Genomic DNA, 53606 nt, shown 5'->3' with positions numbered 1-53606 from the left:
ACGCCGCCAGCGTTCGTCCTGAGCCAGGATCAAACTCTCCAAAGAATTTGATATAGCTCTTTAAAAATGACGAAGCTTGCGCTTCATTCGAAAATTGTAAATCATTTTTGCCTCATCGTTCAGTTTTCAAAGACCAAATGTTGTCGTGTTAGCGACTTTTTAATAATAGCGATTTGACCTTTTAAAGTCAACCGTTTTTTATTATTTTTTTAATTCGCATTCTGTTGTCCGTGTGTGAACAGCAGCGACGTTTATTAATATATCAGCGCCCCCTATTTTCGTCAACTGTTTTTCTAAAAAAACTTTATTTTTTGTTTTACGCTCTGTAACTGAACGAAAGAACGTTTTAAACAAACAAGCCCAGACGAATGTCTGAGCTTGTACTAGTACGCTGTCATGATGATTTAGATGACACACGTTTCTTCGTTTTGGCCTTGCCCGCTGTCGACGGTTTGACGCTCTCTGCCTGAGCAGGTGCTTGGAAGCGATGCAGCATCAAGACTTGATACGCATTGGCAAACACGAGCGTCGCTAACGCCGGCCACAAGAGAGCAATTTCATCCGTCGCCTGAAGGGCTGGAATCCATTCAATCAACGTGATGACAATCATCAAGAAGAGCGTCGGGATGAACGCACTCGCGTTCGTCTGCTTCGCCTTACTCGTCGCGATAATCCAAGATACCATCACCAACACGACCATTTCACCTATATAGCGCCACATATGATCGTTGCCGAACGCGAGCATGCGAAGATATACCGCATCAAATAACGCAAAGGCGATCAATAGCACTTGCACGCGATTCCATAACCTTGGTCCTCGGAACAAGTCCAATCCAACCCGGTGGACAATCAAATAAGCAAAGAATCCCATCATGCTAATTCCCGTCCACGTGCTCGAGTAGCTAAGCGCCGTGACGATTGCTTCCCAAGATTGACTCACTAAATAACCTGGATTGGCCAGTAAGTTCATCACAAACCCAAACAACGTCCCGAAGACGAGCGTCGTCCAAAACAACCTTAAAAATCCTTGTACCTTCATTTGTGAACCATTACCCTTCTATCTGTTGAATGACCGCTTGTGCCAATCCATCGTATGTTTTCTCAAACGGATGCCCGTCCCGATAAACCGATGGGGCAAAGTCTTCTTCGTTTTCGTACGGCTGACCGAGCGGAATTTGAGCGAGCAACTTGCTCTTCAATGCCTCGGACAACTTTTCGCCTCCACCGTAACCGAAGACATACTCTTTCTCTCCAGTCACTTTGCTTTCGAAGTACGCCATGTTCTCAATGATGCCGAGGACTTTGTGGTTCGTCTTAATCGCCATCGCCCCAGCCCGTGCAGCGACGAACGCAGCGGTCGCATGCGGTGTCGTGACAATCAACTCTTGGCATGCCGGGAGCATCGAATGAATATCGAGCGCGACATCACCCGTTCCTGGCGGTAAATCGAGGAGCAAGTAATCTAGGTCGCCCCATTCGACGTCGTTAAAGAAATTATTGAGCATCTTCCCGAGCATCGGTCCACGCCAGATGACCGGCGCGTTATCTTCGACAAAGAAGCCCATTGAAATGACTTTCACACCGAACCGCTCGACCGGAATGATTTTTTCTCCACGTACGACTGGTCTTTCTTCGATTCCGAGCATATCCGGCACACTAAAGCCATAAATGTCGGCATCAATCAATCCGACTTTTTTTCCGGCCCGCGCGAGCGCGACGGCTAAGTTGACGGAGACCGTCGATTTCCCAACGCCGCCTTTCCCTGATGCGATTGCGATGAACGTCGTGCCTGCGTTCTCACGAAGAATTGCCGGCTTTGTCGCTTCTTTCAAGCTCTCGTCATTGAGCGCCTCAAAGCGGAGGCCGACCGTCTTGAAACCTTTTCCTTTGAGCAACGTGACAATCTCTTGTTGAAGTTGGAGCTGTTCCCCGCTCCCGGTTTGACCGAGCGCGACTTTAACACTGACATAATCTTCTTTAATGCGAATATCCTTCACGCCAGCTGTATCTCCAAGCGTACGGTTGATTGTTGGATCGATCAACCCCGCCAATTCTTCACGAACTTGTTCTACTGTAAGCATGTGGTTTCCCCCTAATTTCTGTCTCGCTAACAGTATATCAAAAAAAGCGTTTTCTTGAGGGAACGGAATGCAACAATTTCATGAGCAACAAAAAAACTCTCCGCCCCAATGGACAGAGAGTTTGAACCAAATTGTTCGAAGATTAACGCTTCGAGAATTGTGGTGCGCGACGTGCAGCTTTAAGACCGTATTTTTTACGTTCTTTCATACGAGCGTCACGAGTCAAGAAGCCTTTTTCTTTGAGGCTTGGACGGAATTCTGGGTCCGCTTGAAGAAGCGCACGTGATACGCCGTGGCGAATCGCTCCAGCTTGTCCTGTGAATCCACCACCGTTAACGTTAACGATTACATCGTATTTACCTTCTGTTTCAGTCAATACGAGTGGTGATTTTGCCATCATGATCAAAGTCTCATGACCGAAGTATTCTGAAATATCACGGCCATTTACAACAACTTTGCCGTCACCTGCAACGAGGTGAACGCGAGCCACCGAGTGTTTGCGGCGGCCTGTTCCGTAGTAACGTACATCTGCCATCGTTTAGTTCCTCCCTGTGTCCCGATTAACCGCGAAGTTCGTAAACTTCTGGTTTTTGTGCTGCGTGGTTGTGCTCAGCTCCAGCGTAAACGTGGAGTTTGTTGAATGATTGACGTCCAAGTGATCCTTTTGGAAGCATCCCTTTGATTGCGAGTTCAAGCATACGCTCTGGACGTTTTGCGAGAAGCTCTTTTGCAGTTTGTGATTTCAAACCGCCTGGATGACCTGAATGACGGTAGTAAATCTTGTCGTTCAATTTGTTACCAGTCAAGTGGATTTTCTCAGCGTTGATGATGATGACGTGGTCTCCGCAATCAACGTGTGGTGTGAAAGTCGGCTTGTGCTTACCGCGAAGAAGTGATGCTACTTCACTAGTCAAACGACCAAGTGTTTTGCCTTCTGCGTCGATAAGGAGCCATTTGCGTTCTACTTCAGATGCTTTTGCCATGAATGTCGTGCGCATGTGGAATACCTCCTAAAATGTCTGTTTACTTAATTTTTTTAGTGCTTGTTTGATGCTTTATCATAATCCTAGTTTACGGGGCTAAGATTGTGGTTCATCTCTCAATGTGAAAATGAAATGCCAATGAATATAATACGATTTTATAGGGGGAATGTCAATCTACTTTTTCATAATTCACATTCCACAAATATAGACCGTGCGGTGGGGCTGTAATCCCAGCGCTACGCCGGTCTTTAGAAGCGATCATTCGACTCACATCGGCCGCCTCATATTTCCCTCGCCCGACCTCAAGCAACGTACCAACCATAATCCGAACTTGGTTATAGAGAAAGCCCGAGCCGACGAATCGGAAGTACATCTCATCGCCTGCTTCAACGAGCTCCGCTTCATAAATTGTTCTGACGCGGTCCTCCACTTCCGCCTTCGTCACCGAGAAGGACGTGAAGTCGTAGGTCCCGACTAATAGACGAAGCGCCTGGCGCATCCGCTCATGATCGAGCGTATACGTGACCGTCACGGCATGGTGGCGTCGGAACGGATCGGCGTCGCCTCGAAAGAAATAGCGATACTCTTTCCGTTTCGCCCCGTACCGTGCGTGAAACGAAGCATCGACCTCTTCGGCCGCTTGGACGAGGATATCATCCGGTAACATCGCATTCAACGCTTTGACGAACCGGTCGACCGGCATCGAGAGGTGCGTATCGAAATGCAAGACTTGCCCCCTCGCGTGGACCCGGGCATCCGTACGGCCCGAGGCCACGACTTTCACGGCTCGGCTATGCATCCGCGCCAAGACGGCCTCCACTTCGGCTTGAATCGTGTTTCCATTCGGTTGTACCTGGTAGCCCGCATAGTTCGTCCCGTCATACGCTACCGTCAGTTTGATTCGCTTCATCCAATCCCTCGCAATCCGATTAGAATGAGTGTCACGATGACAAAGATGAGGAGTAACGCCGTATCACGACGATGCCACGTCATCTCACGCAATCGTGTCCGTCCTTCACCCCCACGGTACCCTCGAGCTTCCATCGCCGTAGCGAGGTCCTCAGCGCGTTTAAACGCAGATACGAATAAAGGGATCATGAGCGGGACGACTGCCTTGAGGCGATCCGTGATGGGACCGCTCTTCAAATCGACCCCTCGTGCCTGTTGGGCCTTCATGATTCGATCCGTCTCGTCGGCCAACGTCGGCAAGAACCGGAGCGAGATCGACAACATGAGGGCGATCTCATGCGCCGGTACTTTAAAGCGTTCGAGCGGGCGGAGCCCGGCCTCAATCGAGTCGGTCAGTTCCATCGGTGTCGTCGTCAGCGTCACGAGCGTCGTCAACATGACGAGATAGAAGAAACGGAGCGAGACGATTAAGCCCATGCGGACACCTTCCGAATAAATTGCGAACGGTCCGAATGAAATCAACTCGGTTCCCTCGCGATTAAAGAACAACTGCAACAACAGCGTAAATAGGATCAGGAATAGAATCATCTTCAGTCCGTTCCATAAATACCGCCACGACAGTTGAGACAATCGCACGGCGAACAACGTGAAACCGAGCAAGAATACGTTCGTCCACAAGTTATCCGCCAAAAAGACGATTGGGATGAAGGCGAGGATAAACAACGTCTTCGCCCGCGCGTCGAGTGTGTGGAGCCACGAGTGTCCGGGAATGTACTGTCCGATAATCAAGTCGCTCTCCCCCTTCCTAGCTCGAACGCAATCCAGTCCGCCAATTCGTGCTCTGTTCGGAGCGACGGTGTGTCGACACCAAACACTGGGGCAAGTTCATTGGCGAAACGGAGCACGTGTGGAATCTCGAGCTGGAGCGTCTCGACGAGCGCCTCGTCTTTGAATAAGTCGAACGGATCTCCGTCAAAGGCGACCTGTCCGCGTTCCATGACGACGACACGTTCCGCATAGGCCAACACGTCATCCATATCGTGCGAGACGAGGATGAGTGTCAAATCGAGTTCTTGTTTTAATTGTTTGAATAACGCCAGCATCTCGCGACGACCGAGCGGGTCGAGCCCTGCCGTCGGTTCATCCACGACGAGAACGTCCGGACGGCTCGCGAGTACTCCGGCGATAGCGACACGGCGCATCTGTCCGCCTGAGAGATCGAACGGCGAACGGCTCCAAAGCGCTTCATCGAGCCCGACAAGGCGTAAGGCGACATGGGCCCGTTCTTTCGCTTCGTCTTCAGACGCCCCGAAGTTACGTGGGCCGAACATGACGTCGCGTTCGACCGTCTCTTCAAATAATTGATGTTCCGGATATTGAAAGACGAGCCCAACGCGGCGCCGAAGCGGGAGTAAGCTTTGCTTTTTATCGCGACGCTTCGTGATTGCACGGACTTCGATGTCATCGACGACGACACGACCTTTTGTCGGCCGCAACAGGCCGTTCATATGTTGAACGAGCGTTGATTTCCCAGAGCCGGTATGGCCAAGAAACGCAACAAGCGCCCCCGACGGAATCATCACATTCACATCGCGCAGCGCGGTTCGTTCAAACGGAGTATTCAATTGATATTGGTAAGTCACTTCTTCAATGCTAATCGGCATAGATGGTTCACCAACTCCGAATGTTGTAGCATCAGACGATCGAGTGGTATGCCCCGTTCCTTCAGTTCGAGTTGCATCCGGACAATAAACGGTACGTCGAGCTGAATGGCTCGTAACGCCTCCGGATTTTGAAACACGTCTTCGGGTGTGCCAGTCATCGCAATCTTGCCTTTCGACAATGCAATGATACGGTCGGCAAACAACACTTCGTCGAGCTCGTGGGTAATGGCGACAACGGTCATCCCTTCTGAGACAAGCTGTTGCACCGTTTCAATCACCTCTTTGCGCCCAATCGGGTCAAGCATCGAGGTAGCTTCATCGAGCACGAGGACATGCGGGCGCATTGCGAGAGCCGAAGCAATCGCAACACGCTGCTTTTGTCCACCGGATAACTGATGCGGTTCACGGTCCGCTAGTTCCGATAATCCAACGCGCGCTAGACTGTCATCAATTCGACGAACCATTTCTTGACGTGGAAGCCCCATGTTTTCGAGAGAGAATGCCACATCATCGCGCACGGTCGCCCCGACAAACTGGTTGTCGGGATTTTGGAAGACGACACCGATCCGTTTCCGAACGTCCCACACGTCTGTGGCGTCCGTTGGATCGAGTGCCTCAACCCGGACTTCTCCTTCTTGAGGAAGCAAAAGCCCATTCCACAACTTCGTCAAAGTCGACTTACCAGAACCGTTATGGCCAACGATTGCGAGCCATTCCCCTTTGTATACGTCGAGTGACAACCCATTGAGGGCTGGCTCGGTCTGTCCCGGGTAACGAAACACGATATCGCGTACCATAATTTGAGATTCCATCTGCCGACTCCTTTCCGATGTGGAAACAGGGCAATACGTCACCGCATGCCCTGTTGACTGCCTAATGAATTAGACGAGTTCGATGATTACGACTTCCGCACCGTCACCGCGGCGTGGGCCGACTTTCATGATGCGTGTGTATCCACCTTGACGTTCAGCGTAGCGTGGTGCCACGTCTTCGAACAATTTTTGGATTGCGTCTTTTTCTCCAGCGTTCTCTTTGCGAACGAATGAAGCTACTTGACGACGGGCATGAAGATCGCCACGTTTCCCAAGAGTGATCAATTTTTCAACGACTGGGCGAAGTTCTTTCGCTTTTTGTTCAGTTGTTTGAATGCGCTCGTTGATAATAAGGTCAGTTGCAAGATCACGTAAAAGTGCCTTACGTTGCGAGCTTGTACGGCCGAGTTTCGAATAAGCCATTACATTTCCCTCCTTCGTTTGAACTTAGTCTTCTTTACGCAAGCCCAAACCGAGTTCGTCCAACTTGAGTTGAACTTCTTCGAGTGATTTACGTCCGAGGTTACGAACTTTCATCATCTCTTCCTCAGATTTGTTTGCGAGTTCTTGAACCGTGTTGATGCCAGCGCGCTTCAAGCAGTTGTACGAACGAACTGAGAGATCGAGTTCTTCAATCGTCATTTCGAGTACTTTTTCTTTTTGGTCTTCTTCTTTCTCGACCATAATTTCTGCATTGAGAGCTTCGTCAGTCAAGCCAACAAAGATGTTCAAGTGTTCTGTCAAAATTTTCGCCCCGAGCGATACCGCTTCTTCCGGACGGATTGAACCATCTGTCCACACGTCTAATAGAAGCTTATCGAAGCTAGCATCTTGACCGACACGTGTTTTATCTACTTCGTAGTTCACGCGTTGAATCGGTGTGTAGATCGAATCGATTGGAATTACGCCAATCGGCATATCATCACGTTTGTTATCTTCTGCCTGGACGTAACCACGGCCACGGCGAGCAGTCAAACGCATGCGAAGCGTCGCGTTGTCAGCGAGAGTCGCGATGTGGAGCTCAGGATTCAAGATTTCAACGTCGCTATCATGGGTAATGTCTGCCGCAGTGACAGCACCGGCACTTGAAACATTAATCTCAAGCGTTTTCTCTTCGTCCGAGTACACTTTGAGTGCCAACTTCTTGAGGTTAAGTACGATTTGCGTGACGTCTTCGACGACTCCGTCAATCGTAGAGAACTCATGAAGTACGCCATCGATTTGAACCGCTGTTACCGCTGCACCAGGGAGCGATGACAAAAGAATTCGACGTAGTGAGTTGCCGAGAGTCGTGCCATATCCACGTTCAAGCGGTTCCACCACGAATTTACCAAACGTAGCATCCTCGCTGATTTCGACCGTTTCGATCTTTGGTTTTTCAATCTCGATCATCTGAACCCCTCCTTGAGTGTATCCTGCCATGCAGCGCGAGCTGCATTGTATATGCTGTTTGTGCTAGGTAAGCCCTTCACACGCACAAGCGATTATACGCGGCGACGTTTTGGAGGGCGGCAACCGTTGTGCGGAACTGGTGTTACGTCACGGATTGCAGTTACTTCAAGACCAGTAGCTTGGAGGGCACGGATAGCCGCTTCACGTCCAGCACCAGGACCTTTAACGTTAACTTCTACTGTACGCATACCGTTGTCCATTGCAACTTTCGCTGCAGTTTCAGCAGCCAATTGTGCTGCGAACGGAGTCGATTTACGTGATCCTTTAAATCCAAGGTTACCAGAAGTAGCCCATGAGATCGCGTTACCTTGCGTGTCAGTGATTGTAATGATTGTGTTGTTGAAAGTAGAACGGATGTGTACCACACCGACTTCAACATGTTTTTTGACTTTACGTTTTGAACGTACATTTTGCTTACGTTTCGCCATTGTTCAATTCCCTCCTTTACTTCTTCTTGTTCGCTACTGTACGGCGTGGGCCTTTACGAGTACGCGAGTTGTTCTTCGTGTTTTGTCCGCGAACAGGGAGACTACGACGGTGACGAACACCGCGATAAGCGCCGATTTCAATCAAACGTTTAATGTTGAGTGAAACTTCACGACGAAGGTCACCTTCAACTTTGATTCCGTCAATTGCTTCACGGATACGGTTGATTTCGTCTTCTGTCAAATCACGTGTGCGTGAATCTTCAGATACGTTTGCAGTCTTCAAAATTTCTTGTGCTCTTGTTTTACCAATACCAAAGATGTATGTGAGCGAAATAACGATACGTTTTTCGCGTGGAATATCTACACCAGCAATACGTGCCATGTGTGCACCTCCTCTTAGATTAACCTTGTTTTTGTTTGTGTTTCGGGTTTTCGCAAATTACCATTACTTTACCCTTACGACGAATAACTTTACATTTTTCGCAGATCGGTTTTACCGACGGTCTTACTTTCATGATTATACCCTCCTCCTGGAAAAATCGGAGTTACTTGTAACGGTACGTAATCCGCCCGCGAGTCAAGTCGTACGGAGACAACTCGACAGTTACGCGGTCACCTGGAAGGATTCGAATATAGTGCATCCGAATTTTCCCTGAGACGTGCGCGAGCACCGTGTGGCCGTTTTCTAACTCCACTTTAAACATTGCGTTTGGAAGTGGTTCGACAACAGTGCCTTCCACTTCAATGACATCTTGTTTCGCCATCATTTATTCCCCTTTCTATATGAAGATATTTAGGAGCACAGACGATCTATCGCATTGTACTGTGAGAGAAGGATCCGTTACGGATCAGCACGAAGCAATAGAGCCTCATTCACCGGAATCGAGTTTCGTTAAAATCTCGTATCCATCGTCTGTGATGGCGATGGTGTGCTCAAAGTGGGCGCACATGCTACCGTCCACTGTCACAACTGTCCAGTTGTCAGCCAGTGTTCGAACATAGCGTTGACCAGCATTGACCATTGGTTCAATGGCTAACGTCATTCCAGTCTTCAGGCGCGGCCCTTTCCCCGGTGGACCATAGTGCGGAATTTGCGGTTCTTCATGCAAATTTTGTCCGACACCATGACCGACGTATTCGCGGACGACAGAGAAATCATGAGATTCCACATACGCTTGAATCGCATGCGAAATGTCTGTCAGACGCTGCCCAGCCTTAGCGTGCTCCAATCCTTTATACAGACTTTCTTCAGTTACGTCAAGTAACTGCTGCGTCTCTGCTGAGATTGTTCCCACTGGATACGTCCAAGCGGAATCTCCATGGTATCCGTTATAGTAGGCACCGATGTCGATTGAGATGATATCTCCATCGTTCAATACCCGCTTTCCGGGAATCCCATGAACAAGCTCTTCGTTCACTGAAGCACAAACGCTACCGGTAAACCCGTTGTAGCCTTTGAACGACGGTGTCGCACCTTGGCTGCGAATGTATTCTTCCGCGATCCGGTCGAGCTCAAGCGTCGTAATACCTGGTTTGATGTGCTCTTTGAGCACCTGGTGTGTTCGAGCAACAATTTGCCCAGCCTCACGCATAATCGCTATTTCACGAGGCGTCTTCGTGATGATCATTCAGTACCACCGAGTAACGCTTTGACATCGGCGTATACGACATCGATTGGACGATCTCCATCCAATGTACGAAGATACCCTTTTTCAGCGTAAAAGTCAATGAGTGGTTTCGATTGCTCGATGTTGACGTCAAGGCGACGGCGGACCGTTTCCTCTTTATCGTCTTCACGTTGCATGAGAGCCGACCCATCCACATCACAGATGCCTTCCACTTTAGGTGGGTTGAAGATCACATGATATGTCGCACCGCACGTCGGGCAGATCCAACGACCTGTCAAACGCGGGACGAGAATTTCCGCATCCACATCGATATTCACGACATGGTCAATCTGTTTTCCCAAATCTTTAAGCAAACTTTCGAGTGCCTCTGCTTGAGCAACAGTACGCGGGAATCCATCGAGTAGGAAGCCGTTTTTCGTATCATCTTGACTCAAACGCTCACGTACGATTCCGATTGTTACCTCATCCGGTACGAGTTCGCCTTTATCCATGAACGATTTTGCTTCTTTGCCGAGTGGCGTTCCGCCTTTGATTGCCGCACGAAACATGTCGCCTGTCGAAATGTGTGGGATTTGGTACTCTTCAACGATTTTAGCCGCTTGAGTCCCTTTCCCTGCACCCGGTAAGCCCATGAGTACTAGATTCATCTCAGTTAGCCTCCAGTTTTGATTTTCACAACACGTCGTAAACACGACAGGAAGGAAGGGTGTACCCTTCCTTCCGCTTTAACGGATAAAGCCTTTGTAGTGTCGTTTTACGAGTTGACTTTCGATTTGTTTCATCGTTTCGAGGGCTACCCCGATCACGATCAACAAGCTCGTTCCTCCGATTTGCACCGAAGTTGGGAGACCGGCAAGCTTAATGAAGATTGTCGGCATGATCGCAACGAGCGATAGAAAAATCGCTCCGAAGAATGTCAAACGATAGAGCAACTTCGTGATGTACTGTTCTGTTTGCGCCCCAGGACGAATCCCAGGAATATAGCCACCTTGCTTCTGCAGGTTTTCTGCCATCTGTTCAGGATTGACCTGAATGAATGTATAGAAGTAAGCGAACGCGATGATGAGCGCTACGTAGATTGACATTCCGATTGGAGCTGTCGTATCGAAGTAGGTCTGCAACTTCTGCGTCGTTTCCGGAGAAGCAATGAAGCTTGCAACAGTTGGTGGTGTCACCATGAAGGAAATCGCGAAGATAACCGGGATGACACCGGCAGCGTTTAGTTTGATTGGCAAGTGCGTCGACTGTCCGCCCACAGGGGTACGGTTCGCCGTGCGTTTTGCGTATTGAATCGGAATTTTGCGAGCGGCCTGTTGAACATAAATGATCCCCATAGTCACCGCAAGGATAACGAGCAATAACACAACCAAGTAAACGATGTTAATGAATAACGCATCTCCAGCATTTTGGAGCTTCGTCTCATAAATCTGCGTGAAGATTCTTGGGAACCCAGCGACGATACCGGCGAAGATAATGATGGAAATACCATTCCCAACACCTTTCTCCGTCGTCATCTCACCAAGGAACATCAAGAACGCCGTACCGGCAGTCAGTACGATCGCGATCACGAAATAGGTTGCCGTGCCCCACGTCTCATTGACGAGACCTGGATAGAGGCGGTTAAATCCAAACGACAATGAAGTCGCTTGAATAAACCCTAAGATGATCGTCCCATAGCGCGTGACCGTCGCTAGCTTTTTACGTCCAGACTCGCCTTGTTTTGCCCATTCGGCAAACTTCGGAACGACGTCCATTTGTAAGAGCTGCACAACGATCGATGCCGTAATATACGGCATGATCCCCATTGCGAACAGGGAGAAGTTCTGTAAAGCATTTCCTCCAAACAAGTTCAAGAAGTCGAGTAGACCTCCTGAGTCAAAACGCAACACATCCGTATTCACCATCGGCACCGGGATATGGGCCCCGATGCGGAAAATGATGATGATTGCGAGTGTGAAGAGAATACGCTGTCGAATATCTTTCACGCGCCACATATTGGAGATCGTCTGAAACATCAGATCACCTCAACTGAACCGCCAGCTGCTTCGATCGCTTCTTTCGCTGCACCCGAGAATTTGTTGGCTTTTACAGTCAATTTTGTTTCAAGCTTGCCGTTAGCAAGTACTTTGATTCCGTCTTTAGCAGAGCTGACAACACCAGTCTCGATTAAGAGTTCTGGAGTAACTTCAGTACCTGCTTCGAAACGGTTAAGCGTGTCTAGGGAAACAACTGCATACTCTTTACGAGTAGGGTTGTTGAAACCGCGTTTTGGAAGACGACGGTAAAGTGGGTTTTGCCCACCTTCAAATCCTGGACGAACGCCACCGCCCGAACGAGCTTTTTGACCTTTATGTCCACGGCCAGAAGTTTTACCGTTACCAGTCGCCATACCGCGACCGACACGGTTGCGTTCGTGACGCGAACCTGGAGTTGGCTTCAATTCATGGAGTTTCATAGTGGCACCTCCTTATTTAATAAAATCTGGATTATTCGTTGATTTCGTTTACAGTCACAAGGTGCGACACCTTTTTGATCATACCACGCATCGCTACGTTGTCAGGGACAACAACAGTCTGATGCATTTTACGAAGACCGAGTGTACGTACTGTTACACGCTGATCCTCAGGACGACCAATGATGCTGCGTGTGAGGGTGATTGCGAGTTTCGCCATGTCTAATTCCCTCCCTTATTTAAGAAGTTCTTCTACGCTTTTACCGCGTAGTTTAGCAACTTCCTCTGCTTTTTTAAGCTCTGTCAAGCCTTGTACCGTCGCACGGACGATGTTGATTGGTGTGTTAGATCCAAGCGATTTCGAAAGGATGTCACCTACACCTGCAAGTTCGAGCACTGCACGAACTGGTCCACCTGCGATAACCCCAGTACCTTCAGAAGCTGGTTTCATGAATACACGACCTGCTCCGAATACTCCTGTGATTTCGTGTGGAATTGTTGTACCGACCATCGGTACTTGAACCATGTTTTTCTTAGCGGCTTCAATAGCCTTGCGGATCGCTTCTGGCACCTCTTGTGCCTTACCTGTACCGAAACCGACGTGACCATTCTTGTCACCTACGACGACGAGAGCGGCGAAACGGAAGCGACGGCCACCTTTCACGACTTTCGCGACGCGGTTTACGGTAACAACGCGTTCTTCGAGTTGTTCCATGTTAACGTCTAACTGGCGCATCGAGTGTCCCCTCCTTTTTGTTAGAATTTAAGACCTGCTTCACGAGCTGCTTCAGCAACAGCTTTGACGCGGCCATGATAGAGGTATCCACCACGGTCGAACACAACAGTGTCGATACCTTTCTCGAGTGCACGTTCAGCTGCAAGTTTACCAACAGCTTTCGCTGCTTCAACGTTGCCGCCGTTTGTAAGATCGAGAGCTTTATCTTTCGAAGATGCTGACACAAGCGTTGTTTGTGCTGCATCATCGATGAGTTGAACGTAGATGTGCTTGCTCGAGCGGAATACGTTCAAACGTGGACGAGCTGCTGTCCCCGTGATCGTACGACGTACACGAGCATGACGTTTCTTACGAACTGCATTTTTGTCTGCTTTTGTGATCATTTATGCCACTCCTTTCCGTTCATTTCGTGACGAATTACTTACCAGTCTTACCTTCTTTACGGCGAATACGTTCATCAGAGTAACGAACACCTTTACCTTTGTAAGGTTCTGGAGCACGGTACGAGCGGATTTGAGCTGCAACGTGACCGACGCGCTCTTTGTTAATCCCTTTAACGATGATTTGCGTGTTTGAAGGAACTTCAATCTCGATACCTTCTTCAGCAACGTACTCGATTGGGTGCGAGTAACCGAGGCTGAGGACGAGTTTGTTACCTTGCTTAGCTGCACGGTAACCAACCCCTGAGATCTCAAGTGTTTTCTGGAATCCGTTAGACACACCTTCCACCATGTTGGCGATAAGGGCACGTGTCGTACCGTGGATCGTACGGTTCTCTTTCGAGTCATCCGGACGAACAACAGTCAATTCGTTTTCTTCAACTTTGATTTCCAAGGCCGGGTTAGCTGAAAGCGAAAGTTCACCTTTAGCACCTTTTACTGTGACCGTGTTGTCTTCTGCAACCGATACAGTAACGCCAGCTGGAATCGTAACTGGTTTTTTACCAATACGTGACATTGATTACACCTCCGTTCTTGTTAGAAAAGTGACTTACCAGATGTAGGCGAGCACTTCGCCGCCGACTTGTTGTTGGCGAGCTTCTTTATCAGTCATAAGACCTTTTGATGTCGAAAGAACTGCGATACCGAGTCCTCCGAGTACTTTTGGTACTTCATCTGCTTTTGCGTATACACGAAGACCTGGTTTCGAAATGCGTTTGAGACCAGTGATAACACGTTCGTTGCTTGCTCCGTATTTAAGGAACAAACGAAGTGTACCTTGCTTAGCGTCCTCGATATATTCAACATCGCGAATGAAACCTTCACGCTTGAGGATCTCTGCAACCTCACGTTTGATATTAGAAGCTGGAAGCTCTAATTTTTCATGGCGAACCATGTTAGCGTTACGGATACGTGTAAGCATATCTGCAATTGGGTCTGTCATTACCATGCGATGTACCTCCTTTCACACTGTTAGTGGATTACCAACTTGCTTTTTTAACACCAGGGATTTGACCTTTGTATGCAAGATCACGGAACTTGATACGGCTGATCCCGAATTTACCCATGTAACCATGTGGACGACCTGTGATGCGGCAACGGTTATGAAGACGCACAGGTGAAGAGTTACGTGGCAATTTGCTGAGTCCGATGTAGTCGCCTTCAGCTTTCAATTGTGCACGTTTCTCAGCGTACTGGGCAACGAGTTTCTCGCGTTTTTGTTCGCGATTCACCATTGACTTTTTAGCCATGTTGTCGACCTCCCTTTAGATTATTTTTGGAATGGCATTCCGAGAAGTGTGAGCAATTCACGAGCTTCTTCGTCTGTGTTCGCTGTTGTAACAACAACGATATCCATACCGCGTACTTTTGTTACTTTATCGTAATCGATCTCAGGGAAAATAAGTTGCTCTTTCACACCAAGCGTGTAGTTACCGCGTCCGTCGAATGCTTTCTTCGATACACCACGGAAGTCACGTACACGTGGAAGTGAAACAGTTACCAATTTGTCGAGGAAATCGTACATACGCTCGCCACGAAGAGTAACCTTCGCACCGATTGGCATGCCTTCACGAAGTTTGAAACCAGCGATTGATTTCTTAGCCTTCGTTACGAGTGGTTTTTGACCAGAAAGAATTGATAATTCTTCCACTGCCATGTCAAGAGCCTTCGAGTTCGAAACAGCGTCACCTACACCCATGTTGATGACGATCTTGTCGACCTGTGGGACTTGCATAACTGAGTCATAGTTGAATTTATCCATCATCGCTTTCACGATGTCGCTTTTATACTTCTCTTGCAAACGGTTCATAGTCGAATGGACCTCCTTTCGTCACGTTCTTCTTATTTATCGAGTACTTCGCCCGATTTCGCGACACGAACTTTTTTACCATCGACTACTTTGAAACCAACGCGAGTTGGTTTGCCCGTTTTAGGGTCGAGTGGCATGACGTTCGAGACGTGAATTGGTGCTTCGATTTCAAGGATACCGCCTTGTGGATTCGCTTGTGATGGTTTCGAGTGTTTTTTAATCACGTTGATACCTTCTACGACTACGCGGTTCTTGCTTGGCATAGCTTTGAGGATAACCCCTTGCTTGCCTTTATCTTTACCAGACATTACCTGGACTGTATCGCCTTTTTTAACATGCATCGTTTTGCGCACCTCCTTATAGGATTGAAATTGGAAATTAAAGTACTTCCGGTGCCAACGAAACGATCTTCATGAATTCTTTTTCACGAAGTTCACGTGCAACTGGCCCGAAGATCCGAGTGCCGCGTGGGCTCTTGTCATCTTTGATGATGACTGCTGCGTTCTCATCGAAACGGATGTACGAACCATCTTTACGACGAGCGCCGCGTTTTGTACGAACGACAACTGCTCTGACAACGTCACCTTTTTTAACAACGCCACCTGGTGTTGCTTGTTTTACCGTTGCGACGATAATGTCACCGATGTTGGCAGTCTTACGACCTGAACCACCGAGGACTTTAATTGTCAACAGTTCACGCGCGCCAGAGTTGTCTGCTACTTTCAAGCGAGATTCTTGTTGAATCATGCGAGTGTACCTCCCTCCGGATGTTTATAGATCCGAACTGTTATTAGATGATTACTGACTCTTCTACTACTGTTACGAGACGGAAACGTTTGTCTTTAGAAAGCGGACGTGTTTCCGCGATGCGTACCACATCGCCGATTTTAGCGACATTGTTCTCATCGTGTGCTTTAAATTTCTTCGTGTAGTTTACACGTTTGCCATAAAGCTTATGACGTACTTTTGTTTCAACTGCAACGACGATCGTTTTGTCCATTTTGTCAGACACGACGCGTCCAGTGAGTACTTTACGCTTATTGCGTTCCATGAGTGTTACCTCCTCTTAAAGAATCCGATTAGATTAGCCGTTGTTGATGCCGAGTTCGCGTTCACGAAGAATCGTTTTAGCACGCGCAATCGACTTGCGTACTTCACGGATACGAGCAGGATTCTCAAGCTGACCTGTAGCCAATTGGAAACGAAGGTTAAAGAGTTCTTCTTTCCACTCGCCTACTTTACCGTTGAGCTCTTCAGTTGTTGATTGACGGAGATCAGTTGCTTTCATTCGTATCACCACCATTTTCTTCACGTTTCACGAACTTACATTTAACTGGAAGTTTGTGTGCAGCAAGACGAAGCGCCTCACGTGCTACTTCCTCAGATACACCCGCGATTTCAAACATAACTTTGCCAGGCTTAACTACAGCTACCCAGCCTTCTGGAGCACCTTTACCCGAACCCATTCGGACTTCGAGAGGCTTTTTCGTGTATGGCTTGTGTGGGAAGATCTTGATCCACACTTTACCACCACGTTTCATATAACGTGTCATTGCGATACGTGCTGATTCGATTTGACGGTTTGTGATCCAGCTCGCTTCGAGCGATTGGAGACCGAATTCACCGAAATGAACTGTTGTGCCGCGTTTTGCATTTCCGCGCATTTTACCACGGTGTACACGACGATATTTCACGCGTTTAGGTAACAACATAGTGTGTTGCCTCCTTCCTGAAAGAGTGTTTATTATTCAGCGTTTTTAGCTGTGTTGTTTTTTGTTGGAAGAACTTCACCATGGTACAACCAGACTTTAATCCCGATTTTACCATAAGTTGTGTCAGCTTCAGCTGTTCCGTAGTCGATATCGGCACGGAGTGTGTGAAGTGGAACTGTTCCTTCCGAGTACTTCTCTGAACGAGCGATATCAGCGCCACCAAGACGACCAGAAACTTCTGTTTTGATCCCTTTGATGCCAGTGCGCATCGAACGTTGGATTGATTGTTTCATTGCACGACGGAATGACACACGGCCTTCCAATTGACGAGCGATGTTTTCAGCAACAAGTTTAGCGACAGCGTCCGCGTTTTTCACTTCAACAACGTTGATGTGAACACGTTTGCCTTCAGCAAGCTTGATGATGTTTTTACGGAGTGATTCGATTTCCGAACCACCTTTACCGATAACCATACCTGGTTTCGCAGTGTGAAGTGAAATGTTTACGCGATTTGCAGCGCGTTCGATTTCTACTTTAGAAACACTAGCATCCTTCATTTTGTTTTCGATGTATTCACGAATAACGAAGTCTTCATGAAGGAGATCTGCGTAGTCTTTCTCAGCGTACCAACGCGAATCCCAGTCTTTGATAATACCAACGCGAAGACCGTGCGGATTTACCTTTTGACCCACTACATATCCCTCCTTATTTCTCAGTTACCACGATGTGGATGTGGCTTGTGCGTTTGTTAATGCGGCTTGCGCGACCCATCGCACGTGGGCGGAAGCGTTTGAGTGTTGGACCTTCGTTGACGAAGATTTCCGACACTACAAGGTTCTCAATATTCATATCGTAGTTGTGCTCTGCATTTGCAATCGCTGACTTCAATACTTTTTCAACGATTGGCGACGCTGCCTTGTTCGTGTGAGCAAGGACAGAGAGCGCTTCGCCGACTTGTTTCCCGCGAATTAAGTCTACAACGAGACGTGCTTTGCGAGGAGCAAGACGGACCATATTAGCTGATGCTTTAGCTTGCATGGATTTGACCTCCCCTCAAATTACCGTTTCGTTTTCTTGTCTGATCCGTGACCTTTGTACGTACGTGTTGGAGCGAATTCACCAAGTTTGTGACCGACCATGTCTTCTGTCACGAATACTGGTACGTGTTTACGACCATCGTGTACACCGAACGTGTGACCCATGAATTCTGGGAAGATTGTCGAGCGACGTGACCAAGTTTTGATGACTTGCTTCTCACCAGATTCGTTAAGTTTGTCAACTTTAGCGAGCAAATGGTGATCTGCGAATGGACCTTTTTTCAAGCTGCGACCCATGATAGAACCTCCCTTTGGAATGATTCGGGAACGGCCCTTTCGAACCGCCCGAGAATCATGTAGTAATTATTTCTTACGGCGACGAAGGATGTACATGTCGCTCGATTTGTTTTTCTTACGTGTTTTAAGACCAAGAGCTGGTTTACCCCAAGGAGTAAGTGGGCCCGAACGACCGATTGGCGCACGACCTTCACCACCACCGTGTGGGTGATCAACCGGGTTCATTACAGAACCACGTACTGTTGGGCGTTTGCCTAACCAACGTGAACGTCCTGCTTTACCGATGTTTACGAGTTCGTGTTCTTCGTTACCAACTGAACCGACTGTCGCGCGGCAAGTGCCGAGGAACAAGCGTGATTCACCTGATTGAAGACGAACGATAACGTACTTGCCGTCACGTCCTTGGATTTGTGCCGATGCACCAGCCGCACGAACAAGCTGACCGCCCTTACCAGGCTTAAGCTCGATGTTGTGGATAGTAGTACCGACAGGGATGTTCATAAGTGGAAGAGCGTTCCCCACTTTGATATCCGCTTCTGGGCCAGCCATGATTTCCATGCCTACTTTGATGCCCTTAGGAGCGAGGATGTAACGTTTCTCACCATCTGCATAGTTGATGAGGGCGATGTTTGCTGAACGGTTTGGATCGTATTCGATCGTAGCAACGCGTCCGACGATGCCATCTTTGTTACGTTTGAAATCGATGATACGGTATTTACGTTTGTGTCCGCCACCTTGGTGACGTACTGTCAAACGACCTTGGTTGTTACGACCGCCTTTTTTCGAAAGCTTTTCAGTTAACGATTTTTCAGGGCGATTCGTTGTGATCTCTGCAAAGTCGAGAGATGTCATGTTACGGCGACCGTTAGTGGTCGGCTTAAACTTTTTAATTGCCATCGAGGATTCCCTCCTTTTCTTCTAAGGTAGTAAATTAACCGAGGAAGTCGATTGTGTTGCCTTCAGCAAGAGTTACGATCGCTTTTTTACGACGCGATGTGTAACCAGAGTGACGACCGACACGTTTCGCTTTCGGTTTCATGTTCATTGTGTTTACCGAAGCAACTTTCACGTTGAAGATTGTTTCGATAGCGTGCTTCACTTGTGATTTAGTCGCTTTAACGTCGATCTCGAAAACGTATTTGTTAGCTTCCATGAGGCTAACAGAACGCTCAGTGATGATAGGACGTTTGATGATATCGTATGCTTGAGCCATTATGCAAGCACCTCCTCTACCTTCGCAACCGCATCTTTAGTGAAGATGACTTTGTCGTTAGCAACGAGGTCAAGAACGTTAACGCCGGCTGCTTCGATCACAGTCACTCCTGGGATGTTACGAGCTGCGAGAGCGATAGTCTCATTGTAGTCCGCTGTGACTACAAGAGCCTTACGTTCTACTGATAGGCCAAGAAGTACAGCGACCATATCTTTTGTTTTTGGTGCATCGAAAGCAAGGCCTTCGAGGACGATCATTTCGTTGTTTTTCACTTTTGACGACAAAGCCGAGAGAAGTGCAAGACGACGAACTTTTTTAGGAAGCTTGTAAGAGTATGAACGTGGTGTTGGACCGAAGACTGTACCACCACCAACCCATTGTGGTGAGCGGATAGAACCTTGGCGCGCACGACCAGTTCCCTTTTGTTTCCATGGTTTACGGCCGCCACCGCGTACTTCCGAGCGACCTTTCGTATCGTGAGTACCTTGACGGCGTGATGCTTGTTGCATAACAATCGCGTCATAAAGTACTGAGTCATTTGGCTCGATACCGAAGATGGCTTCTGCCAATTCGATTTCGCCAACTTGTGAACCTGTTTGGTTAAGCAAAGCTACTTTAGGCATTCGTAATTCCTCCTTTCCGTGCAGTTAATTAGTTACCCTTTACCGCTGTTTTGATGATGACGTTCGACTTGCGAGCGCCTGGGATTGCGCCTTTAACGAGTACAAGGCCGCGTTCCACGTCAACTTTGACAACTTCAAGGTTTTGAATCGTTTTACGCTCGCCACCCATTTGACCAGGAAGAAGCTTCCCTTTAAATACGCGGTTAGGAGCTACAGGACCCATCGAACCAGGACGACGGTGGTAGCGCGAACCGTGAGCCATTGGTCCACGTGATTGTCCGTGACGCTTGATCGCACCTTGGAATCCTTTACCTTTCGATGTACCTGTTACGTCTACTAATTCACCTGCAGCGAAAATGTCCGCCTTGATCTCTTGACCGATTTCGTATCCTTCTACTGAAGTACGAATCTCTTTGATGAAGCGCTTAGGTGTCGCACTTGCTTTCGCAGCGTGACCTTTTGCTGGTTTGTTTTGACGTGATTCTTTGATGTCGCCGAAACCGAGTTGAACTGCTTCGTAACCGTCTGTTTCAACTGTTTTAAGTTGAAGAACAACGTTTCCTTCGACAGCAACTACTGTTACTGGTACGACTTCGCCTGCTTCGTTGAAGATTTGAGTCATACCGAGTTTTGTTCCTAAGATTCCTTTAGCCATGAGATACACCTCCTGTTTAATAATTATTGTCTCTTCTGGCTAGTATCTACTATATGAAGAATTAAAGTTTGATTTCGATGTCAACACCTGATGGTAATTCGAGACGCATAAGCGCATCAACCGTTTTTGGTGTTGGGTTAACGATGTCGATCAAGCGTTTGTGTGTACGCATTTCGAACTGTTCACGAGCATCTTTGTACTTGTGAACGGCACGAAGGATCGTGTAGATCGATTTGTCAGTTGGAAGCGGGATTGGTCCCGAAACCTTTGCACCTGAACGCTTCGCAGTATCAACGATTTTCTCAGCTGATTGATCGAGTACGCGATGGTCGTATGCTTTTAAACGAATACGGATTTTTTCATTTGCCATGTAAGTTTCCCTCCTTTGTCGCCTATTTTAAAAATAGACAGTTCTCCGCGGAAATTTCCACACCGGCCATGGCAAAGCTGCCTGGCGTGTCATAACCTCCCGCTTCATCGCAGCGTGCTTGTGTCAGCAGAGGTATCCGATCATTGCAAATCAACGATTGGACCCGATTTCTGCTGTAAAGTCTCTCACCACTCGCACAAACACTTAATCATTATATCGAATCTACATATGAAATGCAAGATTTGATTTTTTAATTGTGCTGGATGTCTGATGAGTTGTTCAACGTTCACTAATGTAACAAGATTCGAACCCATTTGCAAGCTATTTTCCTTCTTTTGTTGAACTATTTCTTTCGAGAACCGCCGTGCCAACTCGACCTAGCGTTTCATATGGGTTCCGAAGCGTTCGGTGACGGCTTCAATCACTGAGGCGGGGGCTCGTTTGAGGCATGCTTGGACGATTCCTTCATTGAGCTCATGCGTCTCAAAATAATCCGCCAGTCGATTAAGCTTATCTTCCCGACCGATGACCGTATACAGCACGACCCACTCTTCGAGTCGCATCCAGCTGCCAATCGGTTCAATGTAGGGATGCGTATAAATCCCGTCGGTACACTTCATCCGGAAACTGGCCATCACATCGATGTCGCCCCCTTCAAACACATACTCACTAAAGTATGTCGTCATGTAGTCAGCATGCGGTTGCGTTTCGACTTTCTCGCCGACCCGGCTCAACACTTGATCCAATCGTTCGAATTGATCCGGCTCCACGAATACATCCATGTCATTCGTCGCTTCGATGAGTCCATGATGCTTCAATAACGTCGACCCACCAAACCGGCATGCGATCCCATTCAAGCGGCATAACGTTTCGACTTGTTTTTCCATCCTCGTCACCCCTTCCTACAACATATGTTCCATCTTACCACGTCTCGCCATAAAACAAAAAAGCAGCCCGCAAAATGCGGACTGCTTGAAAGGTCAGTGTATCAATCGATTACTCGATGATTTCAGTTACTGAACCAGCGCCTACTGTACGGCCACCCTCACGGATTGAGAAACGTGTTCCGTCTTCGATCGCGATTGTAGAAATCAATTCGATCGTCAACTCGATGTTGTCTCCTGGCATTACCATTTCAGTACCTTCTGGAAGGTGAACGATACCTGTTACGTCAGTTGTACGGAAGTAGAACTGCGGACGGTAGTTCGCGAAGAATGGCGTGTGACGGCCACCCTCTTCTTTAGAAAGAACGTAGATTGAAGCTTTGAATTTTGAGTGCGGCGTGATTGAACCTGGCTTAGCAAGTACTTGTCCACGCTCGATGTCTTCACGCGATACACCACGGAGAAGAGCACCAATGTTGTCGCCAGCTTCAGCGTAGTCGAGAAGCTTACGGAACATCTCTACACCAGTACATACAGTTTTCTTAGTTTCTTCTGTAAGACCAACGATTTCAACTTCGTCGTTGACGCGGAGAACACCACGCTCAACACGACCAGTCGCTACAGTACCGCGACCAGTGATTGAGAATACGTCCTCAACTGGCATCATGAATTCTTTGTCCGTGTCACGAACTGGCTCAGGGATGTACTCATCAACTGCGTTCATGAGTTCCATGATTTTTTCTTCCCACTGAGCTTCGCCGTTAAGCGCGCCAAGTGCAGAACCTTTGATTACAGGGAGGTCGTCGCCTGGGAAGTCGTATTCAGAAAGAAGTTCACGGATTTCCATTTCAACGAGCTCAAGGAGTTCTTCGTCGTCAACCATGTCAACTTTGTTCATGAATACGACGATGAAAGGAACACCTACTTGACGTGAAAGAAGGATGTGCTCACGTGTTTGTGGCATTGGGCCATCAGTTGCCGAAACAACGAGGATTGCGCCGTCCATTTGTGCAGCACCAGTGATCATGTTTTTAACATAGTCAGCGTGACCTGGGCAGTCAACGTGTGCATAGTGGCGTTTGTCAGTTTCGTACTCGATGTGAGCTGTTGCGATTGTGATACCGCGCTCACGCTCTTCAGGAGCACCATCGATTGCGTCAAACTTTGTAGCTGTTTTCCCTTGTGCTTTTGAAAGTACAGCTGAGATCGCTGCAGTCAAAGTTGTTTTACCGTGGTCGACGTGGCCGATTGTACCAACGTTAACGTGCGGTTTAGAACGGTCGAATTTTTCTTTACCCATTCTAGATTCCTCCTCTATTAGACAATTAGTTTTTTATTTAACTAGGAAGACGTAGGCTACTTTTAACATACGTCCTCCTTAGCTTACAACAATCAATTAAGCGTTACAACCGTTATTAGCCGTTCGCTTTTTTGATGATTTCTTCTGCGATTGACTTCGGTACTTCTTCGTAGTGATCGAAGTGCATCGAGTACGTTCCGCGTCCTTGCGTACGTGAACGAAGCGATGTCGCATATCCAAACATTTCTGAAAGTGGAACCATTGCTTTAACGACTTGAGCGTTACCGCGTGCTTCCATACCTTCTACGCGTCCACGGCGTGACGTGACGTCACCCATGATGTCTCCCAAGTATTCTTCTGGGATGACAACTTCAACACGCATCATTGGCTCAAGGATGACAGCTTTCGCTTGTTCCTTAAGTTGTTTAACCGCCATCGATGCAGCAACTTTAAACGCCATCTCGTTCGAGTCGACATCGTGGTACGATCCGAAGACGAGGGCAGCTTTAACGTCAACTACTGGGTAACCAGCGAGGATACCGTTTTCGAGAGCTTCTTCAATCCCGTTCTGAACAGCTGGGACGTATTCACGTGGTACAACACCACCGACGATCTTGTTCTCGAATGCGAATCCAGCGCCTTCTTCGTTCGGCTCGAATTCTACGACAACGTGACCGTACTGACCGCGTCCACCTGATTGACGTACGAATTTCGAATCGATCTTCGCAGCGCCACGGATTGTCTCACGGTAAGCAACTTGTGGTGCACCAACGTTAGCTTCTACTTTGAATTCGCGACGCATACGGTCAACGAGGATATCAAGGTGAAGCTCACCCATACCAGAGATGATCGTTTGACCAGTCTCTTGGTTTGTTTCAGTGCGGAAAGTTGGATCCTCTTCTGCGAGTTTCGCGAGGGCTTGACCCATCTTGTCTTGGTCGGCTTTCGATTTAGGCTCGATCGCGACCGAGATAACTGGTTCTGGGAATGTCATTGACTCGAGAACGACGTTGTCTTTCTCTGAGCAAAGCGTATCACCAGTCGTAGTATCTTTAAGACCAACGGCAGCGGCGATGTCACCAGCGTATACCATTGGAATTTCTTCACGGCTGTTCGCGTGCATTTGAAGGATACGACCGAGGCGCTCACGCTTACCTTTAGTCGAGTTCTTCACATACGAACCAGCTTGTGCTGTACCAGAGTACACGCGGAAGAACGTCAATTTACCGACGTAAGGATCCGTCATGACTTTGAACGCAAGTGCCGAGAAGGGAGCTTCGTCAGAAGGCTCACGCGTGATTTCTTCTTCTGTGTCGAGGTTAACACCTTTGATTGACTCAACATCAAGTGGTGATGGGAGGTAATCAACAACAGCGTCCAACATCAATTGAACACCTTTGTTTTTGAAGGCAGAACCAACGAGTACAGGGTAGAATTCTACGCTGAGTGTTGCTTGACGGATACCAGCTTTGAGTTCTTCGATTGAGATCTCTTCGCCTTCGAGGTATTTCATCATCAACTCTTCGTTGTAGTCAGCAACCGCTTCGATCAATTGACCGCGAAGTTCTTCAGCTTCGTCAGCCATGTCAGCTGGGTAGCCATCCGTTACTTCGATGTCAGTACCGAGGTCGTTCGTGTACATGTATGTCTTCTTCTCAACGAGGTCGATGATTCCTTTGAATTCATCTTCCGCACCGATTGGAAGTTGGATTGGGTGTGCATTTGCATGCAAGCGCTCGTGAAGTGTTTTCACCGAGTACAAGAAGTCCGCACCGATCTTATCCATCTTGTTGACGAATACGACACGTGGAACACCGTAAGTCGTCGCTTGACGCCATACAGTTTCTGTTTGTGGTTCAACACCTGACTGAGCGTCAAGTACTGCAACTGCGCCATCAAGTACACGGAGTGAACGTTCAACTTCAACAGTGAAGTCTACGTGTCCAGGTGTATCGATGATGTTTACACGGTGGCCATTCCACTGTGCAGTTGTCGCAGCAGAAGTGATCGTGATTCCACGCTCTTGCTCCTGCTCCATCCAGTCCATTTGTGAAGCTCCTTCATGAGTTTCACCAATCTTGTGGATACGACCTGTGTAATAAAGAATACGTTCAGTTGTTGTCGTCTTACCGGCATCGATGTGAGCCATGATCCCGATGTTACGAGTATTCTTTAGGGAGAATTCTCTTGCCATACTGGGTATTCTCCTTCCGCATGTGTTTTTCGTGTGCTGGCACACGATATGATTATACCCGAAAGCCACTCCATTAAGCCACCGCTTGGTGACGTGGAGTGGTCTTTACGTTTAACTTACCAACGATAGTGAGCAAACGCTTTGTTCGCTTCTGCCATCTTATGCATGTCTTCGCGTTTCTTAACAGACGCACCAGTGTTATTGGCTGCATCCATGATTTCGTTCGCGATACGTTGCTCCATCGTTTTCTCGTTGCGGAGACGAGCGTAGTTCACGAGGTAACGAAGACCAAGTGTCGTACGGCGCTCTGGACGAACTTCAACAGGAACTTGGTAGTTTGCTCCACCAACACGGCGAGCTTTAACTTCAAGTACAGGCATGATGTTGTTCATTGCTTCTTCGAACACTTCCATAGGCTCTTTGCCTGAGCGTTCAGCGATGAGGCCAAATGCGTTGTAAATGATAGTTTGAGCTGTACCTTTTTTACCGTCTAACATGACACGGTTAATGAGGCGAGTTACCAATTTCGAGTTGTAGATCGGATCTGCGATAACGTCACGACGTTCTGCACGGTTTTTACGCATCCGAGTACCCTCCTTTCAAAATTTCAGTAGTTTTTAGTTTTGCGAGAATTACTTCTTCGCAGCTTTCGGACGTTTCGTACCGTATTTAGAACGGCCTTGCATACGTCCGTCAACACCTGCAGTGTCAAGCGCACCACGAACGATGTGGTAACGTACCCCTGGTAAGTCTTTTACACGTCCTCCACGGATAAGAACAACGCTGTGTTCTTGAAGGTTGTGGCCAATACCTGGAATGTACGCAGTCACTTCGATTTGGTTAGTCAAACGAACACGAGCATACTTACGTAATGCCGAGTTCGGTTTCTTCGGAGTCATTGTACCAACACGTGTACAAACACCACGTTTCTGTGGCGAGCTCACGTTAGTTTGTGACTTGATGAAACTGTTGTAACCTTTGTTAAGTGCTGGAGAGTCAGATTTAACGACTTTCGATTTACGTCCTTTACGGACTAACTGGTTGATAGTAGGCATCTTTGAAGATCCTCCCTTCCTGAATTATGCTATTTTCTAGACCCACCGACCCGGGTGGTTCATTTAAGGTCATAACGAAACGCTTTTACGAGGCGTAGGCATTCCATGACCTCGCAAAAACGTGAGTTATACCTTGAAAGTGGCAATAATAGCAGCCAAACCTTTCCGGAGAAAGATCGGGTGACGTCCAAGTAGCTTGCCGACTGCTGGACACCGTTGTCATCGACAACAACCGATTGGCGGCACTAAATCATAGTAGCACCGCCAACCCATGCTGTCAAGACGTTTTTATTCTACCGTCGTGTCTTCGAGAACGGCTTTCGACTCTTCTTCTTTGAGATTAACATCACGGTAAACCGGCATCCCAGTACCAGCTGGAACGAGTTTCCCGATGATGACGTTCTCTTTGAGTCCGAGGAGATAGTCGCGCTTACCTTTGATGGCAGCATCTGTCAACACACGAGTCGTTTCTTGGAACGAAGCGGCCGAGAGGAACGAATCTGTCTCGAGCGACGCTTTTGTGATTCCGAGAAGGACCGGTTTCGCTGTGGCCGGGCTCTTGCCTTCGCGAAGCGTATCTTTACACGCTTCTTTGAAGACGCTGATGTCGACGAGCGAACCAGGGAGAAGCGGCGTGTCACCAGACTCGATGACTTTGACGCGACGAAGCATTTGGCGAACCATGACTTCGACGTGTTTGTCGCCGATTTCTACCCCTTGCATGCGGTAAACTTTTTGTACTTCTTGGAGAAGATAGTTTTGAACACCAGATACACCACGGACGGCGAGCAATTCTTTCGGATCGATCGAACCTTCCGTGAAGACTTCTCCAGCTTCTACTGTATCTCCGATTTGAACACGAAGACGTGCTCCGAACGGAATCGTGTACGTACGTGTCTCACTGAGTCCTTCGACCGTGAGTTCACGCTTGTCACGCGATTCTGTAAAGTCGATGACCGTACCAGGAATTTCCGAGATGACCGCTTGCCCTTTCGGGTTACGTGCCTCGAATACCTCTTGGATACGTGGAAGACCTTGTGTGATATCATCTCCGGCTACCCCACCTGTGTGGAAGGTACGCATTGTAAGCTGCGTTCCTGGCTCACCGATTGATTGCGCGGCGATGATTCCGACAGCTTCGCCGACTTCAACGTTCGAGCCAGTCGCCAAGTTGCGGCCGTAACATTTCTTACATACGCCGTGTGACGTGTTACATGTAAAGGCTGTACGGATTTCAACTCGTTCGATTCCAGCATCGACGATGTCGCGAGCGAGATCTTCGGTAATCAATTGGTTCTTCTCGACCATGACTTCACCCGTTTCCGGATGTGCCACTGTCTCGAACGCTGTACGGCCGACGAGGCGGTCATACAAGTTTTCGATTTCTTCCGTGCCTTCGCGGAGGGCGGCGACGCGGATACCGCGGTCCGTTCCACAATCTTCTTCACGGATGATGACATCTTGGGCTACGTCTACAAGGCGACGCGTCAAGTAACCTGAGTCAGCCGTCTTAAGGGCTGTATCGGCAAGACCTTTACGCGCACCGTGCGTCGAGATGAAGTACTCTTGTACCGTCAGACCTTCACGGAATGAAGATTTGATCGGAAGTTCGATGATGCGGCCAGATGGAGCGGCCATCAAACCACGCATCCCTGCGAGCTGCGTGAAGTTGGACGCGTTACCACGGGCACCTGAGTCAGACATCATGAAGATTGGGTTCAAGCGATTGAGGGATTTCATCAATCGTGATTGAATCTCATCCTTCGCTTCGTTCCAAGAGCGTACAACACGCTCGTAACGCTCATCTTCAGTGATGAGACCGCGACGGAATGACTTCATGATTTGATCGACTTGAGTTTGCGCTTCATCAAGGATCTCTTGTTTGTCCGGAAGAACGATGATATCAGCGATTCCGACCGTCACACCGGCTTTCGTCGAGTGTTTGAAGCCGAGATCTTTCATCCGGTCAAGCATGCGGCTCGTTTCAGTCGTTTCAAACTTCTGGAACACTTCCGCGATGACTTTTCCAAGGAATCCTTTTTTGAACGGTTCGACCAAAGGACGTGAGGCGATTTCTTCCGCCACGTTGGCACCTTTGTCGATGAAGTACTTGTCAGGCGTTGCTTCCTGCAAGTTTTCCATCGTCGGCTCGTTCAAGTATGGGAACGTGTTCGGCAAGATCTCGTTAAAGATCATCTTACCGACCGTTGTGATCAACAATTTCTCGTTTTGCTCATCTGTGAACGTTGGGTTGTTGAGCGTACGTGCTGGAAGAGCGACACGTGTATGCAAGTGGACATAGCCATTTTGATACGCGATGAGCGCTTCGTTCACGTTCGACAAAATTTTCCCTTGTCCGACGGCATCGTCGCGTTCAAGCGAGATGTAGTAGTTACCGAGGACCATATCCTGCGATGGTGTAACAACTGGTTTTCCGTCTTTCGGGTTCAAGATGTTTTGCGCTGCGAGCATGAGAAGACGAGCTTCCGCTTGTGCTTCAGCAGAAAGTGGTACGTGAACCGCCATTTGGTCACCATCGAAGTCGGCGTTGTAAGCCGTACATACGAGCGGGTGAAGGCGAATCGCGCGACCTTCGACGAGAATCGGTTCGAAAGCTTGAATCCCTAGGCGGTGAAGCGTTGGGGCACGGTTCAAGAGAACCGGATGCTCACGAATGACTTCTTCGAGGACGCCCCAGATTTCTGGTTGCATCTTCTCAATCTTACGTTTGGCGTTCTTGATGTTCGACGCGATGCCGCGACCGACAAGTTCTTTCATCACGAACGGTTTGAAGAGTTCAAGGGCCATCTCTTTCGGGAGACCACATTGGTACATCTTCAAGTTCGGACCAACGACGATAACCGAACGTCCTGAATAGTCGACCCGTTTACCAAGAAGGTTTTGACGGAAACGACCTTGTTTCCCTTTCAACATATGTGAAAGTGATTTGAGGGGACGGTTACCTGGTCCTGTGACCGGACGACCACGACGACCGTTGTCGATGAGGGCGTCAACCGCTTCTTGAAGCATACGCTTCTCGTTTTGCACGATGATGTTCGGCGCGCCGAGATCGAGCAAACGTTTGAGACGGTTGTTCCGGTTGATGACTCGACGATACAAATCGTTCAAGTCAGATGTCGCAAAGCGTCCACCGTCGAGTTGCACCATCGGGCGAAGCTCTGGCGGAATGACAGGAAGTACTTCAAGAATCATCCAATCTGGATCATTGCCTGACGTGAAGAACGCATCGAGCACTTCAAGACGTTTAATCGCACGTGTACGACGTTGGCCTTGAACCGTCTTCAATTCTTCGCGGAGTTCTCCGACTTCCTTCTCGAGTTGAACGTCTTGAAGGAGTGTACGGATCGCTTCTGCACCCATGTCTGCTCTGAAGTCGCTGCCGTATTTTTCACGGTAGAGACGGTATTCTTTTTCCGAGAGAAGTTGTTTCTTCTCAAGCGGAGTATCACCTGGCTCCGTCACAACGTACGACGCGAAGTAGATTACTTCTTCGAGCGCACGAGGTGACATATCGAGAACAAGCCCCATTCGGCTTGGAATCCCTTTGAAGTACCAGATGTGCGAAACTGGTGCCGCGAGCTCGATATGGCCCATACGCTCGCGACGCACTTTCGCTTTCGTCACTTCAACGCCACAACGGTCACAAATGACTCCTTTATAACGGATTCGTTTGTATTTCCCGCAGTAACATTCCCAGTCTTTCGTAGGACCGAAGATTCGTTCACAGAACAATCCGTCCTTCTCTGGTTTAAGTGTACGATAGTTGATCGTTTCCGGCTTTTTGACTTCCCCGTAAGACCACGAACGGATCTTCTCGGGTGAAGCCAAGCCGATTTTCATATATTCAAATCGATTAACATCTACCAAGGGGCCGACCTCCCTTTTCGCCTTATTCCTCTTCCGTAACAGTCGGTTGAACGACTTGTTCTAACGCCGATGTTGCGTTCGGGATGTTGTCGTCATCTTCATCTTTCATTTCAACTTCTTCATCGTCCGCAGACATCATCTTGACTTCCATACCGAGCGCTTGGAGCTCTTTAATCAAGACGCGGAACGACTCAGGAACGCCCGCTTTCGGAACGCTCTCACCTTTCACGATGGCCTCGTATGCTTTCACACGACCAACCGTGTCATCCGACTTGATTGTAAGGATCTCTTGGAGCGTGTAGGCTGCGCCGTACGCTTCAAGTGCCCATACTTCCATCTCACCGAAACGCTGTCCACCGAACTGTGCTTTACCACCGAGCGGTTGTTGCGTGACGAGCGAGTATGGTCCTGTCGAACGAGCGTGAAGTTTATCGTCAACCATGTGCGCGAGTTTGATCATATACATGACACCGACCGAGACGCGGTTATCGAACGGTTCACCAGTACGACCGTCGTAGAGACGAGTCTTGGCATCTTTGTCCATTCCAGCTTCTTCAATCGTTGCCCATACGTCTTCCTCACGCGCACCATCGAATACAGGTGTCGCCACTTTGATGCCGAGCTTTTTAGCCGCCATTCCAAGGTGGAGTTCGAGTACCTGACCGATGTTCATCCGTGATGGTACACCTAGTGGGTTAAGCATGATGTCAATCGGTGTGCCGTCCGGCATGTATGGCATGTCTTCTTCAGGGAGAATGCGCGAGATAACACCTTTGTTACCGTGACGTCCCGCCATCTTATCCCCTTCGTGAATCTTACGTTTTTGAACGATGTAGACACGAACCATTTGGTTCACGCCTGGTGAGAGTTCGTCACCGTTTTCACGGTCGAACACTTTGACGTCCAAGATGATGCCGTCGCCGCCGTTTGGTACACGGAGTGACGTATCACGGACTTCACGTGCCTTCTCACCGAAGATCGCGTGCAAGAGACGCTCTTCCGCCGTCAATTCAGTCACACCTTTAGGCGTAACTTTACCGACGAGGATATCGCCATCCTTGACTTCCGCACCGATGCGGATGATCCCACGGTCGTCCAAGTTGCGAAGTGCGTCATCCCCGACGTTTGGAATATCACGTGTGATTTCCTCAGGTCCGAGTTTCGTGTCGCGTGATTCTGACTCGTACTCTTCGATATGAATCGATGTGTACACGTCATCTTTCACGAGGCGTTCACTCATGATGATCGCATCCTCATAGTTGTAACCGTCCCATGTCATGAAGGCGACGACGACGTTACGGCCGAGCGCGAGCTCACCCATATCCATCGACGGACCGTCAGCAAGGATTTCTCCTTTTTCGACACGGTCGCCAGCAGCGATGATCGGCTTCTGGTTGTAGCATGTCCCTTGGTTCGAACGGACATACTTTTGAAGTTTATAGCGGTCAAGGTCACCTGATACCTCAGAACCGTTCACGTCAGACGTGCGGCGGACCAAGATTTCACGCGCTGTGACACGCTCGACGACACCTGGGAATTTCGCGATAATCGCGGCCCCAGAGTCTTTCGCTGACACATACTCCATCCCAGTACCGATAATCGGTGAATCTGGTTGAAGAAGTGGTACAGCTTGACGTTGCATGTTCGCTCCCATGAGGGCACGGTTCGAGTCATCGTTCTCAAGGAACGGGATACATGCCGTTGCGGCAGAAACAACCTGTTTCGGCGAAACGTCCATATAATCGACTCGGTTCGGCTCAACTGACAAGTTTTGTCCGCGGAAACGGCAAAGGACTTGTTCGTTGGCGAATCCGCCTTCTTCTGTGAGCGGCATGTTCGCCTGGGCGACGACGTAGAGATCTTCTTCATCCGCCGTCATATATTGAATCTCGCTCGTGACGAGACCTGTTTCAGGGTCGACTCGACGGTACGGAGCTTCAATGAAGCCGTACTCGTTTACTTTCGCATAAGACGAAAGCGAGTTGATGAGACCGATGTTTGGTCCTTCTGGCGTTTCGATTGGACACATCCGACCGTAGTGCGAATAGTGAACGTCTCGAACTTCGAAACCGGCACGTTCACGTGTCAAACCACCCGGTCCAAGTGCAGAGAGACGACGCTTGTGCGTGAGCTCTGCGAGCGGGTTTGTTTGGTCCATGAACTGTGACAATTGCGAACTACCGAAGAACTCTTTCAGCGACGCGATTACCGGGCGAATGTTGATTAACGCCTGTGGTGTGATCGCGTTTTGATCTTGAATCGACATCCGTTCTTTAACGACACGTTCCATACGAGAAAGCCCGATCCGGAATTGGTTTTGGAGAAGTTCTCCGACTGAACGAAGACGACGGTTTCCTAAGTGGTCGATGTCATCTGTTGTTCCGACTTCATGTAGTAAGTTAAAGAAGTAGTTGATCGATGCGATGATATCAGCCGGCGTGATGTGTTTCACGCTGCGGTCGATATTGCCGTTACCGATAATGTTCAAGATACGCTCTCCATCTGGGTCATCTGGTGAGATTACTTTGATCGATTGAAGACCGAACGGTTCACCTTCAGCGACGCCGCCTGTCGGCTCAGCATCCATATAACCGAGGCCGTTCTCCAAGTGTGGAAGAACGCGGTCAAGGTTACGACGATCGAGCACAGTTCCAGCTTCAGCGATGACTTCGCCTGTTTCTGGGTCAACGAGCGTCTCGGCCAATTTTTGACCGAAGAGACGGTTTTTAAGATGAAGTTTTTTGTTCATCTTGTAGCGACCGACGTTTGCGAGGTCGTAACGTTTTGGGTCGAAGAAACGAGAAACGAGAAGTGACTTCGCGTTCTCAACCGTTGGTGGTTCACCAGGGCGGAGACGCTCGTAAATTTCGATTAACGCTTTTTCTGTTGATTCTGTATTATCTTTTTCAAGGGTGTTACGAAGATACTCGTCATCCCCGAGAAGGTCGATAATCTCTTGGTCCGTACCGAAACCGAGGGCACGCAACAACACCGTTACCGGGATTTTGCGGGTACGGTCAATACGAACGTAAACGATATCTTTGGCGTCTGTCTCAAGTTCGAGCCATGCACCACGGTTCGGAATCACAGTCGCTCCGAAGCCACGCTTACCGTTTTTATCGAGTTTCGCGTTGTAATAAACGCTTGGTGAACGAACGAGCTGGGAAACGATAACGCGTTCTGCACCGTTAATGATAAACGTTCCCGATTCTGTCATGAGCGGGAAATCCCCCATGAACACTTCTTGTTCTTTGAGCTCACCTGTCTCTTTGTTTTGCAAACGTACTTTTACGCGCAATGGCGCAGAGTAAGTTACGTCTCGCTCCTTCGACTCATCGATCGAATACTTCGGCTCACTGAGCGAATAGTCGATGAACTCGAGCACGAGGTTTCCGGTGAAGTCGGAGATTGGCGAAATGTCCGTAAACATCTCTTTCAATCCTTCACGCAAGAACCACTCGTAAGAAGCAGTTTGAATTTCAATCAAATTCGGAAGCTCTAATACCTCACTGATACGGGCAAAGCTTCTTCTCTGACGGTGACGACCGTACTGAACAAGTTGACCAGTCAACTGATTCACCTCTCAGACCCCCAATTCTCTATCGAATTTTTCGGGCGTAATAATCGAACATTGTCATTGAATGTCGCCTCTTTTCCGCGTCTAAAAAGCGGCAAACGCGGCAGTTCAAAGCGAATTCCATTCCAATGGCATTTTATAATGTTAGCATATACGTTATAGCGAGTCAACAAGACTTCACCGTTTGTCAAGAGCGAATTGCCCGGAAAATGAAATAGCCCTTTTCTTTCGCAACCGTCTCGACTTGACCGAACACATCTTCAAGCAACTTCTTGGCAGAAGGCGCTCCTTGTTTCTTTTGAATAACGACGTAGAGCGCTCCACCTACGACAAGGTGTGTATACGCATCGCGCAAAATCATGTGGACCACTTGCTTCCCGGCCCGAATCGGCGGATTGGTCACGATTGCGGCGAACTGTTCATCACCGACTCCGTCATAAGCGTGGCTGAGTCGCGTCTCAATCGTCACCCCATTTTGGGCGGCGTTTTGCTCTGACAAGGCAAGCGCTCGCTCGTTCACGTCGACGAGGAGTGCTTCACGCCCAGAGGCGTCGGCAAGCGAGATCCCCATCGGACCGTAGCCGCAGCCCACATCTAAAATGCGTCCTTCAACATCGGGCACTTCAAATGATTCGATTAAGAGACGTGACCCAAAATCGACCGATCCTTTCGAGAACACGCCGCGGTCCGAGGTGAAGCGATATGTCTTCCCTCGCAACTCAAACGTCCATGTCTCAGGGGCACTTTTCGAACTAGGGTCGTTCGTATAGTAATGATCTCCCATGCATTGAACCTCCTAACCCACTCTTCAAGGAAATAAAAGAAGCTCGCCATAGCGAGCTTCTATAGGTTGTAGAAGTAAAAGTTAGATTACTTAACTTCGACAGTTGCGCCAGCTTCTTCAAGCTTAGCTTTGACTGCGTCTGCATCTTCTTTAGAAACGCCTTCTTTGACTGGAGCTGGAGTTCCGTCAACGAGTGCTTTCGCTTCTTTAAGACCGAGGCCTGTAAGTTCACGTACCGCTTTGATGACGTTGATTTTACCAGCGCCAGCGTTTGTGAGGATTACGTCGAATTCAGTTTGCTCTTCAGCTGCTGCTGCGCCTGCGCCTGCAACTGCTACTGGAGCTGCTGCTGATACGCCGAATTCTTCTTCGATTGTTTTTACGAGTTCGTTAAGTTCGAGAACCGTCATTGATTTGAGGTCTTCGATGAATTGCTCTTTGTTGAAAGCCATTATGGTTTTCCTCCTTTGATGTTGTAAAGATTGGTTTTAGTTACGCTACGAGACAAAAATTAAGCAGTTTGCTCTTCTTTTTGTTCTGCGATTGCGTTTGTTGCGACTGCGAGCCCACGGATTGGAGCTTGAAGGACGCTGAGAAGCATCGAGAGAAGACCATCGCGTGATGGAAGTTCTGCAAGGGCTTTAACTTCTTCAAGTGAAGTCACTTTGCCTTCGATGATTCCGCCTTTCAATTCGAGCGCTTTGTGCTCTTTCGAGAAGTCGTTCAAGATCTTCGCTGGAGCTACAACGTCTTCGTTCGAGAACGCGATTGCTGTAGGGCCAGTGAAGACTTCGTCAAGACCTTCGAAGTTCGACTGAACTGCTGCGCGGCGAAGGAGACCGTTTTTGTATACTTTGAACTCGATTCCAGCGTCACGGAGTGATTTACGGAGTGTAGTCACTTCTTCAACTGTAAGTCCACGGTAGTCAACAACGATTGTCCCAACGCTTGCTTGCATTTTCTCAGCGATTTCATCGACGAGTGCCGATTTCTGAGATACGATTTTTTCGCTTGCCATGTGTTTGCACCTCCTAGTCATTTCTTATACCGGACGAGAGGCTGCTCTTCAAAAAGAAATCCCTCGTATGAAGACATACGAGGGCGTAATTGTTTGAAAGTAAACCTGTGACAACAGGCTCAAGTTCGAGCAAAGACACCTCGGAAGGGTTTATGGACCGATGTCCACCTTCTGTCTACGGTAATCCAACATATTCGGTTGAACGTGTATTACTTTAACAGCGGTATCACACGTTGTCAACAGTTTATTTCAAGTAGATTACTTGATGAAGTCGGCAGTCGCGACACGGATCCCAGGACCCATTGTCGAAGAAAGCGCGATGTTTTTAAGGTAAGTTCCTTTTGCAGTAGCAGGCTTCACTTTCATGAGCGTCTCGATGATTGTCTCGATGTTCTCAGAGAGTTTCGTTGCTTCAAACGATTTCTTACCAACTGGTACGTGGATGTTACCGGCTTTGTCAACGCGGTACTCTACTTTACCAGCTTTGATGTCAGCGATTGCTTTCGTCACATCAAACGTAACTGTGCCTGTTTTCGGGTTAGGCATGAGGCCTTTAGGTCCGAGAACGCGACCAAGTTTACCAACTTCGCCCATCATGTCAGGTGTCGCAACGATTACATCGAAGTCGAACCATCCTTGTTGGATTTTAGTGATGAACTCAGAGTCACCGACATAGTCAGCGCCAGCCGCTTCAGCTTCTTTAACTTTTTCGCCTTTTGCGAAGACGAGAACTTTTTGTGTTTTACCAGTACCGTGTGGAAGTACGACGGCACCGCGGATTTGTTGGTCCGCTTTCTTCGGATCTACGCCGAGACGGACAGCAACTTCGATTGTTTCATCGAATTTAGCAGTAGCTGTTTTTTGAACGAGTTCAACGGCCTCAGCGAGTTCGTATGACTTCATGCGATCAACAAGCTTAGCTGCTTCTTGGTGTTTTTTACCCATGATTCTTTTCCTCCTTGTGGTTAGCGGAATTTCCTCCCACATAATGAAGGGATTGAAGGTGAGCGTAATATTCACCGACAATCCCAGAGACTAATAAATTAGTCTTCGATTACAATACCCATACTACGCGCAGTACCTTCAACCATAAGCATCGCTGTTTCAACAGACGACGCGTTAAGGTCAGGCATTTTAAGTTCAGCGATTTCGCGAACTTTATCACGCTTAACCGTTGCTACCTTCTTACGGTTTGGTTCACCAGAACCGCTCTCGATACCAGCAGCTTTCTTCAAAAGAACTGCAGCTGGTGGAGTTTTCGTAATGAATGTAAACGAACGATCTTCGTATACCGTAATGACTACAGGAATAATCAATCCGGCTTGGTCTTGTGTACGAGCGTTGAACTCTTTACAGAATCCCATGATGTTAACACCTGCTTGACCAAGTGCTGGTCCTACTGGTGGTGCTGGGTTAGCTTTACCAGCTGGGATTTGAAGTTTAACGAGTTTAGTAACTTTTTTCGCCACGAGACACACCTCCTTAAGTCTAAAATGTGGTTTCTTGGACGTTGTGCGCCCTCCCACTCAATCTATTAGGTCGAGTTTGTACCGAAATAAAGCACAACATCAAACATTTCCGATTGTACCATCCGTTCCCGAGAATGGCAAGTGGGTTTAGTTAATTTTCTGAACTTGTTCGAAATCAAGTTCAATTTTTGTTTCACGGCCGAACATGTCAACGACAACTTTGAGCTTCTCTTTCTCGGCTTCGATTTCATCAATCGTTCCTTCGAAGTTCTCAAATGCGCCTTCTTTGACACGGACGAGGTCGCCGAGTTCGTAGTTGTAACGATCTTTCTTCTCGATGAGACCCATCTGTGACAAGACGTTCGTCACTTCGTCCGGTTGAAGCGGAATCGGCTTAGCGCCGCCGCCCGTCGAACCGAGGAAGCCTGTGACGTTCGGTGTGTTCCGAACGACATACCATGAATCATCCGTCATGATCATTTCGACGAAGACGTAACCTGGGAAGCTTTTCACTTCTTTTTCTTTAATCTTCTTCTCGCCACTCTTGAGCGTGACTTCTTCTTGCGTTGTTTCAGTCGGAACGAGGACGCGGAAAATTTTATCTTCCATGTTCATCGAACCGATTCGACGTTCTAGGTTTTCTTTGACGTTGTTTTCAAATCCAGAATACGTCTGGACAACAAACCATTGTTTCTCCACGGCTTTCACCTCTTTCCTTAGTTAATCAATAGGTTGACGAGATAACTGACACCAGTATCTACGCCGAACACGAACAGGCCGATCACGACGACCGTCGCGATGACCGTGATGGTATATTTTGTGAGCTCTTTACGAGTCGGCCAACTCGTTTTCTTTAACTCTTTCCATACATCGCGCAAAAAGTTCATGGTAGCTTCCTCCTACGTTGAATGCCAATCTACGTTACTTTGATTCTCGATGTGTCGTATGTGCATTGCAACGACGACAGAACTTTTTCAGTTCGAGCCGCGTCGTCACGTCGTCTTGCTTCACGGTCGAGTAACCGTTCGCTCCGCAATCCGAACACGCGAGACTTACTTTCTTTGCCATTCATAAGCGCCCCTTTCGACAGCTCTCCCACTAAAAAAGAGCGAAAAAAAAACGCCTCCTGTAAATGGCGTCTACGGACAAGGCGCTGCCTTAAAAGTATCACATAGGAGGCGTGCGGTCAATATCGGTTAGCTCGTCAGCGTTTTGACGTCGACATGCCGCTCAAACTTTTTCTTCACGCGCTGTAACGCGTTATCAATCGACTTCACGTGACGGTCGAGGTCGTCTGAGATTTCTTGATACGAACGGCCGTCCAAATAAAGACGTAACACTTTTCGTTCCAAGTCACTCAGGAGCTCTTCCATCTTTTCTTCCATGAACAGTTGCTCTTCACGCGTGACGAGCAGATCTTGCGGGTCCGTCGGATGCGGCGGCAAAATCACATCAAGTAGCGTCCGGTCCGACTCGTCGTCAAAAATCGGCTTATCGAGCGAGACGTAAGAGTTGAGCGGAATATGTTTTTGACGTGTCGCCGTTTTAATGGCAGTGATCATTTGACGCGTGATGCACATCTCGGCAAAACTTTTGAACGAGGCGAGCCGTTCGTCCCGATAGTCTCGCACGCCTTTATACAGACCAATCATCCCTTCCTGAACGATATCTTCATGGTCGGCACCAATCAAAAAGTAAGACCTTGCCTTCGCCCGTACGAAATATCGGTAACGTTCAATCAAAAACTCAAGAGCGTCGCTATCCCCTTCGTTACGCGCAAGAAAGACGAGCTCTTCGTCAGACATGTTTTCAAACTGCTCGTATGGCCATCCGTTCATGTTTCCTACCCCCCGGCGATTGATGAACTTATGTAAGTTTGTGCTCTCATTATAGGCGCCGTTTAAAACGACCGTCAAATAAAATTCTAAAAATTCCGTCAATTACAATTCGTGTAACTCATACAAGTAATAGTATACAACATTTCTTTTCAAAAAAATGTCAAATTAAAAACAAAGACGAGTTCATTTCATGAACTCGTCCGTGAGTTTCGTCACCGCTTCATTTTCGACGACGAATTTCTTCTAATCGAGCCCGCACGTCTGGCGTGAGGTCGATTGTTTTTCGGTTGGATCGGTCCTGCTCAAGCGCCGACCGTTCTTGGTCGATTAACTGTTGCGCCTGTTTCCAATCTTTGAGCAGTTCGGCCGCGGGTACACGTAGCGCACCTTGACCGAAGATGACCCATTGCTCGGTGAAATCGTTCGTCGCGACGAATAACGTGACGAGACGATCATCGACGAGTTCATGGGCGCGTCGCTCAATCCATTCATCTGCGGTCTCGTTCTCTTTCGTGTAGATGACCGCAATCCGACTCTGTTTCGCTTTCGACTCTCGTCCATAGCGCATATGCGCATCGAAGACGATCGTCACTTCACGACCGGTGACCGCCTGATACTCGGCCATCGCTTCAATCAAGTCGGTACGTGCCTTCTCAAAATCGATGTCGCGCAGCTTGCGAAGGTGTGGCCAAGCGCCAATGATGTTATACCCATCCACGAGGAGCAGTTCCCGTTTCTTGATACTCATGACAACGGGTTACGTGAGCGATGCACTTCATACAATAGAAGTGCGGCCGCGACCGAGGCGTTCAGCGATGTGACATGACCGACCATCGGCATGTGGACGAGGAAGTCACACGACTCGCGCACGAGACGGCTCATCCCTTTGCCCTCACTGCCGATGACAACGACGAGTGGCATGTTCCCATCGAGGCGGCGATAGTCTTGGCTCTCGCTCGCGTCCGTCCCGACGACCCATAACCCTTTTTCTTTCAACTCTTCAAGCGTCCGCGTCAAGTTCGTGACGCGTGCGACCGGGATGTACTCGATTGCGCCCGTTGATGCTTTCGCCACCGTCTGCGTCAATCCGACCGAGCGGCGCTTCGGAATGATGATTCCGTGGGCTCCGACCGCATCCGCCGTCCGAAGAATCGAACCGAGGTTGTGCGGGTCTTCGAGCTCATCGAGCAAGATGAAGAGCGGTGTCTCCCCTTTCGACTCAGCGAGCGCGAACATGTCTTCCACCGACTTATATTCGTAAGCGGCAACCGCGGCGACAACGCCTTGGTGATGTTCACTGCCGGCCATCTTCTCGAGTTTCGTCTTCGGGACGAATGAGATTTGGACTGACGCCTCGTTGGCCATCCCGATGATTTGGGCGAGCGGCCCTTTCTGTTGGCCTTCCATGATGAAGACCTTGTTCATGTCACGTCCGCTCCGGAGCGCTTCCATGACCGGGTTGCGCCCGTATAAGAAGTCGATTCCTTCTTCCATCACATCGACTTCTTGGTAATCCGGTCGTTCTAGTTTCTGACGTTGCGGACGGTCGTTCCGTTCGCCACGTGGGCGTTCATTCCGTTCGCCGCGTGGACGGTCGAATGAGCGTTGCTCCCTTGCTCCGTCATGTCGTTTCGAATGACTCGGTTTCGAGCCATATGAACGCTTGTTCGATGAGTTCTTCAAGACGATCCCTTCTTTCCATTAGGTATGTGTAACCAATCAATGCTTCGAACGCGGTCGAGTAACGATACGTATGAACATCTGTCCGCTTCGGGATTGAACCGGATTTCGCATTCTTCCCACGGCGGACGATGGCCGTTTCGTCCTCGCTTAAAAATCCTGTCTCGAGCCAGTGGGTCACGACCCCGGCCTGTGCGCCCGCATTTACATAGCGGATGGCGCCGCGGTGGAGATCGTTCGGCTTCGTCATTCCTTGTCCGAGTAGTCGTTTGCGTACCGCCATCTCATAGACGGCGTCCCCCATGTAGGCGAGGGCGAGAGCGTTCAGTTGAGGAGCCTGTTGTTTCATGACCGCTTCCACCGCACCCCTTGGGCCGTATCTTCGAGTTGAATGTTCTGCTCTTTCAACAAGTCACGAATCTCATCGGCACGCGCGAAGTTCCGCTCTGCCCGGGCCGTGTTCCGTTCTTGAATCAATTGATCGATTTCCGCGTCAAGCAATTCCACTTCGTTCGCAATCGTTAAACCGAGTACGCCCGTCAACTCTTCGAACAGGGCGATTACGTGTTCCAACGTCGTTTTCGAGACGTGGTCCGCCTTTGCGTAAATGTTGGCTTCACGCGCCAAGTCGAATAAGACCGTCACCGCGTTCGCCGTGTTAATATCGTCATCCATTGCTTCGATGAACGTGGTTTTAATCGTCGCGAGCTTACGTTCCATCGCCTCACTCGGCTCTTCAAGGCCGGCTGTGACCGACAGGCGGTACTCGACGTTTTGGTACGCTTCTTTGATGCGGTCCCATCCGTTCGCCGCTTGTTCAATCAACTCACGACTGTAGTTGATCGGGTGGCGATAATGGACCGATAACATGAAGAAGCGGAGTACCATCGCATCGACTTCTTTCAACGCTTCGTGGACGAGCAGGAAGTTGCCGAGCGATTTGGACATCTTCTCGTTCTCGATATTGATGAATCCGTTATGGAGCCAATAGTTGGCGAACTTCGTATGGTTGCATGCCTCCGACTGGGCAATCTCGTTCTCATGGTGCGGGAATTTGAGATCATGCCCCCCGGCGTGAATATCAATCGTCGCGCCGAGGTGTTTTTTTGCCATCGCCGAGCACTCGATGTGCCAGCCTGGACGACCTTGCCCCCATGGACTTTCCCATGCCGGCTCACCTGGTTTCGCAGCTTTCCATAGGACGAAATCGAGCGGGTCTTCTTTCTTCTCCCCGACGTCGACGCGTGAGCCTGCGCGTAAGTCTTCAATCGACTGCTGGCTCAGTTTGCCGTACGTCTCAAACTTGCGCGTCCGGAAATAGACGTCCCCGCCTGCTTCATACGCAAAGTCTTGTGTCTCGAGTTCGCGGATGAACGTGATAATCTCTTCCATCGTGTCCGTGACACGCGGGTGGACGTCCGCCGGTAACACGTTCAAGGCACCTGTGTCTTCCAAATACGCGTCGATATACCGATTCGTCAACGTCCCGACGTCTTCTCCTAGCTCATTGGCGGTCCGGATGATTTTATCGTCGACATCTGTGAAGTTGAGGACGTATTTGACGTCATAGCCCCGGTATGTCAAGTAACGGCGGACCGTATCAAAGGCAATCGCCGGACGGGCGTTGCCGACGTGGATGTAATTGTAAACGGTCGGTCCACATACATACATCGACACTTTCCCAGGTACGATTGGTACAAACGGCTCTTTTTTATTCGTGAGGCTGTTGTAAAACTGAATCATGTGTATTCTCCTCCATCCGTTTCTCTAATGAAGCAAGTTTGTCTTCTAGCTGAGCGACAGCACGTTCCAGCCGCTCTTGGCACTCGCGGTCCGGGTCGGGGAAGCGGTGATCGAGGTCATGCTGTTTGACCCGCTCGCCGTTCCGGATGACGACCCGGCCTGGAATCCCGACGACGGTCGAGTCGGACGGGACGTCTTTTAAGACGACGGAACTCGCCCCGATTTTGGCGCAATCACCAATCGTAATATTCCCGAGCACTTTCGCACCGGCCGAAATCAACACGTCGTTCCCAATCGTCGGGTGACGTTTTCCTTTTTCTTTTCCCGTTCCGCCGAGCGTCACGCCCTGATAAATGGTGACGTCATTGCCGACAATCGCCGTCTCGCCGATGACAATCCCAAACCCATGGTCGATGAACAGCCGTTCGCCAATGACTGCCCCCGGGTGAATTTCCACCCCCGTTAACCAACGACTCGTCTGCGCAATCAACTTGGCTAACAGCTTCGCATTACGTTTCCATAGGCCATGTGCGAGTCGATGCGCCCAAAGCGCATGCAATCCTGGATACGTTAAGACAACTTCCGCCTTTGAGCGAGCAGCCGGGTCAAGTTCGAGCACATTTTGAATGTCGGCCCGTACACTTTTCCAAAATCCCATAATTGTTCTCCTTTTCCATATCAAAAACAAAGACGCCCCTGTGCCAAGGCACAGAGACGCCGTAAGCGCGGTTCCACTCTGTTTGGGAAAGTTCCCCTCTCATGTCTCGTTAACGCCGAGTCGCGGTCCCGACTACGTATCGCCGGAACGGCTCCGAGGTGCACTTCGACGGGGGACGCTTCTAGAACTTCCAGCCTAGGTTCTAGTCTCTGTTAAGTGTCATACCGCTTACTTTCCTCATCGTTGCCTTTAAGCTAATAATGTTGTGAGACGTGCCAAGACACGCTCTTTGCCAATCAGTGAAATGGCGTTCGGAAGCTCTGGTCCGTGCGTCTGCCCGGTCGTCGCGACCCGGATCGGCATGAACAAGTTCTTTCCTTTTTGGCCAGTCGCCTTTTGTGTCGCTTTCGTCGCTGCTTTGACGGCTTCCGGCGTGAAGTCTTCGATTGCTTCAAGTTGAGTCTTGAAGTCGGCGAGGACAGCCGGTACCGTTTCGCCAGCGAGGACCGCATTGGCCTCTTCGTCGTATTCGACCTCATCCTTAAAGAACAGATCTGTCAACGTCACGATTTCAGCACCGTGTGTCATTTGTTCTTTATAGAGGGCGATCAACGCTGTCGCCCAATCGGCTTGTTCCATCGACAAGGCGTTCGGTAAACGTCCTGCTTCTTGTAAGAATGGTAAACTGAGTGCCACCACTTCGTCAAGCGAAGCCTGTTTCATATAGACGCTGTTGATCCACGCAAGCTTCTGTTGGTCAAAGACAGCCGGGCTCTTCGACAAACGACCCGCATCAAACATCTCGATGAACTCGTCTTTCGTGAAGATTTCCTCTTCTCCGACCGGCGACCAGCCAAGGAGCGAGATGAAGTTAAAGAGTGCCCCCGGAAGGTAGCCAAGATCAGCGTATTGCTCGATGAACTGAATGATCGACTCATCACGCTTCGATAACTTCTTATGGTTCTCATTATAAATCAATGTCATGTGACCAAATGCCGGATAGTCCCAACCGAGCGCGTCATAGACCATCATCTGTTTCGGGGTGTTGGCAATATGGTCGTCCCCACGCAACACGTGACTGATTTTCATCAAGTGATCGTCGACGACGACAGCGAAGTTATACGTCGGGATACCGTCCTGTTTGACGATGACCCAGTCGCCGAAGTCTTTTGATTCGAACGAGACGTCGCCTTTGACGACATCGGTCCACTTATACGTGACCGACTCTGGTACACGAATCCGAATCGACGGTTTACGCCCTTCGGCTTCGAACGCAGCCTGCTCTTCGTCGCTCAAGTTACGGTGGGCACCCGAATACCGTGGTGCCTCGCCGCGCGCGATTTGCGCTTCGCGTTCTGCCTCGAGTTCTTCCGACGTCATATAGCACTTATACGCGAGTCCGTTGTCCATCAACTCGTTCACGTATTTATTGTATAGGTCGAGTCGTTCCATTTGGAAGTAAGGACCGTGGTCGCCGCCGCGGCCTGGACCTTCATCCCAATCGATCCCGAGCCATTCCAAGTACTTCATTTGGCTTTCGACACCGTTCTCCACGTTCCGTTTTTGGTCCGTGTCCTCGATTCGAAGAATCATCTTCCCGCCTGCATGGCGAGCATACAAGTAGTTAAATAGCGCGGTCCGGGCGTTCCCAATATGAAGGTGACCCGTCGGACTCGGCGCATAGCGTACGCGCACTTCACTCATAATATTTCCACCTTTCTTCTCTTCTGCCCAAATAGTATACCACTTTTGTCAAGCACGGTTGAGCAGGATGACCGCCTGGGCGGCAATTCCTTCTTCACGTCCGGTGAAGCCTAGTTTTTCAGTCGTCGTCGCTTTGACGTTCACTTGGCTGATGTCCGCTTCGAGCAAGTCAGCGATCACCGCTCGCATGTCATCGATATACGTCCGCAGTTTCGGACGCTCCGCCATCACGGTCGCATCGACGTTGCCGAGCACGTATCCTTCCGCTTTGACGAGCTGCCAGACGTGTCGCAACAACACTTTCGAGTCGGCGTCTTTAAACTCCGGGTCTGTATCCGGGAAATGCTTGCCGATATCCCCCGCCGCAATCGCTCCGAGCGCTGCGTCGGCAATCGTATGCAATAAGACGTCCGCATCCGAGTGGCCAAGCAGGCCGCGGTCGTGTGGAATCTCGATTCCCCCTAAAATGAGCGGACGCCCTTCGGCGAACGCATGTACATCAAATCCTTGTCCGATTCTCATCGATAGTCCTCCTTCGTTAAAATCGCTTCACCAAATAATAAATCTTCCGGGGTCGTCATTTTAATGTTGTGATAATCCCCCGGGATAATCGTCACCCGTTGCCCGCTCCATTCGAATAGACTGGCATCATCCGTCCCGATAAAACGAGCAGCTTCTGCCCGCTCATGGGCGGCTTGAATGGCGCCTGCCGGAAACGCTTGGGGCGTCTGCGCCAACCATAGTGCCTCACGCGGCACCGTCTGCGTGATGTGTCCGTCCGTCACTTGTTTCACCGTATCTTTGACCGGAACAGCGAGAATCGCCCCTGCCGTCTTGGCCGCTTCGGCGATGGCATGAAGTTGGTCAAGGCGCACAAATGGCCGTGCCCCGTCATGAATTAAGACGACATCTTCGGGATTGACGACTTGCAATCCGGCTCGAACGCTCTGTTGTCGTTCTTCCCCACCCGTTACATATGTAATCGGGATTTGGACGTGACGCAACTGCTGCTCGAACCACGCTTGCTCCTCAGGACGCACCGCGAGCACGATGCGCGCGCACCATGCATCTCTCGCGAACGCTGCCACGGTCCAGACGATAATCGGTTTTCCTTGCAGCGTCAGCATCAACTTATTCTCATCGGCTCCCATCCGCTTTCCTTTTCCTGCGGCCGGAATGACAACCGTATAGCGTACCATTCCATTCACCCCTTTTCGCGAAAAAAGAGAGCGCCGATGCGTCTCTTTTTCCACTTATTTATTCAGGACGAGCAAAAATCATGCGGCCAGCCGACGTCTGAAGCACGCTCGTGACGACAACGGGTAACGTCTTCGAGATCAGCTTGCGCCCACCTTCAACGACGACCATCGTGCCATCTTCGAGATAGGCGACACCTTGATTTTGTTCTTTTCCTTCTTTAATGACCGTCACGACCATCTCTTCTCCTGGAATGACGATTTGTTTGACCGAGTTGGCCAAATCGTTAATGTTCAATACTGGGACGTTCCGAACTTCACACACTTTGTTCAAGTTGTAGTCGTTCGTGACGACGATGCCTTTTTTCAATTCGGCCAATTTGATCAATTTGATATCCACTTCGGCGACGTCTTCAAAGTCCCCATCATAAATCTCCACTTCGATCCGATCGTTGTCTTGTAACTCTTTTAAAATATCTAGACCGCGACGGCCCCGGTTACGCTTCAGCGTATCCGACGAGTCCGCAATATATTGAAGCTCACCGATGACGAACTGCGGCACGATGAGTGTCCCTTCGATGAAACCGGTCTTCGAGATATCAGCGATTCGACCATCAATGATGACGCTCGTATCCAAAATTTTATCGTTAGAGCGGCGCAATGGTTCCGCGGCCGGCTTCTCACGTTCACTTTTGACGAACAGTTTAATCCATTCATTCCGCTTCCGGTAACCGACGGCAAAGCCGAAGTAACCGAACAGAGCGGTCACAAAAATCGGTACAATCTTGCTGAGCAAGAAGATATTCGTCACTTCTAACGAGACGCTGATCAAAAAGGCGATCAACAAACCAATAATCAATCCGATCGAGCCAAATAAAATATCGCCGACCGGCAAACGGACAAGCCGTTCTTCGATAAAACGGATAAATTTAACGACCCCATCGGTCAAGAACAAACTAAGAATGAAGAAGATAAGTCCACCAATCAAACTAGCAACGTAAGGAATCGTCAACCAAGCCGGTACACTCACACCAAGGTCGCCTAATAGCAACATCGCTTCGATAATTCCAAACCAACCGACGACGAGTCCGATCAATATAAATCCGATTCGTACAGCAATCTTCACTCATTCCACCTCCTTCATTATGAATTAAAATTTCAAGAAATTAACACCTTCATTGTAACACGGTTCTTTTGAAAGCGTTCGTTACAAAGCGTTAAAAACTGCCGGAAGCGCCCCATCAGAATGGGATAGCGAGTTGGAGCGCTTCATCGACAGTACTGACACCGACGACATCGATACCAGGCGGGGCCGTCCAGCCCCCGAGGTTGTTTTTCGGAATGATGGCCCGGGTGAAACCAAGCTTGGCCGCTTCAGCGACACGTTGCTCAATCCGTGACACACGCCGTACCTCACCGGTCAAACCGACTTCACCGATACATACATCCGTCGGACGGGTCGGACGGTCCCGGAAGCTTGACGCGATCGAAATACAGATGGCCAAGTCGATGGCCGGTTCGTCCAATTTAACGCCGCCGGCCGCCTTCAAATAAGCGTCTTGCGTTTGGAGCAAGAGACCCGAACGCTTCTCGAGCACGGCCATGAGAAGTGCGACCCGGTTCTGGTCAATCCCGGTCGCCATCCGGCGCGGGTTCCCGAACGAGGTCGGCGAGATGAGTGCCTGTAACTCGACGAGCACGGTCCGCGTCCCTTCCATCGATGCGACGACGGTGGAGCCCGAGACGCCAGCAGTTCGTTCTTCCAGGAAGATTTCAGACGGATTGAGCACTTCTTCGAGCCCGCCTTCTTTCATTTCAAAGATGCCAATCTCGTTCGTCGATCCAAATCGGTTTTTGACGGCCCGTAAAATTCGGAACGTATGGTGACGCTCCCCTTCAAAGTAAAGGACCGCATCCACCATATGCTCGAGCAGACGAGGGCCGGCAATCGAACCTTGTTTCGTCACGTGACCGACGATAAAGACGGCCACTCCTCGCGTTTTAGCGATTTTCATGAGCGCCGCCGTACATTCTCGGACTTGAGCGACACTACCTGGCGCTGATTGAATTTCATCCATATAAACGGTTTGAATCGAGTCGATGATGACGAACCCCGGTTCTTCTTCATCGATGACCCGTTCAATCATCAACATGTCCGTCTCTGCGAGGACATATAAGTCTTCAGTCGGCAGACCGAGCCGTTCGGCTCGGAGTTTCGTCTGTTTGAGCGATTCTTCCCCGGAAATATAGAGCACTTTCCGTCCACTATGAGCCAAATGGGCACTCACTTGAAGCAGAATCGTCGACTTCCCGATTCCCGGGTCCCCACCGACGAGGACGAGCGAGCCCGGGACAATCCCGCCCCCAAGCACACGGTCAAACTCTTGACTATTCGTATGGACGCGCGTCTCTTCTTGCGACACGACGTCCGACAGACGTTCTGGCTTCAACTGCCTCGAGGAGCTATGGACGAATGCGGCTCCCCGCTTCGCCTTTTTCTCTTCGACAAATTCTTCGACGAGCGTATTCCACTCGTTACAACCTGGGCAACGTCCCATCCATTTTGCGGATTCGTATCCACATGACTGACATACGTACTTCGTTTTAATTTTTGCCATGATGTTCCTTTCCGTCTAAAAAAGCTCCCTCACACGAGAGAGGGAGCCTTGTAGTTACTGAACGACACCTTCATTACGGACGACGAATTCGCCATCTTGTACATCGAGCGCCACTTTGCTGCCTTTTGTGATGCTGCCACTGAGCATCGCTTCTGAGAGTCGGTCCTCAACCTCACGCTGGAGCGCACGGCGGAGTGGACGAGCCCCGTATTCCGGATCGTACCCGACTTCGGCGATTTTCTCGAGCGCCGATTCCGTCAAGCTGAAATCAATCCCTTGTTCTCCGAGACGTTTTGTAAGTGTCTCGGCCATAAGTTTGACGATTTCTTGGATGTGTTCTTTTTGGAGCGAGTGGAAGACGGTAATCTCGTCAATCCGGTTCAAGAACTCGGGACGGAACGCCTTCTTCAACTCTTCCATAACTTTATCCTTCATTTCCGTATATTCACGCTTCACATCATCTTCAACGGTGAACCCGACATATTTGTTCCGTTTGAGCGCTGCTGCACCGACGTTTGACGTCATGATGATGACCGTATTCCGGAAGTCGACCGTACGCCCTTTCGAGTCAGTCAAGCGACCGTCATCGAGCACTTGGAGCAAGATGTTGAACACTTCAGGGTGAGCCTTTTCAATCTCATCAAGCAAGATGACCGAATATGGCTTGCGGCGAACCTTCTCTGTCAATTGACCGCCTTCTTCATAACCAACGTAACCTGGAGGCGATCCAACGAGACGACTCGTCGCGTGTTTCTCCATGTACTCCGACATGTCGATTCGGATGATGGCGTCTTCGTCACCGAACAACGCTTCAGCCACAGCCCGAGCCAACTCGGTTTTCCCGACACCAGTTGGTCCGAGGAAGACGAACGAACCAATCGGACGTTTCGGATCTTTCAATCCGGCACGAGCCCGGCGAATCGCCCGCGAAATCGATTTGACAGCCTCATCTTGACCGATGACTCGGCCGTGGAGAATCGATTCGAGTTTGAGGAGACGATCTGTCTCTTCTTCGGCAATCTTCGTCACCGGTACACCTGTCCAGTTAGCGACGACTTGCGCGATATCTTCTTTCGTTACTTCGAGTTTTTCGTTCCCTTGCTTATTCTGCCATTCCGATTTGAGCTGTTCGAGTTCATCTCGAAGTTTCTGCTCGGTATCGCGTAGTGAGGCAGCCTTCTCGAACTCTTGACTCTGTACAGCTGAATCTTTTTCTTTACGAATCGATTCAAGACGAGCCTCAAGCTCTTTCAAGTTCGGCGGTGCTGTAAACGAGCGAAGTCTTACTTTCGAAGCAGCCTCATCGACGAGGTCAATCGCTTTATCTGGAAGGAAACGGTCCGAGATGTAGCGGTCCGAGAGAACGACGGCCTCATGAATCGCTTCATCTGTGATTGTGACGCGATGGTGCGCCTCGTAACGGTCACGTAACCCGAAGAGAATTTGTTCTGCCTCATCCGTCGTCGGTTCATTGACTTGAATTGGTTGGAAGCGACGTTCGAGCGCGGCATCCTTCTCGATATATTTCCGATACTCATCGAGTGTCGTCGCACCGATACATTGAAGTTCGCCACGTGCTAGCGACGGTTTCAAAATATTCGATGCATCGATAGCACCTTCTGCACCCCCAGCACCAATTAACGTATGCAACTCGTCAATGAAGAGAATGACGTTCCCAGCTTGGCGAATCTCATCCATCACTTTTTTCAAACGATCTTCAAATTCACCGCGGTACTTCGTTCCAGCGACGAGTGTACCCATATCGAGCACCATGACGCGCTTATTCCGAAGTGTTTCCGGCACTTCATTGTTGATGATCTGTTGGGCGAGCCCTTCGACGACTGCCGTCTTCCCGACCCCTGGTTCCCCGATGAGGACCGGGTTGTTTTTCGTCCGGCGTGATAACACTTCGATGACACGTTGGATTTCGCCTGAGCGACCGATGACCGGATCAAGACGGGATTCTCGCGCTTGCTGTGTCAAGTCACGAGCTAAGCCGTCAAGCGTCGGTGTAGCAGCACTTGTACCTGGTTGTGATGCATTAGCTGACGACTCAGTGTTTCCTAAGAGCTGGAGCACTTGCTGACGCGCCTTCGTCAAGCTGATCCCAAGGTTGTTCAAGACTCGGGCTGCCACCCCTTCTCCTTCACGAATGACGCCGAGGAGAATGTGTTCAGTCCCGACATAAGAGTGACCAAGTTTCCGTGCTTCATCCATCGATAGCTCAATCACTTTTTTCGCACGTGGCGTATAGTGAATCGTCGATCCGTTTTCTGAACCTCGTCCGATGAGTGCCTCCACTTCTTGCTGAATCTTTTCTGACGTAAGTCCGAGAGCGAACAGTGCCTTAGCGGCAATCCCTTCTCCCTCGCGAACAAGTCCGAGTAAAATGTGCTCCGTACCGATATTATGATGGCCAAGCCGTACTGCTTCCTCTTGTGCTAAAGCTAATACGCGCTGAGCTCGTTCTGTAAATCGACCAAACATCATTGACAAAACCTCCTTAAAGTTGGATCAAACTAACCCATGATCTAACGTTCGACGAACGAGCGTCGCACGTTCGCGATCTCGTTCTTTCGTAGATAATGTTTTCCCGAAATGCTTTTGTAGGAAACCTGATTGAAGCTTTACAATCAATTCGTGAAACTGAGGTGGACTCCAATCCGATAAAATACCCAGGTCACTCGCCAAGTGAAGATCGGATAGGCGTTCGACAGCTTCTGTTGATGATAGCAGTTTTGCATAACGTAAAATCCCATACGAGCGATAAAACTGATCTTCTAACTCGTCCTGATTGCGAGCCAATAACTCTTCGCGGGCTTGTCGCTCTGCCTGAATGACTTGTTCCGTAATCTCCATGAAGTCGGTTAACAGTTGGGTTTCATGGCTCCCTAACGTGCGTTGGTTCGATAATTGGAACAGTCGCCCCGCCGCATCACTGCCTTCCCCGTAACGTCCCCGAATCGTATATCCGAGCTTCCGAAGTTCTTTTAGAATAGGAGTTATCCGTCCGGTCAACGTCAATCCTGGCAGATGAAGCATCACCGAGGCTCGTAAACCCGTCCCGATATTACTCGGACATGTTGTCAAATAACCTAGCTGTTCATCAAATGCGTAAGGAAGGGATTCCCCACAGAGAGCATCGACACGTCTTGCCAGTTCGAAAGCCTCTTCTACTTGATAACCTGGGAGTAGCGTTTGAATTCGTAAATGGTCTTCTTCATTGATGAGTACGCTGATCGTCTCATCATCACTTAAAAAGACGGCACTTTGTTCTTTCGCGGCAATCGTAGGACTAATCAAATGCTTTTCAACGAGCGCTTGTCGGGTCACCTGATCATAAGCACCCATATGCAAATACTCAAAACCTTGCAATCCTCCAAGTGACGCTTCAATCCGTTCACAAAGTTGTTGCTGTCCTTCCTCCGATAATACAGGAGAAAAGACGGTGTCTTTTAAATTGCGCGCTAGACGAATGCGAGTCGAGATGACCAAATCATCCAACTTGGCTCGCTCTCTCATTTTAGGACCAAGTGGATGTTTAAGATAAGACTCCATCACGCCTCACCTCGCCCTTTCAATTGATTGATCTCTTTTTTCAGCCTGGCTGCGCGTTCATAATCTTCTTGTTCGACGGCTCGTTCCAACTCCCCTGCTAACTTTGCAAGTCGCTCTTCAATTCGCTCGTCGGGAGTCCGTAACGCATCTGGCATCGAACCTACATGTTCATCATGGCCCTGTTGATACTGACGTGTGATTTTAATCAATTCTTCACGAAAGACGGTATAACAAGTGGTACAGCCCGCTTTTCGAAGATGAGCTAATTCGGTTTGTGTCAATTGACAGCCCGGGCACCGTTTCACGGCTGGCACGTAACCTGCTATCAGTTCGACTGTACATTGGCGACATAGTCGTCTCGTCACCGGTATCCCGTTCTCGACTACTTGGATCTCATTGATGGCAGGTCGCCGTTTACATCGTTCGCATAACATCTCTTTATGCCTCCGTCGGTCAATGGTAACTAAGTAACTTCATTAATGCGAGTAACTGTTGTCTTCGAATCAAGTGACGATCGTCAGCGTGTAACCCAAGCGCTTCATCAGACAATAAATGATACAACAAGCGCACTTCCCGCTCACTCAACATCCCTTCTTCAAATAAGCGAATCAAGATGTTCTCGACAAGCTGTTCGGAAAGACGAGGATGGTCTTGTAAAATATCCATCAAGCTGACCAACACGTCTTGCTTTTCATGTAAAATCACGCGGCGAATGCGAATATATCCCCCGCCTCCACGCTTACTTTCGACAAGATAGCCCTTCTCGACCGTAAAGCGAGTATTAATGACGTAGTTGATTTGAGACGGAACACATTCGAAACGCTTGGCAATATCTTGCCGTTTAATCTCGATTGCTTCGGCCTGGCTCTCCTTCAGCACTTGTTTTAAATACTGTTCGATTACATCCGATATGTTTCTCATCTCCACCACCCTCTGACCATCTTTGACTTTTGACTATATTCTATCATTGATTCAAAAAAAGGCAAACGAAAAGCGATGTCGCAACTGCGACACCGCTTTAAACAGAAAAAAGACGATCAAGCGGATGCTTGATCGTCTTTCGCGTTGGCCTGGCAACGTCCTATCCTCACAGGGGGAGACCCCCAACTACTTTCGGCGCTGAAGCGCTTAACTTCCGTG

General features: G+C 49.2%; 68 protein-coding genes and 2 other annotated features. All 68 genes read right to left on the bottom strand.

Annotated elements, in window-relative coordinates; genetic code table 11:
* Positions 1-394: 394 nt before the first annotated feature.
* Positions 395-1015 carry a KinB-signaling pathway activation protein gene (locus KNP81_RS13945; RefSeq protein ID WP_021066633.1) on the bottom strand — a complete coding sequence of 207 codons (621 nt, stop codon included), beginning with the start codon at positions 1013-1015 and terminating at the stop codon, positions 395-397.
* Between the two features lie 34 nt (positions 1016-1049).
* Positions 1050-2081 carry an Mrp/NBP35 family ATP-binding protein gene (locus KNP81_RS13940; RefSeq protein WP_021066632.1) on the bottom strand — a complete coding sequence of 344 codons (1032 nt, stop codon included), beginning with the start codon at positions 2079-2081 and terminating at the stop codon, positions 1050-1052.
* A gap of 142 nt (positions 2082-2223) precedes the next feature.
* On the bottom strand, positions 2224-2616 hold the full coding sequence (gene rpsI / locus KNP81_RS13935; protein WP_021066631.1) for a 30S ribosomal protein S9: 393 nt from the start codon (positions 2614-2616) through the stop codon (positions 2224-2226).
* A 25-nt stretch (positions 2617-2641) separates the two neighbouring features.
* Positions 2642-3079, bottom strand: a complete 438-nt coding sequence (gene rplM / locus KNP81_RS13930; protein WP_021066630.1) for a 50S ribosomal protein L13 — start codon at positions 3077-3079, stop codon at positions 2642-2644.
* Positions 3080-3233: 154 nt separating this feature from the next.
* On the bottom strand, positions 3234-3974 hold the full coding sequence (truA, locus tag KNP81_RS13925) for a tRNA pseudouridine(38-40) synthase TruA (protein ID WP_214720366.1): 741 nt from the start codon (positions 3972-3974) through the stop codon (positions 3234-3236).
* On the bottom strand, positions 3971-4762 hold the full coding sequence (locus tag KNP81_RS13920) for an energy-coupling factor transporter transmembrane component T family protein (RefSeq protein WP_214720365.1): 792 nt from the start codon (positions 4760-4762) through the stop codon (positions 3971-3973). Before KNP81_RS13920 ends, truA begins: the two co-directional genes overlap by 4 nt.
* A complete protein-coding gene (locus tag KNP81_RS13915) occupies positions 4759-5637 on the bottom strand; it encodes an energy-coupling factor transporter ATPase (protein ID WP_214720364.1) in 879 nt (292 codons plus the stop codon). Before KNP81_RS13915 ends, KNP81_RS13920 begins: the two co-directional genes overlap by 4 nt.
* Complete coding sequence (locus KNP81_RS13910) at positions 5613-6449, bottom strand: energy-coupling factor transporter ATPase (RefSeq protein ID WP_029594432.1); 837 nt, start codon at positions 6447-6449, stop codon at positions 5613-5615. Before KNP81_RS13910 ends, KNP81_RS13915 begins: the two co-directional genes overlap by 25 nt.
* A 69-nt stretch (positions 6450-6518) precedes the next feature.
* Entirely contained in the window at positions 6519-6872 is a 354-nt protein-coding gene (gene rplQ, locus KNP81_RS13905) for a 50S ribosomal protein L17 (RefSeq protein ID WP_012727650.1), read from the bottom strand.
* Between the two features lie 24 nt (positions 6873-6896).
* Entirely contained in the window at positions 6897-7841 is a 945-nt protein-coding gene (locus tag KNP81_RS13900) for a DNA-directed RNA polymerase subunit alpha (protein WP_021066625.1), read from the bottom strand.
* Between the two features lie 92 nt (positions 7842-7933).
* A complete protein-coding gene (rpsK, locus tag KNP81_RS13895; protein ID WP_021066624.1) occupies positions 7934-8329 on the bottom strand; it encodes a 30S ribosomal protein S11 in 396 nt (131 codons plus the stop codon).
* A 16-nt stretch (positions 8330-8345) separates the two neighbouring features.
* Positions 8346-8711 carry a 30S ribosomal protein S13 gene (gene rpsM, locus KNP81_RS13890; RefSeq protein ID WP_021066623.1) on the bottom strand — a complete coding sequence of 122 codons (366 nt, stop codon included), beginning with the start codon at positions 8709-8711 and terminating at the stop codon, positions 8346-8348.
* A gap of 19 nt (positions 8712-8730) precedes the next feature.
* Complete coding sequence (rpmJ, locus tag KNP81_RS13885) at positions 8731-8844, bottom strand: 50S ribosomal protein L36 (protein ID WP_003156543.1); 114 nt, start codon at positions 8842-8844, stop codon at positions 8731-8733.
* A 30-nt stretch (positions 8845-8874) separates the two neighbouring features.
* The gene (gene infA / locus KNP81_RS13880) at positions 8875-9093 is read right to left on the bottom strand and encodes a translation initiation factor IF-1 (protein WP_021066622.1); all 219 of its coding nucleotides are present in this window, start codon (positions 9091-9093) and stop codon (positions 8875-8877) included.
* Between the two features lie 105 nt (positions 9094-9198).
* Positions 9199-9957, bottom strand: a complete 759-nt coding sequence (map, locus tag KNP81_RS13875) for a type I methionyl aminopeptidase (protein ID WP_021066621.1) — start codon at positions 9955-9957, stop codon at positions 9199-9201.
* On the bottom strand, positions 9954-10604 hold the full coding sequence (locus KNP81_RS13870; protein ID WP_029594431.1) for an adenylate kinase: 651 nt from the start codon (positions 10602-10604) through the stop codon (positions 9954-9956). Before KNP81_RS13870 ends, map begins: the two co-directional genes overlap by 4 nt.
* Positions 10605-10682: 78 nt before the next feature.
* Entirely contained in the window at positions 10683-11972 is a 1290-nt protein-coding gene (gene secY / locus KNP81_RS13865; RefSeq protein ID WP_021066619.1) for a preprotein translocase subunit SecY, read from the bottom strand.
* Positions 11972-12412: a 50S ribosomal protein L15 gene (rplO, locus tag KNP81_RS13860; protein ID WP_021066618.1), complete on the bottom strand. Its 441-nt coding sequence runs from the start codon at positions 12410-12412 to the stop codon at positions 11972-11974. The genes secY and rplO overlap by 1 nt, the downstream gene beginning before the upstream one ends.
* A 31-nt stretch (positions 12413-12443) precedes the next feature.
* A complete protein-coding gene (rpmD, locus tag KNP81_RS13855; RefSeq protein WP_214709841.1) occupies positions 12444-12629 on the bottom strand; it encodes a 50S ribosomal protein L30 in 186 nt (61 codons plus the stop codon).
* A 15-nt stretch (positions 12630-12644) separates the two neighbouring features.
* The gene (rpsE, locus tag KNP81_RS13850; RefSeq protein ID WP_034817136.1) at positions 12645-13145 is read right to left on the bottom strand and encodes a 30S ribosomal protein S5; all 501 of its coding nucleotides are present in this window, start codon (positions 13143-13145) and stop codon (positions 12645-12647) included.
* 20 nt (positions 13146-13165) lie between these two features.
* The gene (gene rplR / locus KNP81_RS13845) at positions 13166-13528 is read right to left on the bottom strand and encodes a 50S ribosomal protein L18 (RefSeq protein WP_012727661.1); all 363 of its coding nucleotides are present in this window, start codon (positions 13526-13528) and stop codon (positions 13166-13168) included.
* Positions 13529-13562: 34 nt separating this feature from the next.
* The gene (gene rplF / locus KNP81_RS13840) at positions 13563-14102 is read right to left on the bottom strand and encodes a 50S ribosomal protein L6 (RefSeq protein ID WP_021066615.1); all 540 of its coding nucleotides are present in this window, start codon (positions 14100-14102) and stop codon (positions 13563-13565) included.
* A gap of 33 nt (positions 14103-14135) precedes the next feature.
* Positions 14136-14534: a 30S ribosomal protein S8 gene (gene rpsH / locus KNP81_RS13835; protein ID WP_021066614.1), complete on the bottom strand. Its 399-nt coding sequence runs from the start codon at positions 14532-14534 to the stop codon at positions 14136-14138.
* A 31-nt stretch (positions 14535-14565) separates the two neighbouring features.
* Positions 14566-14835, bottom strand: a complete 270-nt coding sequence (rpsN, locus tag KNP81_RS13830; RefSeq protein WP_021066613.1) for a 30S ribosomal protein S14 — start codon at positions 14833-14835, stop codon at positions 14566-14568.
* 20 nt (positions 14836-14855) lie between these two features.
* Positions 14856-15395, bottom strand: coding sequence for a 50S ribosomal protein L5 (rplE, locus tag KNP81_RS13825; RefSeq protein ID WP_016508927.1), 540 nt, complete (start codon positions 15393-15395; stop codon positions 14856-14858).
* 32 nt (positions 15396-15427) lie between these two features.
* Positions 15428-15736, bottom strand: coding sequence for a 50S ribosomal protein L24 (gene rplX / locus KNP81_RS13820; RefSeq protein ID WP_021066612.1), 309 nt, complete (start codon positions 15734-15736; stop codon positions 15428-15430).
* A gap of 37 nt (positions 15737-15773) precedes the next feature.
* Positions 15774-16142: a 50S ribosomal protein L14 gene (rplN, locus tag KNP81_RS13815; protein ID WP_012727667.1), complete on the bottom strand. Its 369-nt coding sequence runs from the start codon at positions 16140-16142 to the stop codon at positions 15774-15776.
* 43 nt (positions 16143-16185) lie between these two features.
* Positions 16186-16446 (bottom strand): 30S ribosomal protein S17, encoded by a 261-nt coding sequence (gene rpsQ / locus KNP81_RS13810; protein ID WP_021066611.1) that lies wholly within the window; start codon positions 16444-16446, stop codon positions 16186-16188.
* Between the two features lie 33 nt (positions 16447-16479).
* Entirely contained in the window at positions 16480-16683 is a 204-nt protein-coding gene (gene rpmC, locus KNP81_RS13805) for a 50S ribosomal protein L29 (RefSeq protein ID WP_012727669.1), read from the bottom strand.
* Positions 16670-17107 (bottom strand): 50S ribosomal protein L16, encoded by a 438-nt coding sequence (gene rplP, locus KNP81_RS13800; RefSeq protein ID WP_016508922.1) that lies wholly within the window; start codon positions 17105-17107, stop codon positions 16670-16672. Before rplP ends, rpmC begins: the two co-directional genes overlap by 14 nt.
* Positions 17108-17139: 32 nt before the next feature.
* A complete protein-coding gene (gene rpsC / locus KNP81_RS13795; RefSeq protein WP_021066610.1) occupies positions 17140-17799 on the bottom strand; it encodes a 30S ribosomal protein S3 in 660 nt (219 codons plus the stop codon).
* Between the two features lie 13 nt (positions 17800-17812).
* Positions 17813-18145: a 50S ribosomal protein L22 gene (gene rplV, locus KNP81_RS13790; RefSeq protein ID WP_021066609.1), complete on the bottom strand. Its 333-nt coding sequence runs from the start codon at positions 18143-18145 to the stop codon at positions 17813-17815.
* Between the two features lie 20 nt (positions 18146-18165).
* Positions 18166-18441, bottom strand: a complete 276-nt coding sequence (rpsS, locus tag KNP81_RS13785; RefSeq protein WP_012727673.1) for a 30S ribosomal protein S19 — start codon at positions 18439-18441, stop codon at positions 18166-18168.
* 66 nt (positions 18442-18507) lie between these two features.
* Entirely contained in the window at positions 18508-19338 is an 831-nt protein-coding gene (gene rplB / locus KNP81_RS13780) for a 50S ribosomal protein L2 (RefSeq protein ID WP_021066608.1), read from the bottom strand.
* A 34-nt stretch (positions 19339-19372) separates the two neighbouring features.
* Entirely contained in the window at positions 19373-19654 is a 282-nt protein-coding gene (gene rplW, locus KNP81_RS13775) for a 50S ribosomal protein L23 (RefSeq protein WP_021066607.1), read from the bottom strand.
* Complete coding sequence (gene rplD / locus KNP81_RS13770; RefSeq protein ID WP_021066606.1) at positions 19654-20277, bottom strand: 50S ribosomal protein L4; 624 nt, start codon at positions 20275-20277, stop codon at positions 19654-19656. The genes rplW and rplD overlap by 1 nt, the downstream gene beginning before the upstream one ends.
* 28 nt (positions 20278-20305) lie before the next feature.
* Positions 20306-20932 (bottom strand): 50S ribosomal protein L3, encoded by a 627-nt coding sequence (gene rplC, locus KNP81_RS13765; protein WP_114166684.1) that lies wholly within the window; start codon positions 20930-20932, stop codon positions 20306-20308.
* 61 nt (positions 20933-20993) lie between these two features.
* On the bottom strand, positions 20994-21302 hold the full coding sequence (gene rpsJ / locus KNP81_RS13760; protein WP_021066604.1) for a 30S ribosomal protein S10: 309 nt from the start codon (positions 21300-21302) through the stop codon (positions 20994-20996).
* A gap of 377 nt (positions 21303-21679) precedes the next feature.
* Complete coding sequence (locus tag KNP81_RS13755; RefSeq protein ID WP_214720363.1) at positions 21680-22189, bottom strand: hypothetical protein; 510 nt, start codon at positions 22187-22189, stop codon at positions 21680-21682.
* Between the two features lie 109 nt (positions 22190-22298).
* Positions 22299-23486 (bottom strand): elongation factor Tu, encoded by a 1188-nt coding sequence (gene tuf, locus KNP81_RS13750; protein WP_034781710.1) that lies wholly within the window; start codon positions 23484-23486, stop codon positions 22299-22301.
* A gap of 115 nt (positions 23487-23601) precedes the next feature.
* The gene (fusA, locus tag KNP81_RS13745; RefSeq protein ID WP_214720362.1) at positions 23602-25680 is read right to left on the bottom strand and encodes an elongation factor G; all 2079 of its coding nucleotides are present in this window, start codon (positions 25678-25680) and stop codon (positions 23602-23604) included.
* 116 nt (positions 25681-25796) lie between these two features.
* Entirely contained in the window at positions 25797-26264 is a 468-nt protein-coding gene (gene rpsG / locus KNP81_RS13740; protein ID WP_021066600.1) for a 30S ribosomal protein S7, read from the bottom strand.
* A 48-nt stretch (positions 26265-26312) separates the two neighbouring features.
* Positions 26313-26735, bottom strand: coding sequence for a 30S ribosomal protein S12 (gene rpsL, locus KNP81_RS13735; protein WP_012727683.1), 423 nt, complete (start codon positions 26733-26735; stop codon positions 26313-26315).
* 288 nt (positions 26736-27023) lie between these two features.
* On the bottom strand, positions 27024-30623 hold the full coding sequence (gene rpoC / locus KNP81_RS13730) for a DNA-directed RNA polymerase subunit beta' (RefSeq protein WP_214720361.1): 3600 nt from the start codon (positions 30621-30623) through the stop codon (positions 27024-27026).
* 22 nt (positions 30624-30645) lie between these two features.
* Positions 30646-34194 (bottom strand): DNA-directed RNA polymerase subunit beta, encoded by a 3549-nt coding sequence (gene rpoB, locus KNP81_RS13725; RefSeq protein ID WP_058765118.1) that lies wholly within the window; start codon positions 34192-34194, stop codon positions 30646-30648.
* A gap of 193 nt (positions 34195-34387) precedes the next feature.
* Positions 34388-34984 (bottom strand): class I SAM-dependent methyltransferase, encoded by a 597-nt coding sequence (locus tag KNP81_RS13720; RefSeq protein ID WP_214720360.1) that lies wholly within the window; start codon positions 34982-34984, stop codon positions 34388-34390.
* A gap of 86 nt (positions 34985-35070) precedes the next feature.
* Positions 35071-35436, bottom strand: coding sequence for a 50S ribosomal protein L7/L12 (rplL, locus tag KNP81_RS13715; RefSeq protein WP_024372175.1), 366 nt, complete (start codon positions 35434-35436; stop codon positions 35071-35073).
* 59 nt (positions 35437-35495) lie between these two features.
* Complete coding sequence (gene rplJ / locus KNP81_RS13710) at positions 35496-36002, bottom strand: 50S ribosomal protein L10 (RefSeq protein ID WP_034781718.1); 507 nt, start codon at positions 36000-36002, stop codon at positions 35496-35498.
* Between the two features lie 45 nt (positions 36003-36047).
* Positions 36048-36201, bottom strand: a sequence feature (ribosomal protein L10 leader region).
* Positions 36202-36260: 59 nt separating this feature from the next.
* Positions 36261-36947 (bottom strand): 50S ribosomal protein L1, encoded by a 687-nt coding sequence (gene rplA / locus KNP81_RS13705; RefSeq protein ID WP_214720359.1) that lies wholly within the window; start codon positions 36945-36947, stop codon positions 36261-36263.
* Positions 36948-37045: 98 nt separating this feature from the next.
* Complete coding sequence (rplK, locus tag KNP81_RS13700) at positions 37046-37471, bottom strand: 50S ribosomal protein L11 (RefSeq protein WP_021066593.1); 426 nt, start codon at positions 37469-37471, stop codon at positions 37046-37048.
* A 147-nt stretch (positions 37472-37618) separates the two neighbouring features.
* Positions 37619-38170: a transcription termination/antitermination protein NusG gene (nusG, locus tag KNP81_RS13695; RefSeq protein WP_128124035.1), complete on the bottom strand. Its 552-nt coding sequence runs from the start codon at positions 38168-38170 to the stop codon at positions 37619-37621.
* A 17-nt stretch (positions 38171-38187) separates the two neighbouring features.
* Positions 38188-38358, bottom strand: coding sequence for a preprotein translocase subunit SecE (secE, locus tag KNP81_RS13690; protein WP_012727692.1), 171 nt, complete (start codon positions 38356-38358; stop codon positions 38188-38190).
* A 34-nt stretch (positions 38359-38392) separates the two neighbouring features.
* A complete protein-coding gene (gene rpmG, locus KNP81_RS13685) occupies positions 38393-38539 on the bottom strand; it encodes a 50S ribosomal protein L33 (protein ID WP_214720358.1) in 147 nt (48 codons plus the stop codon).
* Positions 38540-38667: 128 nt separating this feature from the next.
* Positions 38668-39309 (bottom strand): RNA polymerase sporulation sigma factor SigH, encoded by a 642-nt coding sequence (gene sigH, locus KNP81_RS13680; protein ID WP_021066589.1) that lies wholly within the window; start codon positions 39307-39309, stop codon positions 38668-38670.
* Between the two features lie 220 nt (positions 39310-39529).
* On the bottom strand, positions 39530-40057 hold the full coding sequence (locus KNP81_RS13675; protein WP_214720357.1) for an NYN domain-containing protein: 528 nt from the start codon (positions 40055-40057) through the stop codon (positions 39530-39532).
* Positions 40054-40803 carry a 23S rRNA (guanosine(2251)-2'-O)-methyltransferase RlmB gene (gene rlmB / locus KNP81_RS13670; RefSeq protein WP_029594424.1) on the bottom strand — a complete coding sequence of 250 codons (750 nt, stop codon included), beginning with the start codon at positions 40801-40803 and terminating at the stop codon, positions 40054-40056. The genes KNP81_RS13675 and rlmB overlap by 4 nt, the downstream gene beginning before the upstream one ends.
* A gap of 127 nt (positions 40804-40930) precedes the next feature.
* Positions 40931-41338, bottom strand: coding sequence for a Mini-ribonuclease 3 (locus KNP81_RS13665; RefSeq protein WP_214720356.1), 408 nt, complete (start codon positions 41336-41338; stop codon positions 40931-40933).
* Entirely contained in the window at positions 41335-42732 is a 1398-nt protein-coding gene (gene cysS / locus KNP81_RS13660; RefSeq protein WP_214720355.1) for a cysteine--tRNA ligase, read from the bottom strand. Before cysS ends, KNP81_RS13665 begins: the two co-directional genes overlap by 4 nt.
* Positions 42701-43390, bottom strand: coding sequence for a serine O-acetyltransferase (gene cysE / locus KNP81_RS13655; protein WP_214720354.1), 690 nt, complete (start codon positions 43388-43390; stop codon positions 42701-42703). The genes cysS and cysE overlap by 32 nt, the downstream gene beginning before the upstream one ends.
* Positions 43391-43439: 49 nt before the next feature.
* Positions 43440-43643: a binding site (T-box leader), on the bottom strand.
* The gene (gene gltX, locus KNP81_RS13650) at positions 43640-45097 is read right to left on the bottom strand and encodes a glutamate--tRNA ligase (protein ID WP_214720367.1); all 1458 of its coding nucleotides are present in this window, start codon (positions 45095-45097) and stop codon (positions 43640-43642) included. Its footprint overlaps the feature before it by 4 nt.
* A gap of 45 nt (positions 45098-45142) precedes the next feature.
* The gene (gene ispF / locus KNP81_RS13645) at positions 45143-45616 is read right to left on the bottom strand and encodes a 2-C-methyl-D-erythritol 2,4-cyclodiphosphate synthase (protein ID WP_214720353.1); all 474 of its coding nucleotides are present in this window, start codon (positions 45614-45616) and stop codon (positions 45143-45145) included.
* Positions 45613-46293, bottom strand: coding sequence for a 2-C-methyl-D-erythritol 4-phosphate cytidylyltransferase (gene ispD / locus KNP81_RS13640; protein WP_214720352.1), 681 nt, complete (start codon positions 46291-46293; stop codon positions 45613-45615). Before ispD ends, ispF begins: the two co-directional genes overlap by 4 nt.
* 58 nt (positions 46294-46351) lie before the next feature.
* Positions 46352-47416: a PIN/TRAM domain-containing protein gene (locus KNP81_RS13635; protein ID WP_021066580.1), complete on the bottom strand. Its 1065-nt coding sequence runs from the start codon at positions 47414-47416 to the stop codon at positions 46352-46354.
* 115 nt (positions 47417-47531) lie between these two features.
* The gene (gene radA, locus KNP81_RS13630) at positions 47532-48908 is read right to left on the bottom strand and encodes a DNA repair protein RadA (protein ID WP_021066579.1); all 1377 of its coding nucleotides are present in this window, start codon (positions 48906-48908) and stop codon (positions 47532-47534) included.
* 54 nt (positions 48909-48962) lie between these two features.
* A complete protein-coding gene (gene clpC, locus KNP81_RS13625) occupies positions 48963-51398 on the bottom strand; it encodes an ATP-dependent protease ATP-binding subunit ClpC (RefSeq protein WP_029594418.1) in 2436 nt (811 codons plus the stop codon).
* 24 nt (positions 51399-51422) lie between these two features.
* The gene (locus KNP81_RS13620; protein WP_021066577.1) at positions 51423-52466 is read right to left on the bottom strand and encodes a protein arginine kinase; all 1044 of its coding nucleotides are present in this window, start codon (positions 52464-52466) and stop codon (positions 51423-51425) included.
* Complete coding sequence (locus tag KNP81_RS13615; RefSeq protein ID WP_214720351.1) at positions 52466-52900, bottom strand: UvrB/UvrC motif-containing protein; 435 nt, start codon at positions 52898-52900, stop codon at positions 52466-52468. Before KNP81_RS13615 ends, KNP81_RS13620 begins: the two co-directional genes overlap by 1 nt.
* Positions 52901-52919: 19 nt before the next feature.
* Positions 52920-53387: a CtsR family transcriptional regulator gene (locus KNP81_RS13610; RefSeq protein ID WP_021066575.1), complete on the bottom strand. Its 468-nt coding sequence runs from the start codon at positions 53385-53387 to the stop codon at positions 52920-52922.
* Positions 53388-53606 lie beyond the last annotated feature (219 nt).

The organism is Exiguobacterium sp. s149, assembly GCF_018618395.1.
Classification (GTDB): domain Bacteria; phylum Bacillota; class Bacilli; order Exiguobacteriales; family Exiguobacteriaceae; genus Exiguobacterium; species Exiguobacterium chiriqhucha.
The sequence above is the reverse complement of the archived record's forward strand: the minus strand, read 5'-3'. Positions and strand labels throughout refer to the sequence as shown.

Coding starts and splice junctions, on each gene's coding strand:
- rpsN (WP_021066613.1), bottom strand. CDS start 14,835: ATGGCTAAAAAGTCAATGGTGAATCGCGAACAAAAACGCGAGAAACTC.
- KNP81_RS13940 (WP_021066632.1), bottom strand. CDS start 2,081: ATGCTTACAGTAGAACAAGTTCGTGAAGAATTGGCGGGGTTGATCGAT.
- rpmJ (WP_003156543.1), bottom strand. CDS start 8,844: ATGAAAGTAAGACCGTCGGTAAAACCGATCTGCGAAAAATGTAAAGTT.
- KNP81_RS13910 (WP_029594432.1), bottom strand. CDS start 6,449: ATGGAATCTCAAATTATGGTACGCGATATCGTGTTTCGTTACCCGGGA.
- rplR (WP_012727661.1), bottom strand. CDS start 13,528: ATGATCACAAAAGCAGACAAAAATGCAGTTCGTAAGAAACGTCATGCT.
- rplV (WP_021066609.1), bottom strand. CDS start 18,145: ATGCAAGCTAAAGCATCAGCTAATATGGTCCGTCTTGCTCCTCGCAAA.
- infA (WP_021066622.1), bottom strand. CDS start 9,093: ATGGCGAAACAAGATGTCATTGAAGTGGAAGGCACTGTTGTCGAACCA.
- rpsI (WP_021066631.1), bottom strand. CDS start 2,616: ATGGCAGATGTACGTTACTACGGAACAGGCCGCCGCAAACACTCGGTG.
- cysE (WP_214720354.1), bottom strand. CDS start 43,390: ATGGGATTTTGGAAAAGTGTACGGGCCGACATTCAAAATGTGCTCGAA.
- ispD (WP_214720352.1), bottom strand. CDS start 46,293: ATGGTACGCTATACGGTTGTCATTCCGGCCGCAGGAAAAGGAAAGCGG.
- secE (WP_012727692.1), bottom strand. CDS start 38,358: ATGAACTTTTTGCGCGATGTATGGAAAGAGTTAAAGAAAACGAGTTGG.
- rplQ (WP_012727650.1), bottom strand. CDS start 6,872: ATGGCTTATTCGAAACTCGGCCGTACAAGCTCGCAACGTAAGGCACTT.
- rpsH (WP_021066614.1), bottom strand. CDS start 14,534: ATGGTAATGACAGACCCAATTGCAGATATGCTTACACGTATCCGTAAC.
- KNP81_RS13675 (WP_214720357.1), bottom strand. CDS start 40,057: ATGAGTATCAAGAAACGGGAACTGCTCCTCGTGGATGGGTATAACATC.
- KNP81_RS13870 (WP_029594431.1), bottom strand. CDS start 10,604: ATGAATCTAGTACTCATGGGCTTACCGGGTGCAGGGAAAGGGACTCAA.
- rpsQ (WP_021066611.1), bottom strand. CDS start 16,446: ATGGAACGCAATAAGCGTAAAGTACTCACTGGACGCGTCGTGTCTGAC.
- cysS (WP_214720355.1), bottom strand. CDS start 42,732: ATGATTCAGTTTTACAACAGCCTCACGAATAAAAAAGAGCCGTTTGTA.
- rpsM (WP_021066623.1), bottom strand. CDS start 8,711: ATGGCACGTATTGCTGGTGTAGATATTCCACGCGAAAAACGTATCGTT.
- rplN (WP_012727667.1), bottom strand. CDS start 16,142: ATGATTCAACAAGAATCTCGCTTGAAAGTAGCAGACAACTCTGGCGCG.
- ispF (WP_214720353.1), bottom strand. CDS start 45,616: ATGAGAATCGGACAAGGATTTGATGTACATGCGTTCGCCGAAGGGCGT.
- rplE (WP_016508927.1), bottom strand. CDS start 15,395: ATGAACCGTTTGCAAGAGAAGTATAAAAGCGACATCGTGAAAGCGATG.
- truA (WP_214720366.1), bottom strand. CDS start 3,974: ATGAAGCGAATCAAACTGACGGTAGCGTATGACGGGACGAACTATGCG.
- rpsG (WP_021066600.1), bottom strand. CDS start 26,264: ATGCGTAAAAACCGTGCAGAACGTCGTGACGTTATCGCAGATCCGATC.
- clpC (WP_029594418.1), bottom strand. CDS start 51,398: ATGATGTTTGGTCGATTTACAGAACGAGCTCAGCGCGTATTAGCTTTA.
- tuf (WP_034781710.1), bottom strand. CDS start 23,486: ATGGGTAAAGAAAAATTCGACCGTTCTAAACCGCACGTTAACGTTGGT.
- rplF (WP_021066615.1), bottom strand. CDS start 14,102: ATGTCACGTATTGGTAAAAAACCAGTTACGATTCCAGCTGGCGTTACT.
- rpsJ (WP_021066604.1), bottom strand. CDS start 21,302: ATGGCAAATGAAAAAATCCGTATTCGTTTAAAAGCATACGACCATCGC.
- rplP (WP_016508922.1), bottom strand. CDS start 17,107: ATGTTGTTACCTAAACGCGTGAAATATCGTCGTGTACACCGTGGTAAA.
- sigH (WP_021066589.1), bottom strand. CDS start 39,309: ATGAACGGATGGCCATACGAGCAGTTTGAAAACATGTCTGACGAAGAG.
- KNP81_RS13720 (WP_214720360.1), bottom strand. CDS start 34,984: ATGGGAGATCATTACTATACGAACGACCCTAGTTCGAAAAGTGCCCCT.
- rlmB (WP_029594424.1), bottom strand. CDS start 40,803: ATGGAAGAAGGAATCGACTTCTTATACGGGCGCAACCCGGTCATGGAA.
- rplB (WP_021066608.1), bottom strand. CDS start 19,338: ATGGCAATTAAAAAGTTTAAGCCGACCACTAACGGTCGCCGTAACATG.
- rpsL (WP_012727683.1), bottom strand. CDS start 26,735: ATGCCTACTATCAACCAGTTAGTCCGTAAAGGACGTAAATCGAAAGTC.
- rplD (WP_021066606.1), bottom strand. CDS start 20,277: ATGCCTAAAGTAGCTTTGCTTAACCAAACAGGTTCACAAGTTGGCGAA.
- rplJ (WP_034781718.1), bottom strand. CDS start 36,002: ATGGCAAGCGAAAAAATCGTATCTCAGAAATCGGCACTCGTCGATGAA.
- KNP81_RS13665 (WP_214720356.1), bottom strand. CDS start 41,338: ATGAAACAACAGGCTCCTCAACTGAACGCTCTCGCCCTCGCCTACATG.
- KNP81_RS13900 (WP_021066625.1), bottom strand. CDS start 7,841: ATGATCGAGATTGAAAAACCAAAGATCGAAACGGTCGAAATCAGCGAG.
- KNP81_RS13755 (WP_214720363.1), bottom strand. CDS start 22,189: ATGGAAAAACAAGTCGAAACGTTATGCCGCTTGAATGGGATCGCATGC.
- KNP81_RS13620 (WP_021066577.1), bottom strand. CDS start 52,466: ATGGAGTCTTATCTTAAACATCCACTTGGTCCTAAAATGAGAGAGCGA.
- rplX (WP_021066612.1), bottom strand. CDS start 15,736: ATGCATGTTAAAAAAGGCGATACAGTCCAGGTAATGTCTGGTAAAGAT.
- map (WP_021066621.1), bottom strand. CDS start 9,957: ATGATCATCACGAAGACGCCTCGTGAAATAGCGATTATGCGTGAGGCT.
- rpmD (WP_214709841.1), bottom strand. CDS start 12,629: ATGGCGAAACTCGCAATCACCCTCACACGCAGCATCATTGGTCGTCCT.
- rplM (WP_021066630.1), bottom strand. CDS start 3,079: ATGCGCACGACATTCATGGCAAAAGCATCTGAAGTAGAACGCAAATGG.
- rplO (WP_021066618.1), bottom strand. CDS start 12,412: ATGAAACTCCATGAATTGAAGCCAACTCCAGGTTCGCGTCACGAACGC.
- rpsS (WP_012727673.1), bottom strand. CDS start 18,441: ATGGGTCGCAGCTTGAAAAAAGGTCCATTCGCAGATCACCATTTGCTC.
- rpmC (WP_012727669.1), bottom strand. CDS start 16,683: ATGAAAGCAACTGATCTCCGTCAATCAACAACTGAAGAGCTCAACGGT.
- fusA (WP_214720362.1), bottom strand. CDS start 25,680: ATGGCAAGAGAATTCTCCCTAAAGAATACTCGTAACATCGGGATCATG.
- rplL (WP_024372175.1), bottom strand. CDS start 35,436: ATGGCTTTCAACAAAGAGCAATTCATCGAAGACCTCAAATCAATGACG.
- rplC (WP_114166684.1), bottom strand. CDS start 20,932: ATGGCTAAAGGAATCTTAGGAACAAAACTCGGTATGACTCAAATCTTC.
- KNP81_RS13915 (WP_214720364.1), bottom strand. CDS start 5,637: ATGCCGATTAGCATTGAAGAAGTGACTTACCAATATCAATTGAATACT.
- rplW (WP_021066607.1), bottom strand. CDS start 19,654: ATGGCTCAAGCATACGATATCATCAAACGTCCTATCATCACTGAGCGT.
- rpsK (WP_021066624.1), bottom strand. CDS start 8,329: ATGGCGAAACGTAAGCAAAATGTACGTTCAAAACGTAAAGTCAAAAAA.
- rpmG (WP_214720358.1), bottom strand. CDS start 38,539: ATGGCAAAGAAAGTAAGTCTCGCGTGTTCGGATTGCGGAGCGAACGGT.
- KNP81_RS13610 (WP_021066575.1), bottom strand. CDS start 53,387: ATGAGAAACATATCGGATGTAATCGAACAGTATTTAAAACAAGTGCTG.
- rpsE (WP_034817136.1), bottom strand. CDS start 13,145: ATGCGCCAGTTAGACGTTAACATGGAACAACTCGAAGAACGCGTTGTT.
- secY (WP_021066619.1), bottom strand. CDS start 11,972: ATGTTTCAGACGATCTCCAATATGTGGCGCGTGAAAGATATTCGACAG.
- rplA (WP_214720359.1), bottom strand. CDS start 36,947: ATGGGTAAAAAACACCAAGAAGCAGCTAAGCTTGTTGATCGCATGAAG.
- KNP81_RS13615 (WP_214720351.1), bottom strand. CDS start 52,900: ATGTTATGCGAACGATGTAAACGGCGACCTGCCATCAATGAGATCCAA.
- radA (WP_021066579.1), bottom strand. CDS start 48,908: ATGGCAAAAATTAAAACGAAGTACGTATGTCAGTCATGTGGATACGAA.